The 47,597-nt window shown below is 66.4% G+C and carries 48 protein-coding genes and 1 riboswitch (1 of these 49 running past the window's edge); of the genes, 32 read left to right on the top strand and 16 right to left on the bottom strand.

Going from position 1 to position 47,597, the window contains the following annotated elements; translation table 11 throughout:
• Positions 1-253 precede the first annotated feature (253 nt).
• Both KBY77_RS06290 and KBY77_RS06285 read left to right on the top strand, forming a co-directional pair.
• On the top strand, positions 254-532 hold the full coding sequence (locus tag KBY77_RS06290; protein ID WP_315856583.1) for a DUF2442 domain-containing protein: 279 nt from the start codon (positions 254-256) through the stop codon (positions 530-532).
• Positions 533-657: 125 nt separating this feature from the next.
• Positions 658-1,989 (top strand): DUF1254 domain-containing protein, encoded by a 1,332-nt coding sequence (locus tag KBY77_RS06285; RefSeq protein WP_255102695.1) that lies wholly within the window; start codon positions 658-660, stop codon positions 1,987-1,989.
• Between the two features lie 511 nt (positions 1,990-2,500).
• Here KBY77_RS06285 and KBY77_RS06280 read toward each other — a convergent pair.
• The gene (locus KBY77_RS06280) at positions 2,501-3,691 is read right to left on the bottom strand and encodes an FAD-binding oxidoreductase (protein ID WP_255102694.1); all 1,191 of its coding nucleotides are present in this window, start codon (positions 3,689-3,691) and stop codon (positions 2,501-2,503) included.
• A 14-nt stretch (positions 3,692-3,705) separates the two neighbouring features.
• Here KBY77_RS06280 and KBY77_RS06275 point away from each other — a divergent pair, with 14 nt between their 5' ends.
• Positions 3,706-5,100 carry a four-carbon acid sugar kinase family protein gene (locus KBY77_RS06275; RefSeq protein ID WP_255102693.1) on the top strand — a complete coding sequence of 465 codons (1,395 nt, stop codon included), beginning with the start codon at positions 3,706-3,708 and terminating at the stop codon, positions 5,098-5,100.
• Here the strand turns inward: KBY77_RS06275 and KBY77_RS06270 are convergent.
• Entirely contained in the window at positions 5,087-6,439 is a 1,353-nt protein-coding gene (locus tag KBY77_RS06270; RefSeq protein ID WP_255102692.1) for a (Fe-S)-binding protein, read from the bottom strand. The two genes, KBY77_RS06275 and KBY77_RS06270, sit on opposite strands and share 14 nt — an antisense overlap.
• Positions 6,440-6,633: 194 nt before the next feature.
• Complete coding sequence (gene fldA, locus KBY77_RS06265; protein WP_255102691.1) at positions 6,634-7,149, bottom strand: flavodoxin FldA; 516 nt, start codon at positions 7,147-7,149, stop codon at positions 6,634-6,636.
• A 167-nt stretch (positions 7,150-7,316) separates the two neighbouring features.
• Here fldA and KBY77_RS06260 point away from each other — a divergent pair, with 167 nt between their 5' ends.
• Entirely contained in the window at positions 7,317-7,613 is a 297-nt protein-coding gene (locus KBY77_RS06260) for a hypothetical protein (protein WP_255102690.1), read from the top strand.
• A gap of 56 nt (positions 7,614-7,669) precedes the next feature.
• Here KBY77_RS06260 and KBY77_RS06255 read toward each other — a convergent pair whose 3' ends face one another.
• Complete coding sequence (locus KBY77_RS06255) at positions 7,670-8,695, bottom strand: chlorophyll a/b binding light-harvesting protein (protein ID WP_255102689.1); 1,026 nt, start codon at positions 8,693-8,695, stop codon at positions 7,670-7,672.
• Between the two features lie 179 nt (positions 8,696-8,874).
• On the opposite strand from KBY77_RS06255, the gene KBY77_RS06250 reads away from it, so the two are divergent.
• On the top strand, positions 8,875-9,099 hold the full coding sequence (locus KBY77_RS06250) for a hypothetical protein (RefSeq protein WP_255102688.1): 225 nt from the start codon (positions 8,875-8,877) through the stop codon (positions 9,097-9,099).
• Positions 9,100-9,117: 18 nt separating this feature from the next.
• Here KBY77_RS06250 and KBY77_RS06245 read toward each other — a convergent pair whose 3' ends face one another.
• A complete protein-coding gene (locus tag KBY77_RS06245; RefSeq protein WP_255102687.1) occupies positions 9,118-10,563 on the bottom strand; it encodes an NADP-dependent isocitrate dehydrogenase in 1,446 nt (481 codons plus the stop codon).
• A 156-nt stretch (positions 10,564-10,719) separates the two neighbouring features.
• Here KBY77_RS06245 and KBY77_RS06240 point away from each other — a divergent pair, with 156 nt between their 5' ends.
• The 9 genes from KBY77_RS06240 (at position 10,720) to KBY77_RS06200 (ending at position 19,949) form a co-directional block, all read left to right on the top strand.
• Positions 10,720-11,172 carry a hypothetical protein gene (locus KBY77_RS06240; RefSeq protein ID WP_255102686.1) on the top strand — a complete coding sequence of 151 codons (453 nt, stop codon included), beginning with the start codon at positions 10,720-10,722 and terminating at the stop codon, positions 11,170-11,172.
• A gap of 78 nt (positions 11,173-11,250) precedes the next feature.
• Complete coding sequence (locus KBY77_RS06235) at positions 11,251-11,964, top strand: heme oxygenase (biliverdin-producing) (protein ID WP_255102685.1); 714 nt, start codon at positions 11,251-11,253, stop codon at positions 11,962-11,964.
• 54 nt (positions 11,965-12,018) lie between these two features.
• The gene (locus tag KBY77_RS06230) at positions 12,019-13,050 is read left to right on the top strand and encodes a glycosyltransferase (protein ID WP_261351921.1); all 1,032 of its coding nucleotides are present in this window, start codon (positions 12,019-12,021) and stop codon (positions 13,048-13,050) included.
• A gap of 96 nt (positions 13,051-13,146) precedes the next feature.
• Positions 13,147-14,952 (top strand): ABC transporter ATP-binding protein, encoded by a 1,806-nt coding sequence (locus KBY77_RS06225; RefSeq protein ID WP_315856460.1) that lies wholly within the window; start codon positions 13,147-13,149, stop codon positions 14,950-14,952.
• Between the two features lie 19 nt (positions 14,953-14,971).
• Positions 14,972-15,784, top strand: coding sequence for a 3-deoxy-8-phosphooctulonate synthase (kdsA, locus tag KBY77_RS06220; protein WP_255102683.1), 813 nt, complete (start codon positions 14,972-14,974; stop codon positions 15,782-15,784).
• 14 nt (positions 15,785-15,798) lie between these two features.
• On the top strand, positions 15,799-16,362 hold the full coding sequence (locus KBY77_RS06215; RefSeq protein WP_255102682.1) for an HAD family hydrolase: 564 nt from the start codon (positions 15,799-15,801) through the stop codon (positions 16,360-16,362).
• The gene (locus KBY77_RS06210) at positions 16,355-17,479 is read left to right on the top strand and encodes a hypothetical protein (RefSeq protein ID WP_255102681.1); all 1,125 of its coding nucleotides are present in this window, start codon (positions 16,355-16,357) and stop codon (positions 17,477-17,479) included. Before KBY77_RS06215 ends, KBY77_RS06210 begins: the two co-directional genes overlap by 8 nt.
• A gap of 8 nt (positions 17,480-17,487) precedes the next feature.
• A complete protein-coding gene (locus KBY77_RS06205; RefSeq protein ID WP_255102680.1) occupies positions 17,488-18,723 on the top strand; it encodes a hypothetical protein in 1,236 nt (411 codons plus the stop codon).
• Positions 18,723-19,949 carry a hypothetical protein gene (locus tag KBY77_RS06200; RefSeq protein WP_255102679.1) on the top strand — a complete coding sequence of 409 codons (1,227 nt, stop codon included), beginning with the start codon at positions 18,723-18,725 and terminating at the stop codon, positions 19,947-19,949. Before KBY77_RS06205 ends, KBY77_RS06200 begins: the two co-directional genes overlap by 1 nt.
• A gap of 25 nt (positions 19,950-19,974) precedes the next feature.
• Here the strand turns inward: KBY77_RS06200 and KBY77_RS06195 are convergent, their stop codons facing one another.
• From KBY77_RS06195 to KBY77_RS06185, 3 genes are read right to left on the bottom strand one after another with little or no spacing between them, the layout of a single operon-like run.
• Positions 19,975-21,297: a CCA tRNA nucleotidyltransferase gene (locus KBY77_RS06195; RefSeq protein ID WP_255102678.1), complete on the bottom strand. Its 1,323-nt coding sequence runs from the start codon at positions 21,295-21,297 to the stop codon at positions 19,975-19,977.
• Positions 21,291-22,373, bottom strand: coding sequence for a hypothetical protein (locus KBY77_RS06190; RefSeq protein WP_255102677.1), 1,083 nt, complete (start codon positions 22,371-22,373; stop codon positions 21,291-21,293). The genes KBY77_RS06195 and KBY77_RS06190 overlap by 7 nt, the downstream gene beginning before the upstream one ends.
• Positions 22,370-24,796: a UvrD-helicase domain-containing protein gene (locus KBY77_RS06185; RefSeq protein ID WP_255102676.1), complete on the bottom strand. Its 2,427-nt coding sequence runs from the start codon at positions 24,794-24,796 to the stop codon at positions 22,370-22,372. The genes KBY77_RS06190 and KBY77_RS06185 overlap by 4 nt, the downstream gene beginning before the upstream one ends.
• Before the next feature lie 90 nt (positions 24,797-24,886).
• Between KBY77_RS06185 and KBY77_RS06180 the strand changes: the two genes are divergently transcribed.
• From KBY77_RS06180 to KBY77_RS06165, 4 genes are read left to right on the top strand one after another with little or no spacing between them, the layout of a single operon-like run.
• Positions 24,887-25,606 (top strand): glycosyltransferase, encoded by a 720-nt coding sequence (locus tag KBY77_RS06180; protein WP_255102675.1) that lies wholly within the window; start codon positions 24,887-24,889, stop codon positions 25,604-25,606.
• 4 nt (positions 25,607-25,610) lie between these two features.
• On the top strand, positions 25,611-26,669 hold the full coding sequence (locus KBY77_RS06175) for a glycosyltransferase family 2 protein (RefSeq protein WP_255102674.1): 1,059 nt from the start codon (positions 25,611-25,613) through the stop codon (positions 26,667-26,669).
• A gap of 20 nt (positions 26,670-26,689) precedes the next feature.
• A complete protein-coding gene (locus tag KBY77_RS06170) occupies positions 26,690-27,697 on the top strand; it encodes a glycosyltransferase family 2 protein (RefSeq protein WP_255102673.1) in 1,008 nt (335 codons plus the stop codon).
• A gap of 28 nt (positions 27,698-27,725) precedes the next feature.
• A complete protein-coding gene (locus KBY77_RS06165; protein WP_255102672.1) occupies positions 27,726-28,598 on the top strand; it encodes a hypothetical protein in 873 nt (290 codons plus the stop codon).
• An 11-nt stretch (positions 28,599-28,609) separates the two neighbouring features.
• On the opposite strand, the gene KBY77_RS06160 is transcribed toward KBY77_RS06165, so the two are convergent.
• Both KBY77_RS06160 and KBY77_RS06155 read right to left on the bottom strand, forming a co-directional pair.
• Complete coding sequence (locus KBY77_RS06160) at positions 28,610-29,674, bottom strand: glycosyltransferase family 1 protein (protein ID WP_255102671.1); 1,065 nt, start codon at positions 29,672-29,674, stop codon at positions 28,610-28,612.
• 8 nt (positions 29,675-29,682) lie between these two features.
• Positions 29,683-30,624 (bottom strand): glycosyltransferase family 2 protein, encoded by a 942-nt coding sequence (locus KBY77_RS06155; RefSeq protein WP_255102670.1) that lies wholly within the window; start codon positions 30,622-30,624, stop codon positions 29,683-29,685.
• Positions 30,625-30,646: 22 nt separating this feature from the next.
• Here KBY77_RS06155 and KBY77_RS06150 point away from each other — a divergent pair, with 22 nt between their 5' ends.
• From KBY77_RS06150 to KBY77_RS06135, 4 genes are all read left to right on the top strand, one after another.
• Complete coding sequence (locus KBY77_RS06150; protein WP_255102669.1) at positions 30,647-31,156, top strand: HIT family protein; 510 nt, start codon at positions 30,647-30,649, stop codon at positions 31,154-31,156.
• Positions 31,157-31,184: 28 nt separating this feature from the next.
• Complete coding sequence (gene kdsB / locus KBY77_RS06145; protein ID WP_255102668.1) at positions 31,185-32,027, top strand: 3-deoxy-manno-octulosonate cytidylyltransferase; 843 nt, start codon at positions 31,185-31,187, stop codon at positions 32,025-32,027.
• A 339-nt stretch (positions 32,028-32,366) separates the two neighbouring features.
• Complete coding sequence (locus KBY77_RS16605) at positions 32,367-32,924, top strand: helix-turn-helix domain-containing protein (protein ID WP_255102667.1); 558 nt, start codon at positions 32,367-32,369, stop codon at positions 32,922-32,924.
• Between the two features lie 263 nt (positions 32,925-33,187).
• Complete coding sequence (locus tag KBY77_RS06135) at positions 33,188-33,766, top strand: ferritin (protein ID WP_255102666.1); 579 nt, start codon at positions 33,188-33,190, stop codon at positions 33,764-33,766.
• 6 nt (positions 33,767-33,772) lie between these two features.
• On the opposite strand, the gene KBY77_RS06130 is transcribed toward KBY77_RS06135, so the two are convergent.
• Positions 33,773-34,045 (bottom strand): hypothetical protein, encoded by a 273-nt coding sequence (locus tag KBY77_RS06130; RefSeq protein ID WP_255102665.1) that lies wholly within the window; start codon positions 34,043-34,045, stop codon positions 33,773-33,775.
• Between the two features lie 427 nt (positions 34,046-34,472).
• On the opposite strand from KBY77_RS06130, the gene KBY77_RS06125 reads away from it, so the two are divergent.
• Entirely contained in the window at positions 34,473-34,700 is a 228-nt protein-coding gene (locus KBY77_RS06125) for a FeoA domain-containing protein (protein WP_185466849.1), read from the top strand.
• 38 nt (positions 34,701-34,738) lie between these two features.
• Here KBY77_RS06125 and feoB read toward each other — a convergent pair whose 3' ends face one another.
• Together feoB and KBY77_RS06115 are read right to left on the bottom strand one after the other, a co-directional pair.
• Positions 34,739-36,520, bottom strand: coding sequence for a ferrous iron transport protein B (feoB, locus tag KBY77_RS06120; protein ID WP_255102664.1), 1,782 nt, complete (start codon positions 36,518-36,520; stop codon positions 34,739-34,741).
• Positions 36,521-36,725: 205 nt separating this feature from the next.
• The gene (locus KBY77_RS06115) at positions 36,726-37,253 is read right to left on the bottom strand and encodes a ferritin (protein WP_255102663.1); all 528 of its coding nucleotides are present in this window, start codon (positions 37,251-37,253) and stop codon (positions 36,726-36,728) included.
• A gap of 125 nt (positions 37,254-37,378) precedes the next feature.
• Here KBY77_RS06115 and KBY77_RS06110 point away from each other — a divergent pair, with 125 nt between their 5' ends.
• Entirely contained in the window at positions 37,379-37,735 is a 357-nt protein-coding gene (locus KBY77_RS06110) for a hypothetical protein (RefSeq protein WP_255102662.1), read from the top strand.
• Positions 37,736-37,984: 249 nt separating this feature from the next.
• Here KBY77_RS06110 and KBY77_RS06105 read toward each other — a convergent pair whose 3' ends face one another.
• Together KBY77_RS06105 and smpB are read right to left on the bottom strand one after the other, a co-directional pair.
• A complete protein-coding gene (locus KBY77_RS06105; protein ID WP_255102661.1) occupies positions 37,985-38,983 on the bottom strand; it encodes an SIS domain-containing protein in 999 nt (332 codons plus the stop codon).
• A 65-nt stretch (positions 38,984-39,048) separates the two neighbouring features.
• Positions 39,049-39,546: an SsrA-binding protein SmpB gene (smpB, locus tag KBY77_RS06100; protein WP_255102660.1), complete on the bottom strand. Its 498-nt coding sequence runs from the start codon at positions 39,544-39,546 to the stop codon at positions 39,049-39,051.
• 59 nt (positions 39,547-39,605) lie between these two features.
• Here smpB and ruvB point away from each other — a divergent pair, with 59 nt between their 5' ends.
• From ruvB to KBY77_RS06060, 8 genes are all read left to right on the top strand, one after another.
• The gene (ruvB, locus tag KBY77_RS06095) at positions 39,606-40,685 is read left to right on the top strand and encodes a Holliday junction branch migration DNA helicase RuvB (protein ID WP_255102659.1); all 1,080 of its coding nucleotides are present in this window, start codon (positions 39,606-39,608) and stop codon (positions 40,683-40,685) included.
• The gene (locus tag KBY77_RS06090) at positions 40,685-41,500 is read left to right on the top strand and encodes a tetratricopeptide repeat protein (protein WP_255102658.1); all 816 of its coding nucleotides are present in this window, start codon (positions 40,685-40,687) and stop codon (positions 41,498-41,500) included. Before ruvB ends, KBY77_RS06090 begins: the two co-directional genes overlap by 1 nt.
• On the top strand, positions 41,497-42,720 hold the full coding sequence (locus KBY77_RS06085) for an amidohydrolase (RefSeq protein WP_255102657.1): 1,224 nt from the start codon (positions 41,497-41,499) through the stop codon (positions 42,718-42,720). The genes KBY77_RS06090 and KBY77_RS06085 overlap by 4 nt, the downstream gene beginning before the upstream one ends.
• Positions 42,717-42,983: a DUF3188 domain-containing protein gene (locus KBY77_RS06080; protein ID WP_255102656.1), complete on the top strand. Its 267-nt coding sequence runs from the start codon at positions 42,717-42,719 to the stop codon at positions 42,981-42,983. Before KBY77_RS06085 ends, KBY77_RS06080 begins: the two co-directional genes overlap by 4 nt.
• 23 nt (positions 42,984-43,006) lie before the next feature.
• Positions 43,007-43,639, top strand: coding sequence for a HEAT repeat domain-containing protein (locus KBY77_RS06075; protein WP_255102655.1), 633 nt, complete (start codon positions 43,007-43,009; stop codon positions 43,637-43,639).
• Between the two features lie 31 nt (positions 43,640-43,670).
• A riboswitch (TPP riboswitch) is annotated at positions 43,671-43,774 on the top strand.
• Between the two features lie 77 nt (positions 43,775-43,851).
• Entirely contained in the window at positions 43,852-45,231 is a 1,380-nt protein-coding gene (gene thiC / locus KBY77_RS06070; RefSeq protein WP_255102716.1) for a phosphomethylpyrimidine synthase ThiC, read from the top strand.
• A gap of 25 nt (positions 45,232-45,256) precedes the next feature.
• The gene (locus KBY77_RS06065; protein WP_255102654.1) at positions 45,257-45,451 is read left to right on the top strand and encodes a hypothetical protein; all 195 of its coding nucleotides are present in this window, start codon (positions 45,257-45,259) and stop codon (positions 45,449-45,451) included.
• Positions 45,452-45,740: 289 nt separating this feature from the next.
• On the top strand, positions 45,741-46,901 hold the full coding sequence (locus KBY77_RS06060) for an ABC transporter substrate-binding protein (protein ID WP_255102653.1): 1,161 nt from the start codon (positions 45,741-45,743) through the stop codon (positions 46,899-46,901).
• A 66-nt stretch (positions 46,902-46,967) separates the two neighbouring features.
• On the opposite strand, the gene KBY77_RS06055 is transcribed toward KBY77_RS06060, so the two are convergent.
• A protein-coding gene (locus KBY77_RS06055; RefSeq protein WP_255102715.1) for a glycosyltransferase family 2 protein crosses the window boundary here: on the bottom strand, positions 46,968-47,597 show its 3' portion. It continues 510 nt past the right edge of the window; only the last 630 of its 1,140 coding nucleotides appear in the window; the start codon falls outside the window, past its right edge; it ends in the stop codon at positions 46,968-46,970.

Here is a 47,597-nt window from a genome sequence, read left to right as displayed (position 1 = left end):
GGCAATTGCTTGTGGCCCCATGAACAGGGGAGTGGTGTCACCAAATAGAGCCATTCACACACGCAAAGCAACCAGAAAGCGGGCGAAAAGCCTCTGAATGAACGCAGAGCTCTCCCTGAGCCCAACAGAACACTCAGGCGGGGATTTCTGGCCTCAGATGCCTTTAAAACCCCTGTAGACCAGAGCTTCCTTAGGCCCAGGGCGCTTCGTGAGATTGAACGACTGGTCAGCGTGAACAGAGCTATCCTGTTGAATGCATAGGTGGAGTATCATGGCTAACTCTGGCGAGCGTGTCATAGAGGTTGCCTGCTCAGAGGACAAGCTGACCGTCGATCTCGCAGACAGAAGATCCATCTCTGTACCTCTGGCCTGGTACCCACGTCTCCTGCACGCCACTTCTGTGGATCGTGACAATTGGGAGGTAGCTGGTGGTGGTTTTGGAATCCACTGGCCAGATATTGAAGAGGATCTGAGTGTGGAGGGGCTACTTCGAGGAGCACCTTCGCCTCGGAAAAAGGTGCTGAGCAGCTAACACCGCCATCCACCAGAGCCGCCACCGCAAACCCATCTTCTTGATGCATCGCTCACGGCGGCCTGGTGATGGCGAGCGGTTAGCTGACAGAAACTTAACAAAGCACACCAAAGGAAATCGAACCCATGAACCAAATCGATGAGCAGCAAGCCTACGAGATCGGAATCGAGGCCTACACCTACCTATACCCGCTCGTTGTGATGGACGCGACGCGGCGTCAGGCTGTCAACGTCGAAGCCGGGAAGGCCTTCGGGCGCGGACCGATGAACACCTTCACGCACGTCCCGGCATTTCCCCCGGCGGATTTCCGCGATGTTGTGCGGCCGAACTTCGACACGCTGTACTCGATCGCTTGGCTGGACCTCACGAAGGAACCGATGGTGGTCGCTGTTCCGGACACGCAAGGCCGCTACTACATGCTCCCGATGCTCGACATGTGGTCGGACGTGTTTGCCTGCCCTGGCAAGCGCACGACGGGCACCGGCGCAGGTCGTTTCGCGGTTGTGCCGCCTGGTTGGCAGGGCAGGCTTCCCGAAGGCGTCCAGCGCATCAACGCGCCGACGCCCTATGTCTGGATCATCGGGCGCACGCAGACCAACGGCGAAAAGGACTACGGGGCGGTCCATCAGGTGCAAGCTGGCTACACGACGACGCCACTGTCACAGCTGGGCAAGACTCCGCAGCCGGTCAGGGCAACGATCGATCCGACCGTGGACATGAAGACGCCTCCGATGACGCAGGTTGATGGTATGGACGCGGGCAAGTATTTCGGCTACGCCGCTGAACTCCTGCAGGTCAATCCGCCGCACATCACAGACCAACCCATTGTCGCGCGGATGCGACAAATCGGGATCGAGCCCGGCAAGTCCTTTGATCTCGGGAAAGCTGATCTGGCTGTCAAGCGTGCACTGGAGCGCGCAGCGTCTGACGCTCTTGAGGCCATGCGGGCGAAGGTTCCAACGCTTGCCCGCGTCGTGAATGGCTGGCAGATGAACACGGACACGATGGGTGTGTATGGGAACTACTACCTCAAGCGGGCCATTGTCGCGCTGGTCGGTCTGGGCGCCAACCTGCCGGAGGACGCGGTCTATCCGCTGAACATCGGCGACGCGGACGGCAACCCGCTGACCGGGGCAAACCAGTACGTGCTGCACTTCGCCCAGAATGAGATTCCGCCCGCTCAGGCCTTCTGGTCGATTTCGTTGTACGACGAGCATGGGTTCCCAACCGCCAATGACCTGAAGCGAAACGCCATCGGCGATCGCGATGCCCTCAAGTTCAACGCGGATGGCTCGGTCGATTTGTACATCCAGCATGCGTCGCCTGGGGCCGAGAGGGAGTCGAACTGGCTGCCGGCACCGGCAGGAGACTTCAACCTGACAATGCGAGTGTATTCACCCAAGAGCGAGGTCACTGATGGCCGATGGGCGCCCCCGGCCGTGAAAAAGACGCGGTGATCCCCTAAGCCAACACGGACGAGTTCCCCTCGGTTTCAGCTAACGCCGGGCATCAGGCGACCGCCTACGGCGGCGCCTGATGCCCGGCGTTAGCCTCATGGTGCTGCGCGGGCTTGGCTTGGATCAGCTGCGCCAGGATTGCGTGGGATGGCTGTTCGGCACTTTTGTCGACGCAATATCGCATTGTCACCTTTCTGATTGCTTTGTTTGTCAGTGTGACTGGTGGCATCGTTTTCGGCGTGGAAAGAAGCTTGAGCAGAATCTGGAGATTCTCTGCAAGGGCTTCGGAGATGCAACCCATGCTGCAGTCGGACGGCGCATGGAGCAGTTTTCTCGTTGGACAGACCACAGAGCCACGAATCGAACCTTGGCGAGTGGGCCAGCCGACTTTGTACGAATTCATTGAGCACATACTCAGAGTTCTATCTGTAGATCCCAGTGGGCTGGCAGCACGGCATGTTCAAACTTTCTCGCAGGCGTATTCGGGGTGACTGCCCGCGTTATATCCGCCTCAGCTTTCAAGCGGATTGTGCACACCAGGCAGTCGCCCTCGGGCCAGCTGCTGTTTGGGGTCGAACTGTGCTTTCACCGCCTCGATCATGGGCTTGGAGGGCACGTCTTCCCAGGCTGGCAGCGGGCTGGTGCCAGGTGGCTGCTGCAGCACGGTGAGCACCCCGCCTCGGGCCACGCAGCTTCGCCGCAGTTCCTCCACCCGGTAGGCAGGCAGGTCGGATCCAGCCCAGCTGTAGCCGAGGCCGCTGCCGGCGCCCAGCACCAGCGGCAGGTCACGCAGTACCCGCTCCGCCAGCAGCGCACTGGTCTGGGCAGGGAGAGTCCCCAGGCGCAGCAGCCAGCCGTCGGGCTGCGGACGGCCGAGGGCCACGGCTCGCAGGGCTTCCAGCCGCTCCGGATCCAGGGGCTGGCCTCGCAATCCCAGCAGCTCGGCCCGGGTGCGGATCTCCAGGCACTGGGCCCGCAGGGCGGCATCACTGACGCTGGCCAGACCAAGCAGCAGGGCGTGCTGGGGATCAGCTCCGGCCTGGGCGGCCAGAGTCGGGCTCCACCAGTCAATCAGCTCGGGTGTGAGGCTGGAGCGCTGCAGCCAGCGGCGCAGTTCATCGAGGGGCTCGAGCTCACCCTGCAGCAGCAGGCCCCGCCGCTCAGGCGGCTGGGGGCTGGTGCGCAGGGTCAGCTCCGTGATCAAACCGAGGGAGCCCCAGCTGCCCGTGAACAGCCTCATCAGGTCGTAGCCGGCCACGTTCTTGACCACCTTGCCGCCGGCGTGGGCCGCCACTCCATCGGCCCGCAGCAGGCCGATGCCGATCAACTGGTCGCGCACACCCAGGTAGCGCTGGCGCAGGCCCCCGGCCAGGCCACGGGCCACCAGACCCCCCACCGTGCCGGCCCCATTGCCGTCAGCATCGCTGCCCCAGGGCCAGTCGATGGTGAGCCACTGGTTCTCTCGCCGCAGGGCCTCCTGCAGTTCCCGCAGCGGGGTGCCCGCCTCCACCGTCACCGTGAAATCCCCGACGGCGTGGTCGAGGATGCGGTTCAGCCGCTGGCTGCTCACCACCGTGCTGGTCTCTTGCACCGGTGGCCCCCAGTGCAGGCGGCTGCCGCTGCCGGCGGGCAGCCAGGGAGTGCCATCCGCGTGCAACGCGCGCACGAAATCAGCCAGATCGTGGGGCTCGGGGGTGATCACGGCACGATGGTGCCATGGCCCCCTTGCCCTCCCGCGCCTCCGCCGGTTTGAAGATCATCGTCCTGGATGACGACCCCACCGGATCCCAGTCGGTGCATGGCTGTCCCCTGCTTCTGCGCTGGGATCCGACCACCCTCAAGCAGGCCCTGCTCGACCCCTCCCCCCTGCTGTTTCTGCTCAGCGACACCCGTGCGCTGGAGCCCGATCAGGCGGCGGAGCGGGTGACCTCCATCTGCCGGTCGCTCCGGGCGTTCGTGGGCGAGCCCCCTGGCGAATCCGGCCCCGGCTCCTGGCTGCTGGTGAGCCGTGGGGATTCCACCCTGCGGGGCCATTTCCCCCTGGAGATCGATCGGATCGAGGCGGAACTAGGTCCCTTCGATGCCACCTTGCTGGTGCCCGCCTTTCTGGAGGGAGGTCGCACCACGGTGGATGGGGTGCACCTGCTCCACGGCGAGCCGGTGCATCGCTCGGCCTTTGCTGCCGATGCCCGTTTCGGCTATCCCACCAGCGATCTACCCGCCTGGGTGGAGCACAAGAGCGGTGGCGAGCGCCTGGCCGAGTCGGTGCAGCAGATCACCCTGGCGGAGCTCGAGCCCCACGGCCATCAGGCCCTGGTGCAGCGCCTGCTCGCCTTGAGTGGCAACCCGCTGGTGGTGGTGAATGCGCAGCGACCCGAGCAGCTCGAGGCCCTGGCGCAGGCCGTGCGGGCGGTGCTGCCCGCCAGGCGGCTGCTGGTCCAGTCGGCGGCTAGCTTTCTCCAGGCTCTGGCCGCTCTGCCGCCCCAGCCGCTGCCGCCCGTCGCCCTGGCCCGTTTGCGCCGCGGCGGGGCCCCGGGCGCGGTGCTGGTGGGATCCCATGTGCCCCTGAGCAACCAGCAGTTACAGCAGCTGCTGGTGGAACCCGCCTGCGCCGGGGTTGAGCTGCCTGTGGAGCGGGTGCTGGAGACGATCCGGCGCCTGGGGCCTGAGTCGGACGCCCTGGCTGATCAGGCCCTCGAACCGCTCCGGGAGGAGCTGCTGGAGCGGCTGGCGTGCGCCTGGCTGTCCGGGCGCACGCCGGTGCTGTTCAGCAGCCGGGGTGAGCGGCCGTGCCACAACGCCGGCGAGCGGCAGCGGTTGTCGCGCACCCTGGCGGGGCTGATGGCCCGACTCGCCGCCGGGCTGCCGCCGGAGCTCAGCTACCTGATCAGCAAGGGGGGCACCACCAGCCAGACCCTGCTGCGCGATGGCCTGGCCCTGACTGCGGTGCGGCTGGAGGGGCAACTGCTGCCGGGCCTCTCGCTGCTGCGCCTGCCCGCCGACCACGGCCTCTTCCCGCAGCTGCCCCTGCTCACCATGCCGGGCAATCTCGGCGTCGCTGAAACCCTCTGCCAGGCCTGGCGGCTGATGGAAGGCGTCAGCTGCCGGTGATGCTGCGCATCAGCAGCTCCACCGGATGGGCCACGGGGATCGCGCGGGCCGTGGTCTCCATGTGCTGACGGATCTGCAGGGTGCAGCCGATGTTGGCGCTCACGGCCAGATCGGCGCCGCTGCCGCTGAGATCGGCGGCCTTGATCCGACCAAGTTCAGCGGCTTCATCAGGCTGCACCAGGTTGTAGATGCCGGCGCTGCCGCAGCACACGCCCGCCTCCACCGCCTCGACGATCCGCACGTGGGGGATCTGGCGCAGCAGCTGTCGCGGCTGCTGGCTCAGCCCTTGGCCGTGGAGCATGTGGCAAGCATCGTGGTAGGCCAGGCGCAGGGGGCGATCGGCGCTGGCGGGGGTGCCATCGCTGTGGCGCAGGGGCTGGAGCCGATCCACGAAGCTGGAGCTGAGCCCGACGCGGTGCAGGAACTCCTGGATGTCGGCCACCTGGCCGGCGAAGGCGCTGCCCCGGCTGGCCCACTCCGGTTCTTCCGCCAGGATCGTGTCGAGCTGCTTCAGGGTGTGGCCGCAGCCGGAGGCCGCCACCAGCACCGCATCGAGGGGTTCAGGGCCCGCCGCTCGCCCCGGACCGATCACAGCCTCGAAGCGGCTGAGCAGGTCCTTGCTCAGGGCCCGGGTCTGCTCCAGTTCCCCCTGGTGGTGGGTCATGGCACCGCAGCAGTTCTGCTCGGGGGGGATCACCACCTCGATGCCGTTGGCGCTGAGCAGCTCGATCGCCGCGCGGTTCACCGCCGGGTCGAACAGCCGCTGCACGCAGCCTGTGACCAGGCCCACCCGGTAGCGGCGATCGCCCCGAGCCGGGATCAGCACCGGAGCTGATGGCTGAAAGGCATCAGGTTGCAGCGCCGGCAGCAGCCGCTCCATCGCCTCAAGCTGGGGCCCCAGCAGGCGGGTGAGACCGCTGCGGCGGGCGAAGGTCTGCAGGGGGGTGCCCGCGTAGAGCCGCAGGGGTTGCAGCAGCGCCCGCAGGCGTGCGGGGTAGGGCAGGAGCTGGAACAGCAACGACCGGAAGCTGCGTTGCCAGGGGGAACGCAGCTCCGGAGCATTCAGCCGGGGCCGGGTGGCGGCGATCAGCTCGTCGTAGCGCACCCCCGAGGGGCAGGCCGAGACGCAGGCCAGGCAGCCCAGGCAACTGTCGAAATGGCTGGCCACGGTGGCATCCAGCTCCAGCTCGCCACGCTCGATTGCCTTGAGCATGTGGATCCGCCCGCGGGGCGAATCCATCTCGCTGCCCAGCACGCGGTAGCTGGCGCAGCTCGGCAGGCAGAACCCGCAGTGGATGCAAGGGTCGGTGGCCCCCGCCGGCAGACCAGGAAGAGTCATGGAGTCAGTCTGCCGCCACCGGGCGCCCGGTTGGCGTTGCGGGCCGGGGGTCCGGTGGCAGGCCTGTAAAAAAAAGATCTCCCGCAGCCCCCCGGGAGATCCCGTTTTCGTCCACAGATAGCTTGGGACAACAGTTCAGATCGGCCTGTGATCGCCGGCGCAGCACGGTGTGATCAATCCCACGGGCGCAGGTTTCACACCAACTCGCGCCTCAACTGCTCCGCCCAGCGCCGCAGCCGTTCATCGGTGAGATCGGGCTCGGAGTCTTCGTCGATCGGCAGACCGCAGAACCGGCCGTTCAGCACGCTCTTGGAGCTGTTGTAGTTGTAGTCACTGATGTCCACATGGCCCACCAGCCTGGCACCGGCCCGCTCGAAGGCGCGATAGAGCTCTTCCATCGCATCACAGAAGTAATCCCCATAAGACGAGGAATCCCCCAGGCCCATGATCGCCACGGGCTTGCCCTGCAGCGGTGTCGTTTCAATCGCCTCCATGAGGGAATCCCAGGCTGTGCCTGAGCGCAGATCTTCGGCCCCCGTGTTCCAGGTGGGCGTGCAGCAGATCAGTGCCTTGCAGGTTTGTAGATCTGCAGTGTCGCTGATATCGGCCACATCCAGCACCGCCACTGCCTTCACCAGCGGTGCCAGACGATGGGCCACATCTTCGGTCTTGCCGGTGGACGTTGCGAAGTAAATAGTGGGCGCAAGCATGAGCAAGAGTGCTGGACACAACCACAAAAGTCTTGCCCACAATCTCTGTCCCTGGTCTCGGGAAGGCCACATCGGTCCGTGAGGTTGATCACCACGCTGCATGGCTCCAGATCACAAGGCCATCCTGCCAGGAGACCTACCTTGAGCACGATCTGCTGACTGGCAAGATGACCTCCTCTTCTCCATCCCCCAACCTCATGTTCTGGGGCTGGGTTAACGGCCCATCGCTGGCCTCGCCCAATGCGCTCCAGCTGCTCATGCGGGTGCGCCGCGGTGACGATCTCTCCACCATGTCCGAGGACTATCCAGAACTCACGACGGTGCAACTCGACCTCGCCCGTCATCTGCAGGCCCAGGAGTCTGAGCTCAACCGCCTCTATCAGGACATCCAGCGAGTCGAAGGCCACAAGCTTCAGCTCGAGCGCGAACTCACCCATTCCCTGCTGAGCCAGAACGCCGGCTGAGCCCAGCTGAAAGCCCTGGCTTCTAGCCAGGGCTTGAAAGAGAGCTCTGCTGAGCGTCAGGCCACCTCCAAGGCCTCCAACGCCTTGTTCACCCGCCTGAAGTCAAAGCCAAGGGCACGCAGGGCGTGCCAAAGATGCCCCTGCAGGAACATGAACGAGAGGAAGAAGTGGGCATTGGCCAGCCAGGCCCGGGCCGTGTGGGCCTGACCCGGCAGGCGGATCGTGTCGGCGAAATAAGGCGCCAGCGAAAACTGCAGGTTCAGGGTGGGGCCATACAGCTCCACGGGATAGATCGTGGCATTGCTGGCACACCACAGGCTGGTGACGAAGCCGGCCAAGGCCACACCGCCAATCGAATAGGACAGGATCGCCTCCGCCGAAAACAGCAGCAGCTTGCGGGCAAAGGGAAGGGGCGGCACCAGGATGTGCCAGACACCACCGGCGGTGAGCATCAGCGCCACCACCACGTGGCCGCCCACCACATCCTCCAGGCTGCTGATCGCGAGAAACTGCGTCTGGTACGACCAGATTGTGGCAAGGTCCACGTTCGGCTGCACCGTGCGCACAGTCTGGATGGCCGTGTCATAGAGGCCGTGGCGCTGGGCCCACTCCACCAGAGCCGTGGCGCCGAGGCCCAGAAAGATCAGATGGTGGCCGAGAATCAGGCCCAGCTGGCCAGGGTCATTCCAGTCGAAGTCAAAGCGCCGGGCCCCTCCCTCCGCCTCCGCCAGATCCACCGGGGCGCGGAACAGATGCCACATGCCACCGGCGGCAAGCACCGCGGCGCTCACGAGGTGAAAGGCGGCGATGGCCACGATCCCCTCAGGCTGGGAGATCACGCCGCCATCACCCACGCCGATTCCGAGGCGGGCGAGGTTGGGCAGCAGGATCAGACTCTGTTCGCCGAGTGGCAGATTCTGGGTATACCGGCTGAGTTCATAGATAGTGAAGGATCCGGCCCAGAACATGATCAGGCCAGCATGGGCAGCATGGGCAGCAATGAAGCTGCCCGACTGGTTGACGAAGCGGGAATTGCCGGCCCACCAGTCGTAGACCGGCTCCGGATTACCGTAAGACTGCATAAAGAATTTGCAGGGCCTGGTCAAGCTATTTGCGTGGCAAGAAGGGTGCGTGGGCAAAGCTTCTTAGTGGCGCATGGTTTCCAACGAGTCACCGTGGCAAAAGGTACGCCCCTCTGTTGGATTCTGTCGGTACCGTTCAGCCCCCGTCAGCCACAGTGCCAGGGTTCAATCCATGTTCCATGGACAAACCTGTTCCAGCCCGCTATAGCGGCCCTGAAGACCGCGAACGACGCATGCGCTCGATCACGGAGCTGCGCGACTGGTTCATGGAGCATCTCAGCGAGCTCTCCGCCAAAGGCCAGTACGCCGATGCCCGCGCCCTCAAGGCCGAGCACCTCGAGATCCTCGAGGCGGTGGATGCCACCCGCTTGCTCTGGATGATCGTGGAGCCCGATCCGGCCTGAGAGTCGAGGAGTTGAGCCTCAGCCGCCGAAGTGCCCCACCACGGCCTCAGCGAAGCCGGAGCAGCTCACGGGATCCACGGGCGGCTCCATCAGGCGGGCCAGGTCGTAGGTGACCTCGCCCTTGGCGATGGCGGCGCTCAGCCCTGCGGTGATCAGGTCGGCGGCCTCCTGCCATCCCAGATACTCCAGCATCATCACGCCACTGAGGATCACCGATCCGGGGTTGATGCGGTCCAGTCCGGCGTGCTTGGGGGCCGTGCCGTGGGTGGCCTCGAAGATCGCCGCAGTGTCGCCGATGTTCGCCCCTGGCGCCATGCCCAGGCCACCGACCACCGCGGCAGCAGCATCGGAGATGTAGTCGCCGTTGAGGTTGAGGGTGCAGAGCACCGAATACTCCTGGGGCCGGGTCTGGATCTGCTGGAAGATGCTGTCGGCGATGCGGTCGTCCACCAGCACCATTGATTTCCACTTGCCGTAGCCGTGGCTCTCGCCGATGGCATCGAGCACCCCCTTCACCTCGACGTCCACCGCCGCTTTTTTCTCGGGCGTGAGGCTGTCGTAGCCGGGCTCGATCAGGCGGGCGTTCTCCTGCACCGTGAGCCCATGGTTGCGGGCGAGGTTGTCGAGGATCCAGCTCTCGCGCTCGGTGACGCACACGTCGCGGAACTCGCTGGTGGCCAGCTCATAGCCCCAGTCCCGGAAGGCTCCTTCCGTGAACTTCATGATGTTGCCCTTGTGCACCAGGGTCACATGGCGCTTGGCGCCCTCCAGCCCCAGGGCGTGCTGGATCGCCTTGCGCACGTGGCGCTGGGTGCCGGCCTTGCTCACCGGCTTGATGCCGATGCCTGAGCCCTCGGGGATGCGGCGCTGGCCCAGCTTGCCGTTGGCGGGGATCACCACGTCGTTGAGGTGGGCGATCAGCTCCACGCACACCGGATCCGTGGCCTCCCACTCGATCCCCATGTAGATGTCTTCGGTGTTCTCCCGATACACCACCACGTCGAGATCCTGGGGCCGCTTGTGGGGGCTGGGGGTGCCGGCGTAGTACCGGCAGGGGCGCACGCAGCAGTAGAGATCGAAGATCTGGCGCAGGGCCACATTGAGCGAGCGGATGCCGCCGCCGATCGGTGTGGTGAGCGGTCCCTTGATCGCCACGCCGTACTGCTCGATGGCGGTCAGCGTGTCCTGGGGCAAATACTGATAAGTGCCGTAGAGCTCGCAGGCTTCATCTCCGGCGAACACCTTGAACCACTCGATGCGGCGCTCGCCCCCGTAGGCCTTGGCCACCGCCGCATCAAGCACCCGCTGCGTGGCGGGCCAGATGTCCACCCCGGTGCCGTCGCCGCGGATGAAGGGAATGATCGGGTCGTTGGGCACCACCGGCAGGCCGTTCTCGAAGCGGATGGCGCTGCCCGTGGTGGGCGGGGTCAGCTGGTCGTAGGTGGGAGCTGGGGTGGACGCCATCGGCGGCAGATCATGCGAGGTGAATGCGGATGAGTTGGGGTGGCCCGTGGTCATCCGCCGACCATGTCTCGCAGCGGCTGGCGGCACACTGCAGCATGGGTTCGGTGGGGCGAGCCTAAGTTCAGCCCATCCGCACGTCTGCTCAGGGGAAACGCCATGAATGCGGCAGACCTGGCCCGCAGTCCGGAGATGGCCCAGGCCATCGCCTCCGCGGCCGGCCTGTTCAGGCGCCATTTCCCCGATGCCAAAGCCAACCTCACCCCCTGGCGCGACGACCCCGACACCCGGCGTTTCGCCGAGGAGGAGTCGGTGGACCTGGCCTTTCATTTCCCGGGCTGGAGCCCGCGCCTGCAGTGCCGCAGCCTGCTGATGCAGCTGCGCCTGGCCGCAGCACCTGCGCCGGCTCAGGGACCGCCCCGTTTACTGGGAGTGGTGCTCAGCGGTATGACCTTTCAGGGGGAGCAGTGGCGGCTGGCCACGGTGGGCGACTGGCGTCCCAGCGGGCCCAATCTGCCCCAGGTCGAGGTGGTGGAGAAGCTGCAGCAGGTCTGCCGGGAGTTGTTCACCCTGCTGGCCCGCGACCCGGATCAGCAGGGCCAGGCCGCTTAAACCTTCGCAACCAACTCGGTACCCGTAACGCATATCAGCCCTACCTTGACTATTCCGTACAAACAGCACCCCGCTGAGATGGCTGTCGATCTGGCGTCCCAACTGCGCGAAGGCACCAAGAAAGCGCACACGATGGCCGAGAACACCGGCTTCGTGACCTGCTTCCTCAAGGGAGTGGTCGACAAGATCAGCTACCGCAAGCTGGTGGCCGACCTCTATTTCGTCTACAGCGCGATGGAGGAGGAGATCGGCAAGCTCAAGGACCACCCTGTCGTGGGGCCGATCGCCAGCGATGCCCTCAACCGGCATGCCGCCCTCGAGGCCGACCTGGCCTTCTACTTCGGCTCCGACTGGCGTCAGCAGGTGAGCCCCACCCCAGGCGCCGAGGCCTACGTGGCCCGCCTGCATCAGGTGGCGGCTGAATCACCCGAGCTGCTGGTGGGCCACCACTACACCCGCTACATCGGTGATCTCTCAGGCGGGCAGATTCTCAAGAACATCGCCCAGAAAGCGATGAATCTGGGTGACCACGATGGTCTGCGTTTCTATGAGTTCGATGCCATTCCCGATGAGAAGGCATTCAAGGCGAACTACCGGATCAGTCTTGATCAGCTGCCGATCGATCAGGCCATGGCCGATCGCATCGTGGCGGAGGCCAACCATGCCTTCCACCTCAACATGGTGATGTTCCAGGAACTGGAAGGAAATCTGGTGGCGGCCATCGGCAAGGTGCTCTTCGGCTTCCTCACCCGTCGTCAGCGCACTGGCAGCACCGAGGTGGTCGCCGCCTGAGGTCCGCCCCGGTCATGGCCTGAGCCAGAGTCTTTGGCGATCGAGCCGGTTCCCTTGCGTCCACTCCGATTTCTGGTGCCAGGCACCACCGGCCGCTTCCGCTGCGGCGGTCTGCAGGTGGAACTGCAGACCGCCCGCCTGACGGCCGCGCTGGTGCCCACCGAGGTGGTCACCTATCGCCAGCGGCAGACGGACAACCCCTTCCTGAGTGATCTGGTGCGCCATGAACCGGCGCCTGGATCGGCCCTCTGGATCGTGAGCTGGGGTTTCGACGTGCCGAAGCTGCTGGGACAGCTGAAAGGCCGGCCGGTGGCCTACCACGCCCACAGCAGCGGCTACGGCTTCGATCTGCCACCAGGGGTGCCGGTGCTGGCCGTGAGCCGCAACACCCTTGGCTACTGGGGCGACCGGGCCCCCCGCCAGCCGCTGTATCTGGTGCCAAACGCCCTCGAACCCCATTGGATCGACCGCGGTCTTGAGCGCGACATAGACGTGCTCGTGCAGGCCCGCAAGACCAGTGCCTACGTGCTTGAGACCCTGGTGCCGCTCCTGCGGCGAAGGGGATTGCGGGTGTACGTCCAGCGAGGCTGGGTGGACGACCTGGTGGAGCTGTTCAACCGCAGCCGAGTGGTTCTCTACGACTCCGCCGATTACTGGCGCGGCCGCGGGGTGAGCGAGGGCTTCGGGCTGCCGCCGCTGGAGGCGATGGCCTGCCGTTGCGTGGTTTTCAGCAGCCTCAACCATGCCCTGGCCGATTTCCTCGATCCGGGGCGGCTGGGCCATCAGATCGGTTGCGGCACCCTGGAGTCCGACCTGGAGCGGATCAGTGCGGCGGCGGCAGATCCCCAGGCCTGGCAGGCCGAGCCACAGCGGTTGGCGTCGTTGCTGGAGGCCTGCGGGGAGCCTGAGCTGTTGCGGCGCTGGTCCGAGGCGCTGGAGCTGATCGATCAGCACTGGGATCGTCTCCTGGGCCTGGGTCCGAGGGGCTCGTCAGGCTCAGGCGAGCCGCCATTGCGCTCACTTCCTCCCTGGCGCCTGCGCTGGCAGCAGCGTGTGGGGCGCTTGCAGGGCTGGCTGTCCCGCTGACCCTGGTCGGATTCAGTCACATACCGTCAATGCTGAATGGGCTCGGCCGCGCTGGGATCTCCGCTTCGATCGATGCCGCGTATGCGCAGCAGAACGGTGTCCCAGCTGCGCAGCCTGCTGGCTTACCTGCCGCCGGAGCGCCTGCGTGCCCTGACGGTGCTGCTGCCCCTCTCGATCATTCCAGGCCTGATCGACCTGGCCACCGTGGCGATGGTGGGCAGGCTGATGGGGGCGTTGGTGGGCACCAAGCTGCCGAACATGCTCCCCGGGGTGAAGGTCTTCGGGGGCAATCGGGTCGATCAGAGTCTCTGGCTGATCCTGATGCTGATCACCCTCTCCTGGGTGGGCTCCTTTTCCAAGGTGGGCCTGCAGTTCTTCCAGCAGCGCCTCACCGCCAAGATCTGGATCGATCTCTGCAACCTGATTCACTCCAGGGTGCTGGCCCAGAGCTATGAATTCCATCTCTCCAAGAGCACGGCCAAGCTTTCCACCCTGCTGCTGAGCCACATCAAGAAGACCTCCAATTCGGTGGTCAATCCTCTGCTGCGCATGGTGGGCAGCATCTTCTCCATCGTGTTGCTCTCCTTCGGGGTGCTGGTGGTGGGCCGCTGGCTGGCGGTGATCCTGATCACGTCGCTTGTGGGGGCCTACCTCACCTTGTCACTGGTGATCACCCCCTACCTGCGCCATGCCTCCAAGCAGAAGCTTCGACTGGAGTCGCGCAGCGCCCACATCCTGATGGAGTCGCTTGGATCAATCCGCGACATCCGTCTCACCGGTGCCGAGGGTTATTTCCGCGATTCCTTCGTCTCGACCGGCGAGAAGGCCAAGCAATACTCCTGGGCTTCCGAGCTGCTGCCCACCCTGCCGAGGATGCTGATCGAGCCCTTCGGTATCACCCTGATCTTTGCGGTGGGGGCCGTGCCGGCCCTGCTCAGCGGCGATCGCGACCGCATCATCCAGATCATTCCCTTCCTCTCCACCCTCGCGGTCGTGGCCCTGCGGCTCACCCCGCCCCTCCAGGACTTCTTCTCGGCACTCACCCAGCTGCGCGGTGGTCTGCCGGTGATGGAGAAGACCCTCGAATACCTGAACCTGCCCCCGGACCGGCCCACCCTGCACACCCCCGGTGTGCCCAGCCCTGAGGGAATCTTCCCCACCCGCACGATCCGCTTGCGCGACGCCTGGTACAGCTATCCGGGCAGCCATGAGCCAGTGCTGCGCGGGGTGAGCCTCTCAATCCCGGTGGGCTCCCGCATCGCCCTTGTGGGCTCCACCGGCAGCGGCAAGACCACGACCGCCCACCTGCTGCTGGGTCTCCTCCAACCGCAGCCGGGCTGCCTCGAGCTCGATGGCATTCCCGTCAGCGATCTGGATGTGCCTGCCTGGCAGGCAAGCTGCGCCCAGGTGCCCCAGTTCATCAACCTGCTCGACGCCAGCATTCTCGAGAATGTTGCCTTCGGTCTGAACGAGATGACCGTCGACACAGACGAGGTCTGGGATGCCCTCCATGCCGCCCAGTTGGCGGAATTCGTGAGTGAGATGCCCTACGGGCTGCACACGCCTGTGGGGGAGAACGGTCTCCAGCTCTCCGGTGGCCAGCGTCAGCGTCTGGCCCTGGCGAGGGCCTTCTTCCGCCGGGCCCGTTTTCTGCTGCTGGATGAGGCCACCAGCGCCCTCGACAACCGCACCGAGAACGAGGTGATCGAGGCCCTGGAGGTGGTGGGCCGCCGCTGCACCACCGTGGTGATCGCCCACCGGCTCAGCACCGTGATGCGTTGTGATCGCATCTACGAGTTCGAGGCTGGGCGGATCAAGGCCTCCGGTACCTTCGAGGAGCTACAGCAGCGGTCGGAGACCTTCAGGGATCTCGCCTCTCTGGAACGCAAGCTGGTCAGCTGACGCCCTTCTCCTTCCCCCCATGAGCTTCACCCTGATCGCCGGCCCCTGCGTGATCGAGAGCCCCGAGCTGGTGTTTCAGGTGGCCGAGCGGATGCAGACGATCGCCGAGCGGTTGGGCATCAACTACATCTTCAAGGCCAGCTTCGACAAGGCCAACCGCAGCTCCGGGGGCTCTTTCCGCGGCCCCGGCGTCAGCGGGGGTCTGGAGGTGCTCAAGGAGGTGAAGCAGCGCTTCGGCCTGCCGGTTCTCACCGACATTCACGAAAGCCAGCAGGCGGCCCCCGTGGCCGAGGTGGTGGATGTGCTGCAGATTCCTGCCTTCCTCTGTCGCCAGACCGATCTGCTGCTGGCGGCTGCCGAGGCGGTGCGTGGCACCGACAAGATCATCAACGTCAAGAAGGGCCAGTTCCTCGCCCCCTGGGATATGGCCCAGGTGGTGACCAAGCTGCGGGAGGCCGGGGTGGAGAACCTCTGGCTCACCGAGCGGGGCTCCAGCTTCGGGTACAACACCCTCGTCGTTGATTTCCGCAGCCTGCCCCAGCTGCGCGCCCTGGGTTGCCCGGTGATCTTCGATGCCACCCATTCGGTGCAGCAGCCGGGAGGCCGCGGCAGCAGCAGCGGTGGCCAGCGCGAATTCGTGGCACCCCTGGCGCGGGCAGCGGCTGCGGTCGGCATCGATGGCCTGTTCATGGAAGTGCATCCCGATCCCGACCGGGGCCTCAGCGATGGGCCGAACATGGTGCCGTTGCATCGGGTCGAGCCGCTGCTGGAGCAGTTGCTGGCGATCCGCGCCCCCCTGCAGGAGCAGGGGGAGGCCGTCACGGTGCTGTGAGCGGGCCTCTGGCCTTGTCCTGGCGCCAGCCGGCCCTGCTGGCCTGGCGCTGGCGTGAGCGGCTGCGGGGTCTGCGGCTGCTGGTGCTGGATGTGGATGGGGTGCTCACCGACGGGGGTCTCTGGACCATGGAGTCTGGGGAGGTGATCAAGCGCTTCGATGTGCGCGATGGTCTCGGGATCCGGCTGCTGCAGCAAGCGGGCCTCGAGGTGGCGCTGCTCAGCGGCGGCAAGAGCGGTGCCACCGAGCAGCGGGCCCGCTATCTGGGCATCAGCCAGTGCCTGACAGGCGTCAAGGACAAGCCCGAGGCTTTGGCACAGCTGCAGAGCAGCCTGGGCATGACCATCGCCCAGACCGCTTTTGTGGGTGACGACCTCAATGATCTGGCGGTGCGGCCGGGGGTTGGCCTGCTGCTCTGTCCGGCGGATGCGGTGAGTCCCCTGCGCCGTCAGGCCGATGCGGTACTCGCTGCCGGCGGCGGCCAAGGCGCCGTGCGCTCCCTGGCCGAGGCGATTCTGCGAGCACGAAACGAGTGGCGGGTGCTGAGCCGTGCCGGCTGGCGTGACCGCAATGGCTGAGCGCCGCGCGGGCCTGCGGGAGCGGTTGCGCGCCGGGTTGCGCCAGGCCGTCAGGGCCGGGCAGCTAGGGCCGATCGGACGGCTGGAGCGGCTGGACCGGGATGAGTGGCAGGCCCTGGCCGCCTACCGGGGACTGGTGCATCAGGCCTTCGGCCAGCGGCCCTTCGCCCCGCGGGTGAGCGCCGACCTCTGGGACCGTCATGCCTTCCGCTCAGCCATCTCCACCAAGCCGTTCTTCAGCCCGGCCAGGCGCGAGCTGGAGAACTCCTCCCACCACTATGGCCACGACATCCAGCTCAAGCGCCATGCGGGCCTGCCTTTGATCGGGGCGCCGCTCCCACACCTGCTGGAGCATGGCCTCAAGGTGAGCCGGGAGGCCACCTTCGAGAGTCCGCGCCCCTGGACCCGCGGTTATCTCTGCATGGGACCCCTGCGGGCCCGCTGGCTGCGGGAGCGTTTCGGGCTGCCAGCCCATGCCATCGGTCCCTGGATCGCCTACGCCCGGCCCCTGCTCACGGTCGAGGCGATCAGCCAGTTGCGCGCCGAGCTCGGCCCCACCCTGCTGGTGGTGCTGGCCCACAGCTGGGATCAGGTGGAGCGGCGCATGGATCTGGACCGCTGTGTGGCGGAGGTCCGCTGGCTGATGGAGGCCGGCGGTTACCGCTCGCTGATCTGGCTGCGCCACTGGAAAGATCCCGAACTCCTGCCGCTGCCGCCGGAATGGATCGTGGCCTGCAATGGGCATCGCTCCAACCCCTGGTTCCTCGACGCGATGCGCACGCTGCTTGCGCTCAGTGATGGTCTGGCCAGCAACGCCTTCGGCACCCACCTCGGCTATGGGGTGGCACTGGGGGCACGGCTGCACTGGATCGAGGCAGAAGCCGAGCAGGACCTCTCGGCCCTGGCCGGCGCCAAGGCTGAGGAGGAGGCCGGTGAGTGGGCCGAGCGGCAGCGCCTGAGCGCTCTCCTGCGGGAGGTGCTGGGGTCGGCGGAGCCCGGTTCCCAGGACAGCGTGCGACGCCTGCTCGATCCCTACTGGGGCTTCGATGAGCTGCAGCCGGCACCGGCCCTGCGTGATCTGTTGCTGGACCGGCGCCGGTCCGCTCCCGCCGCCTGAGCACCGTGATGGCCTTCCCGTCGGTCGCTCCGTTCCGCCTCGATCAGGTCACTGCGGCGCCGCTGTTGATGGCCGGCCTCTTTGCCGCCCAGCTGCTGCTGGCGGCCGCCATGGCCTGGGCGGGGGTACGCCAGCGGACGTCTTTCTGGTGGGCGGCGGCCCTGGCCCTGGTGGCCCTGGTGGGGCTGTTCTTCACCCTCGCCAGCTGGGGCAACAGCGATACCACCAAGCTGAGCTACTACTTCAGCTTCGATCTTTCCCGTGTCAGGGGGGAGGCCTTCTGGGTGCTGGTGGCCCCCTGGGTGGTGCGGCTGCCCTACCGCATGTCGGCGGTGCATGGGCTGGTGGTGGCCGGCTATGCACTGGCGCCGCTGTTGTTGGCATGGCGGTGGCAGGCCCTGGCCTGGGCAGGGTGGTGGAGCCTGTTGATCTGCTGCAGCCCACTGCTGCGCAACTTTCTCCAGAACGGCGTCAGCCGCCAGGCCCTGGCCACGCTGCTGCTGGTGCCTCTGCTGCTCTGGGCGGGCCAGCTGGCAGCGGTGCGGAGGCGCTGGGCCGTCCTGGCCGCCCTGCTCTCACTCACGATGCACACGGCCTTCGCGGGCTCCCTCACGCTGGCGCTTCTGCCGGGGCTCCTGGCGGGGCGGACCTCGACTCTGGCCATGCTGCGACGGCGTCTGCACCGGCCTGCCGGAGCGATCGCCCTGGTGGCCGTCGCCGCACTGGTCGCCGGCCTGGCGCTGCTGGTGGCTCTGGCCCTGCCAACGGCGGTGGAGAAACTGACGGCCTACGTGCAACAGGAGAGCTACTTCAACAAGTACCCCCTGGATCCGGCAGTGGAGAGGCTCCAGGGGGCGATGCTGCTGGGGCTGATGCTCGCCTGCTGGCGGCGGAGGCTGAGCTGGCGCACCTTGTTGAGCTGCGGTGTCACCCGTCAGCTGATCCTGTTCGGCCTTGTTTACCACCTGATGCAATGGTCGGTGCAGGCCGTATGGTTTCCGCAGATCACCAGTCGCCTCGCTGATGTGGTGGGCTTGTTTTTGTTGGTTGTGTATCTGGCCTGGTTGAACCGTTACCAATGCCATTGGGCGGTGCTGCCAGCTTTGTTTGTCACGGTTGATTACTGGTTGATCGAGCGCCTGCTGCCTTCGCGCCTGCTGCCCTGCGGCCTCGACGACAGTTTTCTCTGCGTTCCTGATCGCTGGCCCTGGCAGATCCGCTACTGGGATCTCCCCTCCCGCTGATGCTGTCTACGGCCTTTCCGCTCGAGGCTCCCTTCCGGATCGACCAGGTCACCCAGGCCCCGGGTCTGATGGCTGCCCTGTTCCTGGCCCAGGTGCTGATGGCGCTGTTGATCCACCTGGCCGGGGCTTACCGGCGGCCACGGCTGTGGTGGGGCGCTGCTGTGGTGCTGTTGCTGCTGGTGCTTGTGTTCTTCACCCTGGCCAGCTGGGGAAACAGCGACACCACCCGCTTTTCCCACTACATGGCGGTGGATCCGGAGCGTGGACCGCCGGAGCCCCTCTGGCGCCTGCTGCGGCCGCTGGTGCTGCTGCTGCCCTACCGAATGGCAGCCGTGCATGGCCTCGTGGTCGCTGGTTATGCGGCAGCACCGCTGCTGATGGCTCGGGCCTGGGGTGTGCCCGCCTGGGGCGGCTGGTGGAGTCTGCTGATCTGTTGCAGCCCGATGCTGCGGGGTTTCATGCAGAACGCCCACAGCCGTCAGGCGCTGGCGGTGCTGCTGCTGCTGCCACTGATGCTCTGGGCGGCCCGCCAGTTCCGCACCAAACGTCTCTGGCTGGGTCTGGGGGTAATCCTCTCAGCGCTCACCCACAGCACCATCGTCTGGAATCTGCTGATCAGCCTCACACCCCTGGCCATGCGCCTGCCGGAGTCGCTGGCTCTGGCGGCCGGGCGCTGCCGAGATGTCTGGTCGCTCGCCGGCTGGCGGCGCTGGCTGGTTCTGCTGTCGGTGCTCGCTGGTGGGGGCCTGATCACCCTGGTGGGGATCACGGCCCTCCAGCGCCTGCAGGACTACTCCTTCGATGCCTATTTCAGTATCTATTCGATCCGCAGGATCGTGGGCCGTCTGCAGCGCGCCCTGACCCTGGGTGTCCTGCTGGCCTGCGCCCAGAAGCGGCTCTCGCCCTTGCGGTTGCTGCGCTGTGAACAGACCCGGCTGCTGATGGTCTTCGGGGTGGCCTACCTGCTGATCCAGGCCTCGGTCAGGCACCAGTGGCTGCCCCAGGTGACCAGCCGCCTGGCCGACAGCGTCGCCTTCCTGCTGCTGATCAGCTTCCTTATATGGCTCAACCACTACGACGCACACTGGTGTGTCATCCCAGCGGTCTACGTCACGTTCCAATATTGGTTTGAGGGCCGAGTCCTTCCCTCCGCCGGCTTGGAGTGCGGCCAGAACGACGACTTCCTCTGCGTGCCTGATCGCTGGCCCTGGCAGGTGCGCTGGTGATCAGGCAGGGCATCCAGCCCAGTCCTCACCAGCGCTCCTGATCGAGCCGCTTACCGCGCAATTGGCGCAGCTTCTCCCCCAGGGCCGGACCTGCGGCGTACCCCGCTTCCAGCAGCTGCCGGGCGCTGGTGGGAGAGGTCAGGCAGCGCCAGCGCAGCAACCAGCGCAGCAGCCCCCGCCGCCAGACACCAGGCGGCCCGCTCACCAGCGCCAGGATCGCTGCTTCCGGCGTCAGCCCCCCCCGCTCCAGGGCCAGGCTCAGCTGCGCCGGGCTGACGCCTGGCTCAAGGCCGGGTCTCTCCAGCCAGTGGCGCAGCCGCACCAGGCCGCGCAGGCTCAGCTGGCTGCGGTGGGGCAGCTGCAGTTGGTCGGCCAGGGCGAGGGGATCCGCCAGGGGTGCCAGCAGGGCCACCATCAACCACTGCTCCTGGGGCCAGGGGGGTAACTGAGTCAGGGCCAGCAGCCGCTGGGCCCAGCGAAGCCGCCGCCGCCAGCTCCGGTCGTGCTGGAGAACGGGATCCAGCAGCTCGAGGGCCTGCCAGCGCTGCAGCAGCTCCAGGGCCCGCGGCCAGGGTTCGCGTCCGAGCAGCAGCTCCAGCTCCTTGCGCAGACGGCTTCCCAGGGAGGGGGGCACCCCTGGGCTGGCACTGGGTTTGGCCTCACCTCGGCGCCAGGGCCAGGCCGCGAGGGTGCGGCGCCACTGGGCCAGGGCCTCAGGCGCCAGCTCCAGGCCCAGCCGGGCGCTGTAGCGGGCCGCCCGCACGATCCGGGTGGGGTCGTCCTGAAGGCTGTGCCCGTGAAGGAAACGCAGGCGCCGGGCCGCCAGATCCTCCCGCCCGCCGAAGGGGTCCAGCAGCTGGCTTTCGAGGGCGTCGGCGTGGGCTGCCTCGGCCCGCTCCAGCTGCTCGGCATCCAGCAGCAGGGCGATGGCGTTGATGCTCAGATCGCGCCGCGCCAGGTCATCCGCCAAGGAGCCGTAGCAGACGCTGGGATTGGCGCCGGGTTCCTCGTACCACTCACGCCGGGCGGTGGCCAGATCCAGCAGCACCCCGTCGATGTCCAGTTCGGCGGTGCCGAACTCCTCGTGCAGCTGGCAGCGGCGCAGGCTGGAACCGAGCCGCTCGGCCAGCTGGCGGGCGATGCGGTGAGCGGCCGGCGGCCCGTTTTCAGGTCCTTGTTGCTCCACCACCAGATCGAGATCGGGGAGGCCCCGCCAGGGATCCCGATGTACCCGGTGCAGCAGCAGATCCCGCACGGCTCCGCCGACCAGGGCCACCGGCAGGGGGTCAGCGGCTTCCAGCACCAGCTGCAGTGCCCGCCGCAGGGGGGGATCGAGCTGGATCAGCACGGGGTCACCAGCCGCCGGGTGAGCCAGGCCATCCGCCGCGCCCGCACCAGCCGATGCAGGAATTCCAGGGGATGACGCTGGTAGCGGGGGTTATGGGTCCAGAGGGGCCGAAGGCTGAGCCAGACCACCTCGGCGCCGCTCATGCTGCGCACCCCATACAGCGCCGAGGTGAGGCCGGCCACCACCAGGCGCCGGCGGGGCGCCGCCTGCTGAAGAGTCCGCAACAGCACCTCCACAGGCACCGCGCTGCGCAACACGGCGGCCACCCCGGCCGGCGGTTCGGGACCGAAACTGCCGCTGGCCGGTGCCTTCGGGTGCTCGATCAGCAGCAGGCGATCCAGTGACGGATCGAAGCCCGGCAGCTGGGCGATCCAGGCATCGAGCAGTTCCGCTGGCAGGCGCTCCCCTGGGAACAGATGGGCCAGGTTGGGGAGGGAGCAAAGCCAGAGGGGCCGCTCTGGCCGGGTGGCAGCCAGACAGGCTTCCACGAACGGCTGGCAGGCTGCATCGAAGCTGGCCACCAGGGCTTCGAACAGTCGCGCGCGGGTGACCAGCGGCACGGGATCCACCGGCCCATGGGGGCGGTGCCAGTGCGGTTGGGCGCCTTCGAGCACGGTGTGCACCCGTCGGCCCGGCTCCGGGATCGGCCGGTTGAGCAGGCTGGGCAGGATCGCCTTCAGCTCGCGGGCGCAGCGGTAGTAGAGGCCCAGGCCATCGCCGCAGATCAGCCAGGTGGGGATCCCCAGCCGCTCGCAGGGGTCCCGCTGAACCTGCTGCCATTGGTTGTTGAGGCAGGCAAGGTCGTAGGTGCCTGGTTCGAGGGCCTCCGGCTCCCGCACGAGATGCACCGGAGCCATGGCTTCAGGATCCAGCTGGCGCAGCTGCTCCAGCCAGCGCTCGATTGCCCCGTGCTGCTCGGCCAGCCGCAGGGGATCCCAGGTGATGGCCCCGGTGAGCAGCAGAGCGATCTCCGCGGCACCCCCACCCAGCTCAGGCCGCTCCAGCACCACCGCCAGCTGGTTGACGAGATGGATCAGCCCTCCGCTGAGCACCAGCACCCTGGGAGCCGTGCTCACAGGGGCTCGATCGGTGCCAGGCGCGGATCGAGGATCTTCGGGCCCATGCCCGCGAACTTCACCGCGATCGAGATCTTCTCGCCGCTGCCGAACAGGTGGGTGATCGTGCCGTCACCGAAGCTGGCGTGGCGTAACTGATCGCCAATGGCCCAGGCCCTTGCCGGGCCCCGGCGGCGCACCGCATTGGTCGGGGCCGCGGCGCTGCCGCCGGCGGCCACCAGCTGGCTCTCCTCTCGATCGACCCTGGTGAGGCGATCCAGCCGCTGCTCCCGCCGGATGGCGGCACCACCGCTCTGGGGGATGTCTCCCTGCACCAGCTCAGGCGGCAGTTCGGAGAGGAACACCGACGGCACCGCCGGCTCGCGCATGCCACCCCACAGGCGCCGCTCACTGGCATGGGAGAGGAACAGGCGTTCCTTGGCGCGGGTGATGCCCACGTAGCAGAGGCGCCGCTCCTCCTCCAGGGCGGCGGGATCCTCCAGGGAGCGGTAGCTCGGGAAGAGGCCCTGCTCCAGTCCCACCAGGCACACCACGGGAAACTCCAGGCCCTTGCTGGCGTGCAGGGTCATCAGGGTGACCCTGTCCTGCTCGGTGTCCTTGCTGTCGGCATCGCTGGCCAGGGCAGCGGAGGCCAGGAAACCCTCCAGAGAGCCCTCCTCGTTCTCCTCCTGGTATTGCAGGGCGGCGTTCACCAGCTCCTGCAGGTTGCGGCGGCGTTCCTCGGCCTCATCGGTGCCCTCGGTGATCAGCTCGGCCAGGTAGCCGCTCTGCTCCATCACCCGCTGCACCAGCTCCGAGGGGGGGGCGTCCTGGATGCGGCTGTTCAGATCCGTGATCAGTTCGCTGAATTGCAGCAGTCCCCTGGCGGAGCGGCCCGCCAGTGAGCGCACCGCCTCCGCATCGTTCACCACTTCCCAGAGCGGCAGCCCCAGCTGGGCGGCGGCATCGGTGAGCCGCTGCACGGTTGTCTTGCCGATGCCGCGCCGGGGCACGTTCAGCACCCGCAGCAGGCTGACGCTGTCGGCCGGGTTGACCAGCAGGCGCAGGTAGGCCAGCACGTCCTTGATCTCGCGACGGTCGTAGAAGCGCAGCCCCCCGACCACGATGTAGGGGATGCCCCAGCGCACCAGCGATTCCTCCATCGCCCGGCTCTGGGCGTTGGTGCGATAGAGGATCGCCATGTCACCCCAGCGCAGCTCGGGGTGGGCCGCCTCAAGCATGCGCAGGCGGTGCACCACCGCCTCGGCCTCGGCGATCTCGTCGTCGCAGCGGGTGAGGGTGATCGGTTCCCCTTCACCGCGGGTGGGGCGCAGCACCTTGTCGATGCGTTCGCTGTTGTGGGCGATCAGGGCGTTGGCCGCCTCCAGGATCGTGGCGGTGGAGCGGTAGTTCTCCTCCAGCTTCACCATCGTGCGGGTGGCCTCGTCACTGGCCCGATCGCCGAAGTCCTCCTGGAAACCCATCAGGATCGTGAAATCAGCCGCCCGGAAGCTGTAGATGCTCTGGTCGGCGTCACCCACCACGAAGACCGAGCGCTGGCCCCAGTCGTCGAAGTGCTCGGGATCGCGGCCGCCGGTCACCAGCAGCTTGATCAGGTCGTACTGGGTGCGGTTGGTGTCCTGGTATTCATCCACCAGCACATGGCGGAAGCGGCCGTGCCAGTAATGGCGCACCTGCTCGTTGCTCTGCAGCAGTTGGACTGGCAGCAACAGCAGATCGTCGAAGTCGAGGGCGTTGTTGGCGGCGAGGGCACGCCGGTAGAGCCGGTAGGCCTCGGCTTCCTTGCGGCCGCGCATCCCCTCGGCCTTCGCTTCCATCACATCCGGCAGCCAGCCCTGATTCTTGGCATTGCTGATGGCCCAGCGCACTTTCTTGGGCTCGAAGCGCTTGGGATCGAGACCCAGCTCCTGGGTGACGATCTCCTTGACCAGAGTCTGGGCGTCGGATTCGTCGTAGATCGAGAACTGCCGGGTCCAGCTGAGGCCTTCGGGGTCCTTGTACTTGTCGATGTCGAAGCGCAGCAGCCGCGCGAACAGGGCGTGGAAGGTACCGATCCAGAGCTCTTTGGTGACCTCCCGGTAGATGCGGTTACGAAGCTGCCGCTGCTGCTGGGGCTGCAAGGTGCTGAAGGGCTGGCCGAACTGGCTGCCGGCCAGCCGCTGGGCCAGCAGCAGCTCAAGCCGTTCCTTCATCTCCCGTGCCGCCTTGTTGGTGAAGGTGACGGCCAGCAGCTGGTGCGGATCGACGCCGTGGTGGCCGATCAGGTGGGCGATGCGGTGGGTGAGGGCGCGGGTCTTGCCGCTGCCGGCGCCGGCCACCACCAGCAGGGGGCCGTTGTGGTGATCGACCGCTCGGCGCTGCGCGTCGTTGAGGCCGGTCAGGAAGCCGCCTGAGCCTGGAGAGGTTGGAGGGGTGCGGTCCATGGGCTGAGCCTAGGGACCGTCGCTCTGGCGTCCGTGGCGGCACGCCTACATTCCTGCCAACGCCCGACCCGTCTCCGCCGCCCGCCGACGATGCCGCAGACCGTGACGCCGATCCCGATCTTCATTGGCTACGACCCGCGTGAGCGGGCTGCCACCACCGTGCTGATCGACAGCCTCTACCAGCACAGCAGTGCGCCGCTGGCGATCACACCCCTGGTGACCCCCCAGCTGGAGAGCCAGGGGTTGTACCACCGGGAGAAGGATCCGAAGCAGAGCACGGCCTTCTCCTTCACCCGCTTCCTGGTGCCCCATCTAATGGGTTATCAGGGCTGGGCCGTCTTCATGGACTGCGACATGCTCTGCCGCGGTGATATCGCCGAGCTCTGGGCTGAGCGCAGCGACGACTACGCCCTGATGTGCGTGCAGCACGAGCACGTGCCGGCGGAAACCGTGAAATTCCTCGGCGAGGTGCAGAGCGCCTACCCGAAGAAGAACTGGAGCTCCCTGATGCTGCTCAATTGCGGCCGCTGCCAGGCCCTGACCCCCGATTACGTCAACAGCGCCAGCGGCCTTGAGCTGCACCGCTTCCACTGGCTGGCCGGCGACCACGAGATCGGTGCCCTCGACGGTCGCTGGAACCACCTGGTGGATGTGCAGGCCGCCCCGACGGCCGCCGTGGCCGAAGGAGGCCCAACCCTGCTCCACTGGACCTTGGGAGGGCCCTGGTTCCGGGAGCAGCGCACCATGGGCGGTCCGCTGGCGGCGGAATGGTTCTCCGCCCGTGACGACGCCCTCAGGCTCTGGGACTGACCTGTTGACAGCGCGCGAGACGGAGCCGACGGTGCCGGCGCTGAGCGTGGTCACGGTCTGCATGAACCGCCGCGACCACCTGCTGCGCTCCGCCGCCGCCCTCAGTCGCTGGCCCCATCACAACGAACACCTGATCGTGGACTGGAGCAGCACCGAGCCCCTGCGCCGCGAAGACCTGCCCGCGGATCCCCGCCTGCGGCTGCTGCGGGTGGAGGGGGAAGACCGCTGGAACCTTTGCCGCGCCTACAACTTCGCCATCTCCCGTGCCCGCGGTTCCCTGTTGCTGAAGCTGGATGCGGATTGCTGGCCGAGCGAGCGATTCGATCCTGCCGCCGCCGCGTTAATGGTGGCTCTCGAAGCCCCTGACCCCGTCCTGGGAGCCGTCGACCAGACGAAGCTCTGTGCCCTCGGCAGTGGGCCTGAGGGCCGCAAGGGCCAGTTCCTGATGGACCGCTCCCTGCTGGCGGAGGTGGGCGGTTACAACGAAGTGCTGGTGGGCTACGGCTTCGACGACAAGGACCTGGCGGCGCGGCTGGTGCAGCGTCTCGGTGTGGAGCCGGCCCGTATCCCCGCTGACTGGCTGGTGGTGATCCCCCATTCCGATGAGGAGCGGGCTGAGCAGGCTCCGTCCGCTGGCCCCTTCGGGCTGCGGCGCTCCCAGGGGTTCGCTGCCATGCGGGCCTCCCGCCTGGCCAACCGGTTGCTGGCTGCCCAGCAGCCCTGGGGCCGGCGCTCTCGTGCCTCCCGCTACCTGGAGCAGCCCCAGGGTGTGTGGCGGCTGGAGCCGGGCAGCCTCCCCCAGCCCTCCCCGGCGCTGCAGAAGGAAGTGGAGCACGCCCGGCGCATGACCTTCTGGGGAACCTTCCTGGCGATTCCGGAGGTGTTTCTCGAGCAGATGCCTTACCCCCTGCTGCCCCCGGCACGGGGTGGCCCCTGGCCGGTGCGCTGGTGGCATCGCCTCTACTGGTTCAGCGGCCGCCAGCTGCTGCAGCTGCCTGTGCTCGCCCTGGCCCTGGTGCGCGAGGTCTTGCAGCTGGTCCGCCGCCGCCGGGAACGCCGCTGAGTCCCGTTCCTACATTGAGCGTGCCATCTCCCGTGGGCGCGATCCCCTCCCTAAGCCTCGTCACCGTCTGCATGAACCGGCGCGAGCACCTGCTGCGCTCTGCCGCCGCGGTGGCAGCCTGGCCCCACCACCAGGAACACCTGGTGGTGGACTGGAGCAGTGACGAGTCCCTGCGCCGCTCCGATCTGCCGCCCGATCCGCGCCTGCGTCTGCTGCGCGTCGAGGGGGAGACGCGCTGGAACCCCTCCCGCGCTTACAACTTCGCCCTCGCCCAGGCCCAAGGCGATCGGCTGATCCGCATGGACGCCGACTGCTGGCCCACGGCCGGCTTCGATCCGGAGGCTCTGTTGGCGGATGGATCCCTTTGGGTGGGCACCGGCACCGAGGGCCGTTACGGCCAGTTCCTGATGCCTCGAGAGCGCTTCGAGGCGGTGGGAGGCTTCAACGAGTGCATGCTGGGCTGGGGCTTCGAGGACAAGGACCTGCGCGCCCGGCTGGCCTTCCAGCAGGGTTGGTCCCTGGGGGAGATCCCGGTCGCCGCCATCGGGGTGATCACCCACTCGAACGAGGAGCGCATGGGCCAGCTGCGGGCGAATAGCCGCGGCAGCCTGCGCCACAGCCTTGGCCTGGCCACGATGCGGGCCTCCCGCCTCGGCAACCGCCTGGTGGCGGCCCACTGCCCCTGGGGCACCGCCAGTCGCCGGTCCCGTTATCAGCAGATCCAGCCCGGCCTCTGGCGCCTGGAGCCCGGCAGCCTGCCGAAGCTCCCGGCGGACACCGCCGATGAAATTGATCACGCCCGGCGCATGGCGTTCTGGGGCTGCTTCCTGGCCATCCCCGAGATCTTTCTGGAGCGGCTGCCGATCAAGCTGGTGCCCCTCGATCGCCACGGGGTCTGGCCGGTGCGCTGGTGGCATCGACTGCACTGGCAGACGGGCCGGCGGTTGCTGGAGCTGCCGGTCTGGTTGCTGTCCCTCGGCCGCGGCCGTCTGCAGGGCATGAAGCGGGTGGCCGGACGGCCGTCGTGAGCGCAGACCCACCCGCCCCAGCGCTCCTGTGATCCGCCTCACCTTCGTCTTCAACGGGATCCACCTCGAGGCGGCACGGCGTCTGCGCCGGCGAGCGACGCCGGATTCGTCGTCGCGTCGGCACTGGTCCATGCCGGTGCTGCAGGTGCTGGTGCTCGAAGGCAGCCGCCTGTGCCTGGAGCGCGATGACCGGCAGCTCTGGCCCCTGCGCCTGCGGATCCAGCCAGTGGTGATGGCTGTCCTGGCCCTGTTCACCACCCTCGGGCTCGTCGCTGAGGTGCGGCTGCCCCACCTCCGTGGTGCGGGCCGCGCCCTGCGCTGGCTGGTGCGTCGCTGCCCCCGCCTGTTTCTGCTCGATGACGGCCTTGATCAGTACCGCGGCCAGCCCCGGGCCCTCGACCCCGGGTGCTTCCCGCCGGGAACTCCCCTCGCCCTTTTCTCCGACCAGCGCGAGAGCCGGGCCCCCTGGTGCGAGCGCTTCCACGTACTGGAGCTCGGGCCGCTTTATCGGGCCGCGCCCGGGTCCGGTGCCCCCCCAGCAGGTGCACACCCGGGCAGCCTGATCGTGGACTCCCCCGGGGTGGAGCGGCTGATGGCGATGGGGTATGAGCTGCCCCGGCCGTGGCAGCTCATACCCCATCCGGTGCGCTCGAAACGGTCGTGGCCGTTGCCGTGTGAAATCACCCCGGCGGGGAGTGAAGTCCAGATCGCGCTGGAGCAGCGCATCGCCCGGTTTTCCGGCCTGATCGTGGTGGGGGAGAGCATGGCCCTCTTGGCGGCCCTGGCCCTGCGTCCGGCTGGATCGCCCCTGCTGGTGGCCCTGCCGCCCAGCAGTGATCCTCACCTGCGTGCTTTGGTGACTCGCCTGGCCAGCAGGGATCCGGCGGTGAGTCTGGCCTGACCCGGTTCGGCTCAGGCCAGTTTCCGCAGCAGTTCCTCCACCGCTCGGCCGGTGTCCGCCCAGCGAAAGCGGGTGGCCTGGAGCAGGCCCGCCTCCCCCAGCTGAGCGGCGAGGGCCGGCTCCTGGACCAGGGCCGCCATGGCCGAGGCGATGGCGGCCACCGAGCGGGGATCCACCCGCAGGGCCGCCTCTCCCACCACTTCCGGCAGGGCCCCGGCCTCGGCGGCGATCACGGGGGCGCCGCAGGCCATCCCCTCCAGGGCTGGCAGCCCGAAGCCCTCCCAGAGGCTGGCCATCACCAGCCCACGGCAGCGGTTCAGTAAGTCCAGTCGTTCCTGGTCGCTGACCCAGTCGCGCCAGTCGCAGCGGCCGGCGATGCCCAGCTCACTGGCCAGACGCCGCAGGCGGGGGGTGTAACGGGGATCCTGGGGGCCCACCAGCGCCAGGCGGTGGTCGCGGTCGCACAGATCCGCGAAGGCCCGCAGGACCCGCTCCAGATTCTTGTGCGGGTCGTGGCGGCCGAGCACCAGGAAAAACGGTTGCCGCTCCAGCCCCAGGGGCCGCAGCAGCCCCGGGCTGAATCCCAGCCGGATCGGCACCAGCCGCCGTGCGGGCACTCCCAGGCGCTGATGCACCTCCCGGGCCGTGGCTTCGGAGTTGCAGAGGACGCGCACGGCCCGGTGCAGCACCAGCGGCACGTAGGCCAGGTGGTACGCCAGCAGGGGGGTGAGCTGCGGGTAGCGGAGAGGCAGCAGGTCGTGGGCGAGCACCACTGAGCGCACCCCCCGTCCCAGGGGGGCTTCCGGAAGGGGCGAGAGCAGCAGCGGTGCCCCGCTGCGGCGCAGCAGTTTCGGCAGCTCCCGCTGGGTCCAGAGCAGGCGGCGCAAGTGGCCGGCGCGGCCGTGCTCGGGCGAGAGGTTGGCGGGGATGGCAAGGCTGCCGGGGCGATCGCCGCCGCAGGGATCCAGCAGCGGCACCAGGGCCGGATCCAGGGCCGCCGCCAATTCCCGGGCCACCACGCCGATGCCGGTTGGCCGCTGCCCGAGGTAGCTGCCGTTGAAGAGGGCCAGGGGCATCACCGAACTCATCGCCTTGGGGGAACCGCCGGCGAAGCGGTGGGGAAGGGACCCATGGCCTCCGCCATCGCCACCAGCGTCGCCCAGCTGCGTTTCGGCCGCCCCGGCAGCCGCAGCAGCGTCATGAGCAGCAGCCTCAGGTTGCGCAGGGCCAGCACCCAGCCGGGTCGGTGGCGGCGCAGGAAGCGCAGATAACTCAGGGTCGAGAGCCGCTGGCGCCGCTCGCTGGGGGTGTGGCTGCCTGCACCCCTCTGGTGGATCACCGCCAGCGCCGGCCACCACAGCACCGGGGCGCCCGCCGCCCCCAGCCGCAGGCAGAGGTCCATGTCTTCGTAATAGAGGGGGAAGGCGGGATCGAAGCGAGCCGGGGGGAGGTGGGCGCTGGGCCGGATCAACAGGCTGCAGCCGCTCAGCCAGTCGAGCTGCATCGCGCTACCACCAGGGATGGCAGTGGCGACAGCAGAGGCGACAGCTGAGCCGACAGCAGAGGCCAGGCTGGCTTCACCCACCCGCCGCCGGCGGAAATCGAGGCCTGGATCGATCCAGCCGCCACTGGGCTCGAGTTCTCCGCTCCCGGAGCGCACAGCGGTGCCCAGCAGCGCCCGGGGCGGCAGTTGTGCCAGGACCTCGCTCAGCCGCTCCAGTTCATTGCCGGCCGGCAGGGCGGTGTCGGGATTGAGCAGCCAGATCCAGCCTTCCCAGCCCCGGCGGGCCAGGTGCTCGAAGCCCCGGTTGCAACCTGCCCCGAAGCCATCCCCTTCCCGGCCCGCCACCAGCTCCAGCTGCAGCCCACCGCCGGCGTTGAGGTCGCAGGCCCGCAGCGCCGCCGACTGCGGGCTGTTGTCCACCACCAACCAGCTGATCGGAGGCAGGCTCTGGCGGGCCAGATCACTCCCCAGCTGCTGCAGGGCGTCGAGGCTGTGATAAGCCACGCTGAGCACCACGGGCACGGAACCGGGAGGAACGGCAGTGATGAGCGAACCGCGGCTGAGCGCAGCTTCGCAGGATGGCCCCGGTCAGCCAAGCGACGAGCCCCCCTGTGGTATCTGTCGCCTCCATGGCGATGGGGAGGCGGTGGCCCGTGACGAAATCCTTCGCCAGGACCTCTGGCTGCTGCGCCACCACCCCCGGCCGGCCCCCCTGGCGGGTTGGCTGCTGCTGGATGCCCGCCGCCATCTCGGTGGACCGATCGACTTCCTGCCGGAGGAGGCGGTGGCCTTCGGCCCGATGCTGCAGCGCTGCAGCGCCTTAGTGCGAACACTCACCGGCTGCGGGCGGGTCTACACGATCGCCTTCGGTGAAGGTGCCCGGCATCTGCATGTACATCTCATTCCCCGCCACGGGGACGACCCTGGCAGTGAGGCCTGGAGAGTGGCGGACCTCTACCGGGCGGTGTCTGCTGGCGAGCGGGCCGCGGCGCCGGAGCGGCAGGTGGAGCAGCTGGTGCGCCAAGCCAGGGAGCTCACTGCTGCCTGGCGATAGGCTCCGCAGCAGCGACCGGGGCCCTGCGGTGAACGAGGCAGACCTGCAGCAGGAGGCAGCGGCCCCATGGCGTTGCCTGGTGGCGGTACCCGCTCGGCTCGAGTCTTCCCGGCTGCCGAACAAGGTGATGGCCGAAATCGGCGGGCAGCCGATGCTGCGGCGGGTGCTGGAGTGCTGCAGCCAGTCCCGGCGGGCCGCAGCGGTGGTGCTCTGCACCGACAGCGACCTGCTGCGGCAGGAGGCCGAGGGCTGGGGCTTCCCCGTCCTGATGACAGCGGCTTCATGCAGCTCCGGCAGCGAACGCCTCGCTTCGGTGGTGGACGAGCTCACGGCCCTTGCAGCGACCGCAGTCGCCGGCGCGGAGGCTGCTCCGCCTGACCCTGCCCGCACGGTGATCATCAACGTCCAGGGGGATCAACCTTTCATTGATCCGGCGGTGATCGATGCGATGGCCGAAGCCTTCGCCGGCACCACGCCAGCCCCCGCCGTGCTCACCCCGGTGTACCGGATGGGTGCGGAGAAGGTGCACAACCCGAATGTGGTCAAAACGCTGCTGGCGGCGGACGGTCGCGCCCTCTACTTCTCCCGCTCCGCGATCCCGCATGTCCGTGGCGTCGAGTCCGCAGACTGGTCCCGGCACGCTCCCTACTGGGGGCACGTGGGCATCTACGGCTACCGGGCCGACGTGCTCGCCCGCTGGGCGCATCTGCCCCACTCACCCCTGGAGCACACCGAGAAACTTGAGCAGCTGCGGCTGATCGAGGCCGGCATTCCGGTGGGCACGTTCCCCGTGGACGGTGATTTCCTCTCGGTGGACACCGCCGAGCAGCTGGAGCAGGCCCGGGCGATTGCCTTGGCCCAGGGAGGTTGATGGCATGGCTCGGAGCTGAGGGTCGAAACCACACACGGATCAGCCACTTTCGTCACATCGTTTTGGTGACCAGAGCGACGTCCACTCTGCCGTCATGGTCCAATTGCGGGTAGCACTTGTTACCTGCAATTGTTCAGCTATGGATCAATGAGAGGGGCTCGTTCAAGATCTCTGTAGCAGCAGTGGTTCTCCCAGGGATCTGGCCATTTCCCGGTCGCGCTCTGAGGGACCCCACGACAGCTCCAGACCGCTGAGTTGTGGCCAGTGAGCACACACAATGCAACCAGAGCACCGGGGATAACGGGACATCTGGAACCAGATCGGCATTTGCGGCTCTCGGTGGGAAAGACCTGCCTGCTGGCCCCAGCATCGGATCATCGCCGCTACGTGCGTCTTGTCTTCCAGTGGGGTGTGGCCCGACTGTCTGTGTCTTTTGGGGACAGCTTTCCTGACATCACCCTCGCTTTCTGCGGAACTCCCGGGGCCAGCTGGTTGCGGTTGCCCGAGGGCATCAGTTGTCTGCTGGAGGCTCTGACTGACAGCGTCCTGGAGCTTCATTACGCCGATCATTGTCCGTTGGCACAGGATTTGGTGGAGCATTGGCTGCTCGACCTGCATCTGGTGCGCCATCCGGTGGGAGCGGAGGCCCGGCTTGTCGCCCTGCTGCAGTTGCTGGTAAGCCGTTTCGGAATCCGGCGCGGGGATGGCTACCTCCTTCCCATAGCCCTGGGCCACGCGCGCCTGGCCGAACTGATCGGAGCCACCCGATCGACCGTGACTCGCCAGCTCAACCTGCTGAGGCAGCATGACGATCTGCAGGTGATCGAGCCTGACGGCACGTTCCTGCTCTCAACACGTCTGATGGAAGGCGCCATAACTCCCTGGCCTCGCTGGTGAACTCTCAGTACCGACCAGAGCGGCATCGGACAGCTTGCCTGCGTGAGCGCAGCCTCTGTTTGCACCCTGTCTTCAGGGCCGGTCTGTTGGGCCGTGGGGGTACTGGGCCGGCGAGCCGCATTGGCCCAGCGCCCACTCAGGTCGAAATCGCACATGGAGGAAGGATCCTCAGCGATTACAAATGCCTGTAAATTTGGTTACCCGGGTCTGATGCGGATGCACCTGGCCTGGCTCTCTCGTCAACCCCTGCTCAACCTGGTTTGATGTCAGCGTCCTCCAGTACTGATTCCCTCACTGTTGCCACAGGCCCAGCGGGACGCGCCATGGCGCAACCCATGGAGGCTGGCCTCATCGAGGTGCTGCAGCAACACCTCGCCATGGAGCGCAACGCCAGCGCTGCCTATTTCGCCATGGCGATCTGGTTCGCTGAGCGGGAGCTGCGTGGATTCTCCCAATTCTTCAAGGACGAGGGACGCAATGAGCAGGAACATGCTGCCAAGTTTGCTGACTACCTGATTGCCCGCGGCCAGACCGTGGTACTGGATGAGGTATCGGCTCCACGCCAGTCCTGGTCTTCAGCCGAAGAGATTCTGGCAGCTTCCTTCCTGATGGAGGCCGACGTGACCAGTTCACTGCAGCAGATCTATCTGATGGCAGAGCGTGCCTCAGATCTTCGCACCACTGTTTTCCTTGATCCGATCATCGACAGTCAGGTTGAATCCGAAAACGAGTTTGCCCATCTGTTGGGCCGGGTGCGTTTTGCCCAGAACCAGCCGGCTGCCATGCTGATCATTGACGGTGAACTGAGCGAAGGAAAACATGATCCCGCAAAGCTGATTTGATTTAGATCAGGATGGCAGGGGACGGCTGCTGATCTCAATCAGAAAAGCGATCGACAGTGGATCCTGGACACCGCGCCGCTTCCATGTTCTTGCTGTTTCCAGCAGTTCGAGCCGCCGCCCCTGAAGCCGCCGCAGTTCCTTGCTGAGCCTGCAGTAGAGGGAGCTGTTCTGACATCGGCTCATCGCTTCGAGAATGTGGCTGCAGCGATGACGGATCACATCCACCTCGCGGCAAAGGCTGCCGATCACGGAGTTGGAGCTCGTGATCGTGGTGGCCATCGGTTTGATGGTCCTGGCGGTCAGGGGTGCGGCAGCGCCCGGATCGGGGGATGGGGATGGAATCGGCTGATTGCTCTGCAAGCTCGCTGCGGCGGTTGGATTCTCGGGGAGGGATCGGTGGTTCATCGGGAGCGCGAGGCTCTTGTTGAGAACGACTTGCAACGTAGACGACAGCGCCTCCCTTTTGCAAGTGATTCTCAACAGCAGAACTGTTATTGAGACGGCTCCGGCCTTCGGTTGGCCCGCGGTGGTGTTTCGCTCGCGCAGAACGGGTTCATGATTGTTTCGGCAGCAGTGGAGCCTGAAGATTGTCGGGAAGGAGCATCTGAGTCAGTCGCTCCTGGAGGCTTCTGCATCATTGATGTAAGCGAGTGTTCATTTCTGCCATCTTTGCGATACGCTGAATCAAGTCAAGGAGCATCAGGGCATGCCACTCAATGCAGCCAGGGAAGGTGCGAGGGTCAGGGTCGAATCCCTCACGTCCAACTCTGTCTTGGAGAGCCGACTTCTGTCGATGGGTATCAGGCCTGGAGTGCAGATTGAGGTGCTCAGGCGTGGCAAGCCAGGCGGAATCCTCCATGTGGCCTGCGGCATTCTGGAGTTTATGATCCGTCATGAAGATGCCGCTCATGTGCAGGTCAGCGTTGATCAATGACTCACAGGACAAGCCTTTGGTTCATTTCAGATCAGCGATCAAGCTCCGATCAACAACTTGCCTCCTTGATACACCACCAGGGCCATCAACCATGCCAGGCCAAGCGACCAGGCCAATGAGAGCAAGGTGAACCTGCGGGACTTGGATTCCTGCAGTTGGGCCGCGACGGTCCCCAGGCAGGGGGTGTAGAGAAGAACAAACGTCATGAAGCTGAGGGCCTGCAATGGGGAGATCGCGCTTTGGATCACGCCGCCGAGATCCGTTTCGCTGGACTTGTAGATCACGGCCATGGCTCCCAGCAGGATCTCCTTGGCAATGAATCCGAAAAATAATGACACCGTAAGCGCTGGGCTCATGCCGATCGGTCCCAGAATCGGCTGAAACAGGTTGCCGATGGCGTCGGCGATGGTCTGTCCGGATCCCTGCACCGCACCTGGCGGCAGATTGGTGAGCAACCAGATCACGGCAGCCCCGACCACAATGAAGACCCTTGTGGTTACAAGAAAGTTCAGCATGGCCGACCAGGCGCGCCGAAAGATCGTGGTCACGCTTGGTGCGCGATAGGGCGGAAGTTCCAGAATGAAGGCTTCGCGGCTCGGAAAAACTCGCTTGAAGACCAAGCCAGTGATGATCACCGCGACAAAACTCAGCACGTAAAAACCGAAGATCACGAGCCCTGGAGCCCACCAGGGCTTCGGGAAGAACACGGCAGCCATGAACAGATATACCGTGAGGCGAGCCTGACAGAGCGCAAATGGAATGCAGAGCATCGCCAACAGCCGCATGCCACGATCCCTGATGACGCGGGTGCCCATGATGGAAGGCACGTTGCAGCCGAAGCCCATCACCTGCAGTACAAAGCCGCGCCCATCGAGGCCAAGCCAGCGCATCAGGCCATCCATCAAGAAGGCTGCTCGAGGCAAGTACCCGGAGTCCTCGACGACGGCCATCAGAAGATAGAAAATAAAGATGATCGGCAGGAATGTGGCCACCGTGCTCACCCCCAGCCATACCCCATCGACAAGAAAGCCGCGAAAAAACTCAGGGGCACCGATCGCTGCCAGTCCGGGCTGCAGCAGCGTGGTCTGGATCCAGTCGAACAGACTTCCGAGCGTGTCCTGGAGTGGAGCCCCGAGGACATAAAGCAGCTGGAACATGGCCAGCACGATCCCGAGAAACAGGACGACCCCCACCAGGGGGTTCAACAGAAGGCGATCGGCAAGACGGGTGCGGCGATTGCCGAAGCGCTCCGGCAGCTGCACACTCGCCGCCACCAGACGCTCAAGCTCGGCATCAAGGTCGATGTCGGCTGCCTCCGCCTCAGGATTGCTCTGTTGCTGACCAACCTGGTGGATCGTCTCAATCAGGTCGTGGATGTCCTCATTGCGCTTGGCGCTGATCGCCCGCACCGGCAAACCGAGATCGGTGGCCAGTCTCTGGTGATCCACCTTGATCCCGAAGCGGTGTGCCTCGTCGCTCATGTTCAGAACCACCACCATCGGGATCCGCAGCTGTCTGATCTGGAGGGCCAGGCGCAGCTGGCTGGTGAGCTGGCTGGCATTGAGCACAAGCAGGATCAGATCGGGCGGTGTGTGGCGCATGAAGCGCTGAACGATCGCCTCGTCCTCGCTGCTTCCGGAAAGGTCGTGAATGCCGGGCAGGTCCACCAGCGTGTAGCGCTGGCCATGGCGGCCCTGAGGCATGGCGCCCCGCAACAGCTCCATCGTGAGGCCTGGCCAGTTGGCAACCTGCGCCTGACCCCCGCTCAGGCGGTTGAACAGCGTCGATTTACCGGTATTGGGCATGCCGAGCAGAGCCACCGTGACCGCTCCGTCCCCTGTTCCTGTCGACGTCGGTGCTCCATGGCAGCCCGGAGGCGTGTTCCATCGGCGGCGTCTGCGACGACCCCAGATCACCCCTGCTGCTTGTTCACCGCCGCAGTCTTGATCAACTGGTCGTGGCATCACTCCTCCTTACTGATGGCTTGAGGTGTCAGGCGCGAACTTTTCTTCCCCCATGCTGACTTCAGGAGGCGCTGTACATCTTCATGCTGGCCTTGACATGGGCCAGTGCAGACCCTTCCAGAAACTGCTGATCCAGCAGCAACAGGGCTGCTGAGTTGTCACCGGCCAGGCGCAGACGCTGCAGAACGAAGCGTGCCTCGGCCTCTTCCTGGATCTGCTCGTTCACGAACCAGTCGAGCATCGCTGAGGCACTGCGCTCCCCTGCTGTCTCCGCCAGTGTGTAGAGGCGATTGATGGAGGCGGTCACCTGCTTCTCCATCTCGAAAACATGGTCGAACAGCTGCTGAACTGTGGGCCAGGAACGCTCTGGTGCCTCGATGGTGGGAAGCTCGACCGCTTCGTCACAGTCAACCAGGTAGGCAATCATGCGGGCGGCATGGTTTCTCTCCTCGTTGCTTTTTTCGAGCATGTACTGCGAGAAGCCCGCAAGATCCTTTTCGCGCAGCCAGATGGACATGGCGAGGTAGGCATGGCTGGCCTGGAACTCTGCGGCCAGATGCGCGTTGATCGCCTTGGTGAGTTCCTTCATGGCTACTGAGCAGGTCGCTCAATAGTCTTTAGAAGTGCCCGCTGCTGCCCGCAAGACAGGTCATTGCACCTTCGCGTAGCAAATGATGCACGGCTGGGTTCCTTGCGAGTGGCTCCTGGCGAGAGATGGATCAACCAAAGCCGTTGGGAAAATCACCCCCGCCTGTTCTCATTGCACAAGGTCAACACCTGATCACGATCAGCATTGGCGAGAACCGATTCAGAGAACTCAGAGGAATGATTGAACCGCTTGAACCAGGTGGGCTCCCCGGTGAGGTCCACGCAACCCAGGCTCAGTCTGCAGGGGTCACCCGCACGCTTCAGCTCACAGAGGTGCGGGACTGGTGCATGCAGCGGCTCTCACAGCTTTCGCTGGATGGGCGTTTGAGTGAGGCGCGGGTGCTGACGTCCGAACATCTGGAGATGCTGGTCACAGTCGACGCCCATCAGACGCTCTGGATGGTGGTGGAGGAGGTCAGCTGAGACTCAGGCTTCCAGTTGTCTGCACACCGCCAGGATGGAGAACAGGCCCGCTGCAGGCATGCGCGGGTGTGTTGCTTCACCCCGATCGCTGATCTCGTCCGGCATGACATCTGCTCAAGCTCCAGAAGCCGCAGCGCGATTCATTGCAGGGTCATCTGCGTTGCGGCTGCGAGGTTGGGGCCGCTGGGGGAATGATCCTGAATCCCGCGAAACGAAAGCTCACTCATCGAACGCTTTCGATGTCTTCGCTCAGACTGCTCCCGGCGCCAGGCCCGCCTGAACCAGGTCGTGCAGACGCAGCAATCCCAGCATCGGTCCCCCGTCGGCCAGCACAGGCAGCACACCGATCGGCTTGCGCCGATTGCGCTCCATCCGCTCAAGCGCCTGCACCGCCAGCAGATCCGCCCCCACGGTGATCGGGTCGACGGTCATCAGATCGGTGGCCCGCAGTTCCCCCCAAGTGGCCGGTGAATGATGCTCCAGTGCCCGGCGCAGGTCGCCATCGGTGATCAGCCCGGCCAGCAGGGATTCGTTGTCGGCACGGCTGACCCAGCAGGCTCCCACCCCATCGCCGGTGAGCCTGGCGATCACGTCGCTGAGGCTGGCGTCCTCTTCAAGGGGATGCAGCTGAGCGGTCGGCACCATCAGGTCCCCCACCGTGAGGGTGAGTTGCTTGCCCAGGGCACCGGCAGGATGGTTGAGGGCGAAATCCGCTGGTGAGATGCCGCGTCGCTCCATCCACACCGCCGCCAGGGCATCGCCGATCGCCATCGCCACGGCGGTGCTGGCGGTGGGCGCCAGGTTGAGGGGGCACACTTCCCGGTCGACGGAGCCATCGAGCACCACTTCGCAGCCCCGGGCCAGACTCGAGGCCACCCGGCCCACCAGGGCGATGCGGCCGGTGCCGCGGCGGCGCAGGTGGGGCAGGATCTCCAGCAGCTCCTGGGTCTCGCCGCTGTTGGAGAGCAGCAGCACCACGTCCTGGGGGGCCACCACCCCCAGATCGCCGTGCAGGGCGTCGAGGGGGTTGAGGTAGAGGGCCATCAGCCCGATCGAGGAGAAGGTGGCGGCGATCTTGCGCGCCACGATGCCGCTCTTACCCACCCCGGTGATCACCAGTTTGGCGCGCTCGTCGGCGCAGCGGTCCAGCAGAACGAGGGCCGCATCCACCTGGTGGCTGTCCAGCCGGCCGGCTGTTGCGGCGATGGCTGCGGCCTCTTCCTGCAGGCAGCGCGTCAATGCCGACATATCAGCTGCAGGCGGTGGAGCGAAGCGACTGTATGGCGTGCAAGCCGGGCGGATCGGGGTGGGGGTCAGATCCGCGCCAGGGCCGAACGCACCTCGCGGTCTGCGTCCTTGCGTCTTTCATCCTGGCGCTTGTCGTGCAGCTTGCGGCCCTTGGCCAGCCCCAGGGTCAGCTTGATCCAGGAGCCCTTGAGGTGCAGATTCAGCGGCACCAGGGTGAGGCCTTTCTGGTCGACTGCCACCCGCAGCTTGTCGATCTCCTTGCGATGGGCCAGCAGCTTGCGGGTGCGCAGAGGTTCGTGGTTGAAGTAGGCGCCCGCGTGGCTGTGGGGGGAGATGTGCACGTTGTGCAGCTGCAGTTCGCCGTTGCGGATCAGGCCGAAGCCGTCGCGCAGGTTGGCCTTGCCCGCCCGGATCGACTTCACCTCGGTGCCCACCAGCTCGATGCCCGTTTCCAGGGTTTCGAGGATCTCGTATTGATGTCGTGCGAACCGGTTGTCGGCCAGCAGCCGGTTGGCGGCATCCCGTGCCGCCTTGGCCGCCTTCTTGCCCGCACCTTTGGCCATCGACCTCCCCTCTGCTGAACTGACCCTATCCACGTCCTGGCCTGCCTACTCTCAGGGCCATGGCGATCGTCTCCTCCGCAGCCGGATCCGGCGCCCAGCCGCCACCGCGTCTGCTGGATCCACGCCAGCAGAATGCCAGCCGCAGCGGGGATCCGCTCGAGGCCGAAGAGGAGGCCCCCCTTCCCAACCGGGAGGACGGCCTGCGGCCGCGACGCCTCAGTGATTACATCGGCCAGAGCGAGCTCAAGCAGGTGCTGGGCATCGCCGTGGAGGCCACCCGTCAGCGGGCGGAGGCCCTCGACCATGTGCTGCTCTACGGCCCCCCCGGCCTCGGCAAGACCACCATGGCGCTGGTACTGGCGGAGGAACTGGGCGTGCGCTGTCGCATCACCAGCGCGCCAGCCCTGGAGCGCCCGCGCGACATCGTCGGTCTGCTGGTGAACCTGCGCCCGAACGAGCTGCTGTTCATCGATGAGATCCACCGGCTCAACCGCGTGGCCGAGGAACTGCTCTATCCCGCGATGGAGGACTTCCGCCTTGACCTCACCGTCGGCAAGGGAACCACGGCCCGCACCCGGGCGGTGCCGCTGGCCCCTTTCACCCTGGTGGGTGCCACCACGCGGGCCGGAGCCCTCAGCTCACCCCTGCGCGATCGCTTCGGGCTGATCCAGCGGCTGGAGTTCTACACCGTCGACGACCTGCGGGCGATCGTCGAGCGGGCCGCCGGGTTGATCGGTCTGGTGCTGGAGGCGGAGGCGGCTGTGGAGGTGGCCCGTCGCTGCCGCGGCACGCCTCGCATCGCCAACCGGCTGCTGCGGCGGGTGCGGGATGTGGCCAGCGTTCAGGGTCAAGCGCGCATCGGCCCGGCACTGGTGGCCGAGGCCCTCAGCCTGCACAGAGTGGATTCCATTGGCCTCGATGCCAGCGATCGCCGCCTGCTGGAGCTGCTGCTCGGTGGCTACGGCGGCGGCCCGGTGGGCCTCGACACCCTGGCCGCCGGTCTCGGTGAAGACCCGATCACCCTGGAAACAGTGGTGGAGCCCTTTCTGCTGCAGCTCGGATTCCTGCAACGCACCCCCAGGGGCCGGGTGGCCACCGAGGCGGCACGGCGCCATCTGGCCTGGCCGGAGGCCGCCTGATGGCTGGCTTGCGGGCCATGGGAAAGTGCCTGCTGGCGCTCGGTCTGACCCTGGCTCTGGCGCTGCTGCCCGCCCCACGACCGCTCTGGGCCAGCCCCGCCACAGCGGCGCCGCTGCCGCAGTTGTTCGAGCAGGCCCTCGCGGCCAGCCGCGAGGGCCGCTTCGGTGATGCCCTGCCCCTCTGGGACCGGGTGCTGGAGCAGGCTCCCAACGATGCTGCCGCCTGGAGCAACCGGGGCAACGTGCAGCTCGCGCTGGGGCGGGCTGAGGCCGCGATCGCTGACCAGGAGCAGGCGATGGCGCTTGATCCGGTCAACGCCGATCCTCACCTCAACCGCGGCACCGCCGAAGAGGCCCTGGGCCAGTGGGACCTGGCCGCCGCCGATTACCGCTGGATTCTGGAGCGGGATCCCGAGGAGGCTTCCGCCCTCTACAACCTCGGCAATGTGGAAGGTTCTCTTGGTCACTGGGATCAGGCCAGGGACTGCTTCGAGGCGGCCGCGGCGGCCCGGCCGGGCTTTGCCATGGCCCGCTCCAGTGCGGCCCTGGCCGCCTTCCAGCTGGGGGAGCCGGCCGAGGCCGAGCAGGAACTGCGCAAGCTGGTGCGCCGCTATCCCCTCTTCGCCGACGCTCGGGCGGCCCTGACGGCCCTGCTCTGGCAACGGGGCGCCGCCGGTGAAGCGGAAAGCAACTGGGCGGCGGCCTCGGGTCTGGATCCCCGCTACCGCCAGCCAGAATGGTTGCTGGAGATCCGACGCTGGCCCCCGGGGCCAGTCCAGGCTCTCGAGGATTTTCTCCAGTTGGTCCAGCGATGAGTTCTGCCGCCCCACCCCGTTCCAGCGGCACCGCGGCGGATCTGTGGCGGCGGCTGGATCTGGCCAGGGCTCTGGAGCAGGCCACGCCCGAGTTGATCGGTCTGCGCCGCCATGTCCATGCCCACCCCGAGCTGAGCGGCGCCGAACACCAGACGGCGGCCCTGGTGGCCGGTGAGTTGCGACTGCTTGGCTGGCAGGTGCGCGAAGGGGTCGGCCGCACCGGCGTGGTAGGTGAGCTGGGGCCGGAGGGAGCTCCGCTGCTGGCCGTGCGGGTCGACATGGATGCCCTGCCCGTTGAGGAGCGCACCGGCCTCGCTTTCGCCTCGAGTCAGCAGGGGTTGATGCATGCCTGCGGGCACGATCTGCACACCGCTGTGGGGCTCGGTGTGGCGCGACTGCTCGCTCCCCTGGCCGGCCAGCTGAGTGCCCGGGTGCGGCTGCTGTTCCAACCGGCGGAGGAAACGGCCCAGGGGGCGGCCTGGATGCTTGCCGATGGCGCCATGGATGGCGTGCAGGCCCTGTTCGGGCTGCATGTGTTCCCCAGCCTGACGGTGGGAACGATCGGGGTGCGCAGCGGCAGCCTCACCGCTGCCGCCGGCGAGCTGGAGGTGGAGGTGCTTGGGGAAGGGGGCCATGGGGCCCGGCCCCACCAGTCGACCGATGCGATCTGGATCGCGGCCCGGGTGGTGAGCGGTCTGCAGGAGGCGATCAGCCGTCGGCTCGATGCCCTGCACCCGGTGGTGGTGAGCTTCGGGCGGATCGAGGGGGGCAAGGCGTTCAATGTGATCGCCGACCACGTGCGTCTGCTGGGCACCGTCCGCTGTCTCGACACCACCGTGCATGCCGAGCTGCCGGGCTGGATCGAGGACACCGTCCACTCCATCTGCCGGGGGTATGGCGGCGAGGCCCGGGTTCGCTACCGCTGCATTTCGCCGCCGGTGCACAACGACCCCGCCCTCACCGATCTGGTGGAGGAGGCCGCCCAGGCCCTGTTGGGCCGCCCGCAGGTGCTGCGCCTGGATCAACCGTCTCTGGGGGCTGAAGATTTCGCCCAACTGCTCTCGGTGGCGCCGGGAACGATGTTCCGTCTGGGGGTGGCTGGAGCCGATGGTTGTGCCGCTCTCCACAACGGCGGCTTCAACCCCGATGAAGGCTCCCTGGCAGTGGGGGTCGAGGTGCTCACCCTCAGCCTGCTGCTCTGGATGGAGCGCCAGGCTTGAGCCGCTTCCGTCCTGCCCTGAGGATGGTGCTGGCCCTTTCGGCCCCTCTGCTGATTCTGCTGGCGCTGGTGAGCCTGGCCTCCCGCAGCGGCACCCAGCGGCTTGAGGCGGTGCCGGCCCTGGTGATCGGCACCGGCCTGCTGGTGAGCAGTGGCCTGCGCCGGGCCCAGAGGCGGCGGATCCTGCTGGAGGCCCTGCGCCTGGCCGCTCCCCCACCGGCGAGTGGGTCCGGTGATGGCCAGGGCAGCAACGTGGCAGGGTGAAACTCCTTCACAAGCCACCACCCATGGACGACGCGGAAACGTCATCACCAGCCGACTTTGACCCCGAGGCGATTCGCCAGGCGATTGTCTCGGACGACCCTGCCCAGGCTCTGCCGGCCCTGGTGGGACTGCGCAAGCTGGAGGCCGAACAGGCCGTTCCCCTGTTGCTGCTGGGTCTGGAGCAGGAGCCCTTCATCGTGCGCTCCATCAGCTGTGCGGGTCTGGGGGTTAAGCGCAATGAAGCTGGCTGGTCGGCCCTGGTCGAGGCGCTCCAGGGTGACGACGATGCCAACGTGCGGGCCGAAGCCGCCAACGCTCTGGCCAATTACGGATTGGAGCGGGCCTGGCCCTTGCTGCGGGAATCGTTCCAGCGGGACGACCAGTGGTTGGTGCGCTGCAGCATCCTCTCGGCCCTGGCCGAACAACCACAGATCGATCCCCAGGTGTTGCTGGAGCTGGCGCGTATGGCCGTTGCTGTTGCCGATGGCAGCGTCCGGGTAGGGGGCGCTGAAATTCTCAGCCGGGTGGTGCGTGAGGCTGCTTCCAGCCAGCCCCCCGACCAGGCCGCGGAGGCTGCGCGGGAGTTGCTCCGCGGCCTGCAGCAGGACGCGGACCACCGGGTGGTTGCGGCCGCCCTGAACGGTCTTCAGGCCTGACCACCCATTCCGTCCAGCCTTGCTAGTTTGAGGGAGTCACTAGGGGTGCCCGGCCGTCTTCGGCTGTGGGCTGAGATCACACCCTCCGAACCTGATCCGGGTCATGCCGGCGCAGGGAAGTGTCCCGATTTCAGCTGTGGCCTTCGGTTGCGGCCGTGTTCGGAGCCGGAGATGTGCCCACTCGGTCCGGCCCCGTCACTCAGCAGCCGATCATGCGCAGCGCCTGGATTGAGAAGCGTCGTGGCCACGCCAACGTTTCGCAGATGCACTACGCCCGTCAGGGTGTGGTCACCGAAGAGATGGCTTTTGTGGCCAGGCGGGAAAACCTGCCCGAATCGCTGGTGATGGAGGAGGTGGCGCGGGGGCGGATGATCATCCCGGCCAACATCAACCACATCAACCTGGAGCCGATGGCGATCGGCATCGCCTCCAGGTGCAAGGTGAACGCCAACATCGGCGCCTCGCCCAATGCTTCCGACCTCGATGAAGAGGTGGCCAAGCTGCGGCTGGCGGTGAAGTACGGCGCCGACACGGTGATGGATCTCTCCACCGGTGGCGTGAATCTCGATGAGGTGCGCACGGCGATCATCAATGCCTCGCCAGTGCCGATCGGTACGGTGCCGGTGTATCAGGCGCTGGAGAGCGTGCACGGCTCGATCGAGAAGCTCGATGCCGATGATTTCCTGCACATCATCGAGAAGCATTGCCAGCAGGGGGTGGATTACCAGACGATCCACGCCGGCCTGCTGATCGAGCACCTGCCTCTGGTGAAGGGCCGCCTCACCGGCATCGTGAGCCGTGGCGGCGGCATCCTGGCTCAGTGGATGCTGTACCACCACAAGCAGAACCCGCTGTTCACGCGCTTCGACGACATCATCGAGATCTTCAAGCGCTACGACTGCAGCTTCTCGCTTGGGGATTCGTTGCGGCCGGGCTGCCAGCACGATGCTTCTGATGCCGCCCAGCTGGCGGAGCTCAAAACGCTGGGCCAGCTCACCCGCCGCGCCTGGGAACACGACATCCAGGTGATGGTGGAGGGTCCTGGCCATGTGCCGATGGATCAGATCGAGTTCAACGTCAAAAAGCAGATGGAGGAGTGCAGCGAGGCGCCCTTCTATGTGCTCGGTCCACTGGTGACGGATATCGCTCCCGGCTACGACCACATCACCAGCGCGATCGGAGCGGCGATGGCCGGTTGGTACGGCACGGCGATGCTCTGCTACGTGACCCCGAAGGAACACCTGGGCCTGCCCAATGCCGAGGATGTGCGTGAGGGCCTGATCGCTTACAAGATCGCCGCCCACGCCGCCGACATCGCCCGCCACCGCCCGGGAGCCCGCGACCGCGACGACGAACTCAGCCGCGCCCGCTACGCCTTCGACTGGAACAAGCAGTTCGACCTCTCGCTCGATCCCGAGCGCGCCCGCGAGTATCACGACGAAACCCTGCCGGCCGATATTTACAAGCAGGCGGAGTTCTGCTCGATGTGCGGGCCGAAGCACTGCCCGATGCAGACCAAGATCACCGATGAGGATCTGGCCGGGCTGGAGGAGGTGCTGAAGGCGCAGGCTCTGGAGGCCTCGACGGTCTGAGACGCAGGCCACCCGTAAGGGTCTGATGTCGGCGCGCGCGCCCTACGGCCCAGCAGGTGATTGCCTGGCTGGACCTTTCGCCCGATCGCATCTGCGGCCAGATGGCGGGAGTCTCCTGACAGAGGCGATTCCAGGCGGTGCGCTCTATTTTCTGGCCACACCCGAGCGGGTGATCTCCCTGCATGGGATCCGCCCCAACCAGATCGATCCCCTCAGGTGATAGTGGACGGTGCCTTGCATGCCGGGACTGTCGCCCAGGGGAGCTCTGCACTGAGACGAATGGGCGCCGTGAAAAGCTGCTCTTTCGAGACTCTGGAGTTGAGAACTATTGTTCGGTTTTGTAGAACGACACTGGATCAAGCAGGTGGATAGACTATTCGTTGTGCCATGAAGTGATCGGCAAAATTTTTAATGAGGGGAGCCGGCTTGCTCCAAGGTCCCTCTCTTGCGGGTCATGCTTTCCCTGATTTGGATCGGGGTGAGCCTTGAGGCCCCGCCAGAATGACCCCATGGCACGAAACCGAGCTTTCAGCATTGATGTGTGCATCAGAGGTGTGCTGGTGGGCTGGGGCTCAGTCCTGCTTCTGGCAGTGGGGTTACCCGTTTCTGCCGGAGTGTTGGCGCCAGTGTTGCGGGTGGGAGTGGTGGATGGGGCGCCTCCGTGCAGCTACCGGGACGCCGGTGCCTGGCGGGGGCTTTCCATCGATCTATGGAACCGGATTGCCACGCGCGAGCGTCTTGCTTACGTGGTTTCGGAGATGCCCTCGGTCCAGGAGATGTTGGAGGGCACCCGCGACGGCAGACTGGATCTGGCGGTGGGCTGCCTCAACGTGTCGCCTGATCGGCTGGAGCGTTACCGCTTCAGTCTTCCCTTCCAGGAGGATGGGCTGGCGGTGATGGTGGTGCAGAGCCGGCTTGATCTAGGTCGCTCATTCCTGGCTGCGCTGCTGACGCCCGCGCTGCTGCAGCTGCTGGGGGGCTACCTGCTGGCGATCGCGCTTCTGGCGCTGCTGACCTGGAAAGTGGAGCGCTACCCCCAGCAGCCCCAGACCCTCAGCCAAGGGCGCGTTCGCAGCTTCAGCAAAGTGTTTCAGGTGCTGGCGACCGGGCCGGGCAGCAATACCATCGTTGCCACCACCCGCGGGAACACCATCGTGCTGGTGGCCTACGTGGTGAGGATTGTCTCAGCCTCCTTGCTGGTGGGCTATCTCACCGTGAATGTGGCACGGGAGGTGCAGGGCACGGCCAGCGGAGGGATCCGTTCTGAGTCAGATCTGCGCGGTCTGCGGGTGGGAGTGCGCAGCGGCACAGTGAGCGAAGCTTTGCTGAAGGAACTCAACGCCGCCAACATGGGTCCGAAGGTCACGATCCTGCCTCTTGCCAGCATCCGTTCGGGGGTCGATCTTCTGGTCTCCCGGCGAGTCGATGCGTTGCTGGGCGACAACCTGCAGCTGAGCTATCTTTTGATCAATTCTCCGTTGAAAGGCTTCCTGCCCAGCCTGGCCCTGCAGGGCATTCGGCCTGAATCCCAGGCGTTTGTCTTTTCACCTGGGTTGCCTGAGACCACTGCTCAACGGATCGATCTGGCGATCAGTGAACTAAAGCGCAGTGGCGTCGTGAGCTCCCTGCGTCAACAAGCCACGACTGTTGTCAGCACCCCGACACGCTGAATCAATCAGCTCCGTCCAAAGGACTTGCTCAGCCCGATTTCGCAACGCAAGCTCTGCTGGGTGCGGCTACGGCGTGTTCCAAACGAAGCGCGATGACGCCGCGTAATTCCACACGAACACCACCAGAATGCCGGCCATTTGCGCCCAGAAGGTGTTGGGGGACACCAGGTTGTAAAACGTGGAGGCCACGCCCACATTGGCCAGCACCGGCAAGGAGGCCACCAGCAGGAACTTGAGCAGGCCCTTAAGCAGCGCTGTTCCCTGTTGGCGTTGGAAGCGGAAGGTCAGTGCGTTGTTGATCAGGTAATTGGAGCTGGCAGCCACCACTACCGCAACCGGCAGTGCTTGCTTGAAGACCAGCCCCGCGGCGCCCATCAGCGCCTGCACCACCAGCATCTGAACGGCCACTCCGCTCAGGCCCACCAGGGCGAAGCTGATGGCTCGGCGGGGAATCGAGCGCAGCAGCAGGGTGTGCAGAATTGATACCCCAAGATCCCAGACGATCGCCAGATCCAGCTTGGAATCACCAGCCACCCGGGCTTGGAAATGCAGGGGGATTTCACTCACCCGCAGCGAACCGCGGCTGATCGAGAGCAGCTCGTAGAGAAACTTGAATCCATTCACATCCACCCGCCGCACATAGCGCAGGGTGGCCTCAGGGCGGAGGGCAAAGAAGCCGCTCATGTAATCCGTGAG

It is taken from the genome of Synechococcus sp. Cruz-7E5, assembly GCF_024345995.1.
Lineage (GTDB): Bacteria > Cyanobacteriota > Cyanobacteriia > PCC-6307 > Cyanobiaceae > Regnicoccus_A.
Note: the sequence above shows the minus strand (reverse complement) of the source record. Positions and strands in the feature narration are given on the sequence as shown.

Bases quoted from the DNA above. Each gene is read 5' to 3' on its own strand.
- KBY77_RS06290 (WP_315856583.1), top strand. From the start codon at position 254: ATGCATAGGTGGAGTATCATGGCTAACTCTGGCGAGCGTGTCATAGAG.
- KBY77_RS06285 (WP_255102695.1), top strand. From the start codon at position 658: ATGAACCAAATCGATGAGCAGCAAGCCTACGAGATCGGAATCGAGGCC.
- KBY77_RS06275 (WP_255102693.1), top strand. From the start codon at position 3,706: ATGGCCCCCTTGCCCTCCCGCGCCTCCGCCGGTTTGAAGATCATCGTC.
- KBY77_RS06270 (WP_255102692.1), bottom strand. From the start codon at position 6,439: ATGACTCTTCCTGGTCTGCCGGCGGGGGCCACCGACCCTTGCATCCAC.
- fldA (WP_255102691.1), bottom strand. From the start codon at position 7,149: ATGCTTGCGCCCACTATTTACTTCGCAACGTCCACCGGCAAGACCGAA.
- KBY77_RS06260 (WP_255102690.1), top strand. From the start codon at position 7,317: ATGACCTCCTCTTCTCCATCCCCCAACCTCATGTTCTGGGGCTGGGTT.
- KBY77_RS06255 (WP_255102689.1), bottom strand. From the start codon at position 8,695: ATGCAGTCTTACGGTAATCCGGAGCCGGTCTACGACTGGTGGGCCGGC.
- KBY77_RS06250 (WP_255102688.1), top strand. From the start codon at position 8,875: ATGGACAAACCTGTTCCAGCCCGCTATAGCGGCCCTGAAGACCGCGAA.
- KBY77_RS06245 (WP_255102687.1), bottom strand. From the start codon at position 10,563: ATGGCGTCCACCCCAGCTCCCACCTACGACCAGCTGACCCCGCCCACC.
- KBY77_RS06240 (WP_255102686.1), top strand. From the start codon at position 10,720: ATGAATGCGGCAGACCTGGCCCGCAGTCCGGAGATGGCCCAGGCCATC.
- KBY77_RS06235 (WP_255102685.1), top strand. From the start codon at position 11,251: ATGGCTGTCGATCTGGCGTCCCAACTGCGCGAAGGCACCAAGAAAGCG.
- kdsA (WP_255102683.1), top strand. From the start codon at position 14,972: ATGAGCTTCACCCTGATCGCCGGCCCCTGCGTGATCGAGAGCCCCGAG.
- KBY77_RS06210 (WP_255102681.1), top strand. From the start codon at position 16,355: ATGGCTGAGCGCCGCGCGGGCCTGCGGGAGCGGTTGCGCGCCGGGTTG.
- KBY77_RS06205 (WP_255102680.1), top strand. From the start codon at position 17,488: ATGGCCTTCCCGTCGGTCGCTCCGTTCCGCCTCGATCAGGTCACTGCG.
- KBY77_RS06200 (WP_255102679.1), top strand. From the start codon at position 18,723: ATGCTGTCTACGGCCTTTCCGCTCGAGGCTCCCTTCCGGATCGACCAG.
- KBY77_RS06185 (WP_255102676.1), bottom strand. From the start codon at position 24,796: ATGGACCGCACCCCTCCAACCTCTCCAGGCTCAGGCGGCTTCCTGACC.
- KBY77_RS06180 (WP_255102675.1), top strand. From the start codon at position 24,887: ATGCCGCAGACCGTGACGCCGATCCCGATCTTCATTGGCTACGACCCG.
- KBY77_RS06160 (WP_255102671.1), bottom strand. From the start codon at position 29,674: ATGCCCCTGGCCCTCTTCAACGGCAGCTACCTCGGGCAGCGGCCAACC.
- KBY77_RS06150 (WP_255102669.1), top strand. From the start codon at position 30,647: ATGAGCGAACCGCGGCTGAGCGCAGCTTCGCAGGATGGCCCCGGTCAG.
- KBY77_RS06135 (WP_255102666.1), top strand. From the start codon at position 33,188: ATGTCAGCGTCCTCCAGTACTGATTCCCTCACTGTTGCCACAGGCCCA.
- KBY77_RS06130 (WP_255102665.1), bottom strand. From the start codon at position 34,045: ATGGCCACCACGATCACGAGCTCCAACTCCGTGATCGGCAGCCTTTGC.
- KBY77_RS06125 (WP_185466849.1), top strand. From the start codon at position 34,473: ATGCCACTCAATGCAGCCAGGGAAGGTGCGAGGGTCAGGGTCGAATCC.
- KBY77_RS06115 (WP_255102663.1), bottom strand. From the start codon at position 37,253: ATGAAGGAACTCACCAAGGCGATCAACGCGCATCTGGCCGCAGAGTTC.
- KBY77_RS06110 (WP_255102662.1), top strand. From the start codon at position 37,379: ATGGATCAACCAAAGCCGTTGGGAAAATCACCCCCGCCTGTTCTCATT.
- KBY77_RS06105 (WP_255102661.1), bottom strand. From the start codon at position 38,983: ATGTCGGCATTGACGCGCTGCCTGCAGGAAGAGGCCGCAGCCATCGCC.
- smpB (WP_255102660.1), bottom strand. From the start codon at position 39,546: ATGGCCAAAGGTGCGGGCAAGAAGGCGGCCAAGGCGGCACGGGATGCC.
- ruvB (WP_255102659.1), top strand. From the start codon at position 39,606: ATGGCGATCGTCTCCTCCGCAGCCGGATCCGGCGCCCAGCCGCCACCG.
- KBY77_RS06090 (WP_255102658.1), top strand. From the start codon at position 40,685: ATGGCTGGCTTGCGGGCCATGGGAAAGTGCCTGCTGGCGCTCGGTCTG.
- KBY77_RS06085 (WP_255102657.1), top strand. From the start codon at position 41,497: ATGAGTTCTGCCGCCCCACCCCGTTCCAGCGGCACCGCGGCGGATCTG.
- KBY77_RS06075 (WP_255102655.1), top strand. From the start codon at position 43,007: ATGGACGACGCGGAAACGTCATCACCAGCCGACTTTGACCCCGAGGCG.
- thiC (WP_255102716.1), top strand. From the start codon at position 43,852: ATGCGCAGCGCCTGGATTGAGAAGCGTCGTGGCCACGCCAACGTTTCG.
- KBY77_RS06065 (WP_255102654.1), top strand. From the start codon at position 45,257: ATGTCGGCGCGCGCGCCCTACGGCCCAGCAGGTGATTGCCTGGCTGGA.
- KBY77_RS06060 (WP_255102653.1), top strand. From the start codon at position 45,741: ATGGCACGAAACCGAGCTTTCAGCATTGATGTGTGCATCAGAGGTGTG.